This window comes from Pseudomonas sp. TH43, assembly GCF_016650635.1.
Taxonomy (GTDB): Bacteria; Pseudomonadota; Gammaproteobacteria; order Pseudomonadales; family Pseudomonadaceae; genus Aquipseudomonas.
This window is the reverse complement of record NZ_JAEKFI010000004.1, coordinates 2357029-2414699: the sequence shown is the minus strand read 5'-3', so window position 1 is coordinate 2414699 and position 57671 is coordinate 2357029. Positions and strand designations below refer to the sequence as shown.

The following is a 57671-nucleotide window of genomic DNA, read 5'->3' as shown; positions in this document are numbered from 1 at the left end:
TGACATCGAAGCCTCGCTCAATCGCCTGCGCGCTTATCTGGTGGACCTGGTCGCCACCATTCGCGGCAACGCCGAACAAGTGGCGGGCAGCAGCCGCACCCTCGCCGAGCTGAGCAACGATCTGCACAGCGGCGCCGAGCATCAGGCCGGTGACACCGCACTGATTCGCGATTCCTTGGGTGAGCTGGAAGCGACCATCCAGCAAGTGGCCGGCGATGCGCGGCAGGCTGCGGATGCCAGTCGTCACGCAGGGCTGGCCGTCGAACACGGCCAAACCGTCATCGGCCAGAGCCTGACCGGCCTGCACGCCCTGGTCGGTGAAGTGCAGGGCAATGCACAGATGATCGAACATCTGGCCGAGGAGGCGGCGACCATCGGCGGTGTCTTGACGGTGATCCGCTCGATTGCCGACCAGACCAATCTGCTGGCACTCAACGCCGCGATCGAGGCGGCGCGGGCTGGGGAAATGGGCCGCGGTTTTGCCGTGGTCGCAGAGGAAGTGCGCTCGCTGGCGCAGCGTACGGCCGGGGCGACGGCGGAAATCCAGACCTTGATCGCCGGCCTGCAGACCGCTGCCCGGCAATCGGTCGAAGGCATGCGTACGCAAGTCGAACACGCCGAAGCCACCGCCAATCAAGCGCAAGCGGCGGACGGGGCGCTGGATAAAATCGTCGGCGCGATCCAGACCATTTCCGACACGGCGATCCGCATTGCCGATATCACCGCGCAGCAAAGCGGCGCGGTCAGCGAGATTCGCGATCACAGCGAGCGGATTCATCAGTTGGGTGGGGATAATCTGGTGCGTATCGGTCGCGGGCGCGAACAGGGGGAGAACTTGCTGGTATTGGGCGGGCAACTGCATACAGCCGTTCAGGCCTTTCGCGTCTGATAGACCGCTATCGCGAGCAGGCTCACTCCTACAAGGGAACGCATTCCAACTGTAGGAGTGAGCCTGCTCGCGATAGCGTCATTTGTATCACCGCCTATCTTGCGGAATGACCAGATCAAATCACACGGTCACATATTTTGCGCAAACATCGGCCATCGTGCTGGCTATTGCATAGAACTGGACAGTCATAAAGTCTTTGCGGCATAGTCGCCGGGTTCTGACGACTGCTCATTCATAACAAGGACTACGCAGATGGCAACCCTACTGGTGCTGCACGGCCCCAACCTGAACCTGCTCGGCACCCGCGAACCGGGGACCTATGGGTCGACGACCCTGACGCAGATCAATCAGGATCTGGAGCGCCGCGCCCGTGAAGCCGGCCATCATCTGCTGTATCTGCAAAGCAATGCCGAGTACGAATTGATCGACCGCATCCACGCCGCACGCGGCGAAGGTGTGGATTTCATCCTGATCAATCCAGCAGCTTTTACACATACAAGTGTTGCATTACGTGACGCGCTGCTGGGAGTGAGCATCCCATTCATCGAAGTGCATTTGTCCAACGTGCACAAACGCGAACCTTTCCGCCATCACTCTTACTTCTCCGACGTAGCGGTGGGAGTGATCTGCGGCCTTGGCGCCAGCGGTTACCGACTGGCCCTGGAGGCTGCACTAGAACAGCTTGAAACACAGGCAACGGCTTGAACTACAAGCGTTAAACGCCCCTGACCGACCCTTGGGAGTTGATGATTCATGGATATCCGTAAAGTTAAGAAACTGATCGAATTGCTGGAAGAGTCCGGCATCGACGAGCTCGAGATCAAGGAAGGCGAAGAGTCCGTACGCATCAGCCGCCACAGCAAGACCCCGGCTCAGCAGTACTACGCGCCTGCACCGATGCAAGCGCCGGCTGCCGCACCTGCCGCCGCTGCTCCAGTGGCTGCTGCAGCCCCGGCTGCCGCTGCTGCTCCGGCACTGAACGGCACTGTTGCCCGTTCGCCGATGGTCGGCACTTTCTATCGCAAGTCCTCGCCAACCTCGCCGTCCTTCGTTGAAGTCGGCCAGACCGTGAAGAAAGGCGACACTCTGTGCATCGTCGAAGCCATGAAGATGATGAACCACATCGAAGCTGAAACCAGCGGTGTGATCGAGTCCATCCTCGTCGAAGACGGCCAGCCGGTTGAGTACGACCAACCGCTGTTCACCATCGTTTGAACTGCGGAGAGCCTTTGATGACTGCGAAGTTGGAAAAAGTTCTGATCGCTAACCGCGGTGAGATCGCCCTGCGGATTCTGCGTGCCTGCAAAGAGATGGGCATCAAGACCGTCGCCGTTTACTCCAAGGCCGACAAAGAGCTGATGCACCTGGGTCTGGCAGACGAATCCGTCTGCATCGGCCCGGCTTCTGCCGCGCACTCTTACCTGCACATCCCGGCAATCATTGCGGCGGCTGAAGTGACTGGCGCTACCGCCATTCACCCAGGCTACGGTTTCCTCGCGGAAAACGCCGACTTTGCCGAGCAGGTCGAGAACTCCGGCTTCGCCTTCATCGGCCCGAAAGCCGACACCATTCGCCTGATGGGCGACAAGGTATCGGCCAAGCACGCGATGATCGAAGCTGGCGTGCCAACCGTTCCAGGTTCTGACGGCCCACTGCCGGAAGACGAAGAAACGGCGCTGCGCATCGGTCGCGAAGTCGGCTACCCGGTGATCATCAAAGCCGCTGGCGGCGGTGGTGGTCGCGGCATGCGCGTCGTGCACAAGGAAGAAGACCTGATCTCCTTCGCCAAACTGACCCGCACCGAAGCAGGCGCGGCGTTTGGCAACCCGATGGTCTATCTGGAAAAATTCCTGACCAACCCACGTCACGTGGAAGTCCAGGTACTTTCCGACGGCCAGGGTCATGCCATCCATCTGGGCGACCGCGATTGCTCGCTGCAACGTCGTCACCAGAAGGTTCTCGAAGAAGCGCCGGCACCGGGCATCGACGAGCAGGCGCGCCAGGAAGTTCTGGCTCGCTGCGTCAAGGCATGCATCGACATCGGCTACCGTGGCGCCGGCACTTTCGAGTTCCTGTACGAGAACGGTCGTTTCTACTTCATCGAAATGAACACCCGTGTTCAGGTGGAGCACCCGGTTTCGGAAATGGTCACCGGTATCGACATCGTCAAGGAGATGCTCAGCATCGCCGCTGGCAACAAGCTGTCGTTCACTCAGGATGACGTGGTTATCCGCGGTCACTCGCTGGAGTGCCGGATCAACGCTGAAGACCCGAAAACCTTCATGCCGAGCCCGGGCACGGTCAAGCATTTCCACGCCCCAGGCGGCAACGGCGTTCGCGTCGATTCGCACCTGTACAGCGGTTATGCGGTTCCGCCGAACTACGACTCGCTGATCGGCAAGCTGATCACTTATGGCGCCACCCGCGACGAAGCCATGGCCCGCATGCGCAATGCCCTGGACGAAATCGTGGTGGACGGGATCAAGACCAACATCCCGCTGCACCGTGATCTGGTTCGTGATGAAGGCTTCTGCAAAGGGGGCGTGAACATTCACTACCTCGAGCACAAGCTGGCAGGCGAGAAGCACTAAGCTTCCAGCTTGCACCTGACAAAGCCGCCTTCGGGCGGCTTTGTTGTTTCTGCAGATTGCATAAATCCCTGTAGGAGTGAGTCTGCTCGCGATGAGGCCGGCACATCCAATACATGTATCGACATCACCATCGCCATCGCGATCAGGCTCACCCCTACAAGGGAATGGCGTTTCAAGTCTCTCCCACAAACCGCCTGCGCTCGCGTAAACTTGCGCGCTTCTCGCAGGCCGCTAGGCTGCAATCAATATTTTTTCAAAGGTGCCCGCCATGCCTTGGCTGCAAGTACGTCTCGCCATCAGCCCGGAACAAGCCGAAACCTACGAAGACGCTTTCCTTGAAGTGGGCGCCGTTTCGGTAACCTTCATGGACGCCGAAGATCAGCCGATCTTCGAGCCGGAACTCAACACCACCCCGCTGTGGACGCACACGCATCTGTTGGCCCTGTTCGAGGGCGGCACCGAGCCCGCCCCGGTACTGGCCCATCTGGAACTGCTGACCGGCAGTCCACTGCCCGAGCATCACAGCGAAGTCATCGAGGATCAGGACTGGGAGCGCAGCTGGATGGATGGTTTCCAGCCGATGCGTTTCGGCCAGCGCCTGTGGATCGTGCCGAGCTGGCACGCTGCGCCGGAACCTGACGCAGTCAATTTGCTGCTGGATCCGGGCCTGGCGTTCGGCACCGGCACTCACCCGACCACCGCGCTGTGCCTGGAATGGCTCGACGGTCAGGACCTGAAAGACTGCAACGTGCTCGACTTCGGTTGCGGCTCGGGGATTCTGGCCATTGCCGCCCTGCTGCTCGGCGCCAAAGAAGCCGTCGGCACCGACATCGACGTGCAGGCGCTGGAAGCCTCGCGCGACAACGCCGGGCGCAACAACATCGCCGATGAGCTGTTCCCGCTGTACCTGCCGGAAGATCTGCCGCAGGTCCAGGCCGACGTGCTGGTTGCCAACATTCTGGCTGGCCCGCTGGTTTCGCTGGCACCGCAATTGACCCGTCTGGTCAAGTCCGGTGGACGCCTGGCCCTGTCGGGCATCCTCGCCGAACAAGGCGAAGACGTCGCAGCCGCTTATGCCCAGGACTTCGATCTCGACCCGATCGCCAATCGCGATGGCTGGGTGCGCATCACCGGCCGTCGGCGCTAGAATGGCCGCCTGCATAATCCGGATCGCCGCATGACCGACAGTTTCGTCACCCAGTGCCCGCATTGCCAAACCAGTTTCCGTGTCAGCCATGCTCAATTGAGCGTGGCCCGCGGGGTGGTTCGTTGCGGCTCCTGCCTGCAAGTGTTCAACGCCGCCAAACAGCTGCTTGAACAACACGCCGGCAAGGATGCGGTGACGCCGGTTGCACCTGCCATTGTCGAGCCAACGCCGGCCGCACCGCCGCCTGTGGTGGAATCGCCCACTGTCGTCGAGCCGCCCGCGCCGCGCGCCATCAGCCAAAAGCAGTGGAGCGCCTCGGAGCTGGATCTCGACAGCCTCGACCTGGACGAAGAACTCGCCCGGCTCGAGCAACGGGAAATCCAGCCGACCACAGAATTCGGTCGCCCGCGCGAAGAATCCCTCAGCGCCCGGCGCGACAGCCCCGAAGCCGATGAAACGGAGTGGCGCGACAGCCTGTTCAGCGCACGCGACGATGAGCACCTGGCCGAGCCAGAAGAAGAAACCGAAGAGCAGATCGTCGAGCCCGAGCCGGTAACAACCGCCCGCACCGAACCCTCGCTGTCGCTGGAACCGGTTGACCTCGATGACGAGCCCGCCATCCCGCAATTGCGTCTGCATGACCCGATCGATCCGAATGCTCGCCGCGAACGCTTTTCTGCCAGCGACGACGTCGACGAGGACGATCTGCCATTGATCGAACCCTCGCGCAAAAAACGCGAGCGCGCAGAACCTGGCGTACGCGCCGAAGTCCTGCAAGACCTGACCGACGACCCGCTGCAACTGGACTGGCAAAAACGCCGTTCGCCGTGGGGCCGCCGCCTGCTCTGGCTGTTATTGGTACTGATTGCCGCGGGCGGCCTGGCCGCTCAGTACATCGCCTATCATTTCGATGAATTGGCGCGGCAGGATCAGTACCGCCCATGGTTCCAGCAAGTCTGCCCGCAGATCGGTTGCACGGTGCCGTCCAAGGTCGACATCGCCAGAATCAAGAGCAGCAATCTGGTGGTGCGCAGTCATCCGGAGTTCAGCGGTGCGCTGGTGGTCGATGCGATCATCTATAACCGCGCAACGTTCTCCCAACCTTTTCCACTGCTGGAGCTGCGCTTCGCCGACCTCAACGGCCACTTGATCGCCAGTCGTCGCTTCAAACCCGGTGAATACCTCAGTGGTGATCTCGAAGGTCTGGCGGAGATGCCGCCGCAAACACCGATTCACATCGCGCTGGATATTCTCGATCCAGGCCCGAAAGCGGTGAATTACAGCCTCAGTTTTCACTCGCCCGAGTGAATCGCCTCAGCGCTTTTCGATTGACGGCAATTTTCTGACTTCGCCCGGCACAACCAAACCGCTGGCGATAACAGAATAACTGTTCAGATTTTGTTCAATTCAGCCTTTATCCAGTCATCGAGAGCGGGTATCATGCCAACCCTTTTTCGAACTCTCATGATCCGGCCCCACTTCAGGGAAGTCCTATGTCGGCGGTACGCATCGGCCCATATACATTGCAGAACGGCTTGATTCTCGCCCCGATGGCGGGCGTCACCGATCAGCCCTTTCGTCAGCTGTGCAAACGTCTGGGCGCAGGGCTTGTAGTCTCGGAAATGGTCACCAGTGACATGAGCCTGTGGAACACCCGCAAGTCGCGCATGCGCATGATCCACGAAGGCGATCCCGAGCCACGCTCGGTACAGATTGCCGGTGGCGACGCGCAGATGCTCGCGGATGCAGCCCGGGCCAACGTCGAACTGGGCGCACAGATTATTGATATCAACATGGGTTGCCCGGCGAAGAAGGTCTGCAACAAGGCTGCCGGCTCCGCGTTGTTGAAGGATGAAGCATTGGTGACCGAGATCCTGCAGGCCGTCGTGGCTGCGGTTGATGTGCCGGTTACCCTGAAGATCCGCACAGGTTGGGATCGCGACAACAAGAACGGCCTGACCGTGGCGAAGATCGCCGAACAGGCCGGGATCACCGCGCTGGCCGTGCATGGCCGCACGCGCGCCGATCTGTACACCGGTGAAGCCGAGTACGACACGATTGCCGCGATCAAGCAGGCCGTGTCGATGCCGGTGTTTGCCAATGGCGATATCGATTCGCCGGAAAAGGCCCGCTACGTGCTCGACGCGACCGGTGCCGATGGCCTGTTGGTAGGCCGAGCCGCTCAAGGGCGGCCATGGATTTTTCGCGAGATCGATCACTTCCTGCGTACCGGCGAGAAATTGCCGGCACCGGAGCTGACCGAGGTGGAACGCATTCTGCTAGAGCATCTGGCCGCACTTCACGCTTTTTATGGGGACGTGATGGGCGTGCGCATTGCTCGAAAGCATGTGGGCTGGTATCTCGCAACCTTGCCGGGCGCCAGGGAGTTTCGCGCCCGTTTCAATCGTTTGGATGGTACGGAAACACAATGCGCCAATGTTCGGGAGTTCTTCGCCGAGCATTACAAGAGCCTGACAGGGGACGATGAAGGGGTGGCCGCATGACGATGATGACCGAGACTTTAGTGAGTGGAACAACACCCGTGAGCGACAACGTGAATTTGAAACAGCACCTCAATACTCCGAGCGAAGAAGGCCAGACCCTTCGCGGGAGTGTCGAGAAGGCGCTGCACAATTATTTCGCCCACCTTGAGGGCGCGTCCGTCACGGACGTGTACAACCTGGTGCTCTCCGAAGTCGAGGCTCCCCTGCTCGAAAGCGTGATGAACTACGTCAAGGGCAACCAGACCAAGGCCAGTGAGCTGCTGGGACTCAACCGCGGCACGCTGCGCAAGAAACTCAAGCAGTACGATCTGCTGTAAGCATTCAATCAAACCAGAAAGGCGCCCGCGTAAAACCGGTCGCCTTTTTTGCTGACTTCCTTTGCTTTTGATGGAAATTGAGATGACCGACCAGACTACCCGCCTGCCGATCCGCCGCGCCTTGATCAGCGTTTCCGACAAGACCGGGATCCTCGAGTTCGCCAAGGAGCTTGAAGCTCTGGGCGTCGAGATCCTCTCCACCGGCGGAACGTTCAAGCTGCTGCGCGACAACGGCGTTGCCGCAGTGGAAGTCGCGGATTACACCGGTTTCGCCGAAATGATGGACGGTCGGGTGAAAACCCTGCACCCGAAAATCCACGGCGGCATCCTCGGTCGTCGCGGTATCGACGACGCAATCATGAACGAGCACGGCATCAAGCCGATCGATCTGGTTGCAGTCAACCTGTACCCGTTCGAAGCCACCATCAACAAGCCAGGCTGCGACCTGCCGACCGCCATCGAGAACATCGACATCGGCGGCCCGACCATGGTCCGTTCGGCAGCGAAGAACCATAAAGACGTGGCCATCGTGGTGAATGCCAGCGATTACGCCAACGTTCTGGAAAACCTCAAGGCCGGTGGCCTGACCTACGCTCAGCGTTTCGACCTGATGCTCAAGGCCTTCGAACACACCGCTGCCTACGACGGCATGATCGCCAACTACATGGGCACCGTGAACCAGGCCGCCGAAACCCTGAGCACCGAAGGTCGCAGCGAGTTCCCGCGCACCTTCAACAGCCAGTTCATCAAGGCGCAGGAAATGCGCTACGGCGAGAACCCGCACCAGAGCGCGGCGTTCTACGTTGAAGCCAAACCCGCCGAAGTCGGCATCGCCACCGCCACCCAGTTGCAAGGCAAAGAGCTGTCGTACAACAACGTGGCCGACACTGACGCCGCGCTGGAATGCGTGAAGAGCTTCGTCAAACCAGCCTGCGTGATCGTCAAGCACGCCAACCCGTGCGGCGTGGCTGTGAGCCCGGACGCCGAAGGCGGCATCCGTCAGGCCTACGAACTGGCCTACGCCACTGACACCGAATCGGCGTTCGGCGGCATCATCGCCTTCAACCGTGAACTGGATGCCGAGACCGCCAAGGCGATCGTTGAGCGTCAGTTCGTTGAAGTGATCATTGCCCCGTCCGTCAGCGAAGAAGCCCGCGCCATCGTTGCTGCCAAAGCCAACGTGCGCCTGCTGGCCTGTGGCGAGTGGTCGGCTGACCGTGCTGCCGCGTGGGACTACAAGCGTGTCAACGGTGGCTTGCTGGTGCAGAGCCGCGACATCGGCATGATCGGCAGCGAAGACCTGAAGGTCGTGACCAAGCGTGCCCCGACCGAGCAGGAAATCAACGACCTGATCTTCGCCTGGAAAGTCGCCAAGTACGTTAAGTCCAACGCCATCGTCTACGCCAAGAACCGTCAGACCATCGGTGTCGGCGCCGGCCAGATGAGCCGCGTAAACTCCGCACGTATTGCCGCGATCAAGGCTGAGCACGCCGGTCTGCAAGTCGCCGGTTCGGTGATGGCCTCGGACGCGTTCTTCCCGTTCCGCGACGGCCTCGACAACGCGGCCAAGGTCGGTATCACTGCAGTGATCCAGCCGGGCGGTTCGATGCGTGATGCTGAAGTGATTGCTGCTGCTGATGAGGCAGGGATTGCGATGGTCTTCACCGGCATGCGCCACTTCCGTCACTAAGTACACGATCCACTGTAGGAGTGAGCCTGCTCGCGATAGCAATTGTCAGTCAAAGCTGCAGTGACTGACACACCGCAATCGCGAGCAGGCTCACTCCTACAGAAAAGCGTCCCTGCGGCGCTCAACAGAATTAGCGTCATCCGAGGTTTTGAAATGAATGTTTTGATCATTGGCAGCGGTGGCCGTGAACACGCCCTGGCCTGGAAAGTGGCTCAGGATCCGCGTGTGCAGAAGGTTTTTGTCGCACCGGGCAATGCCGGTACTGCAATTGAAGCCAAGTGCGAGAACGTTGCCATCGACGTGCTGGCCCTTGAGCAACTGGCCGATTTTGCCGAGAAAAACGTTTCCCTGACCATCGTCGGCCCGGAAGTGCCGCTGGTCGCTGGCGTCGTTGATCTGTTCCGTTCCCGTGGCCTGGACTGCTTCGGTCCGACCGCCGGTGCCGCGCAGCTGGAAGGCTCGAAAGCCTTCACCAAGGATTTCCTTGCCCGCCACAAGATCCCGACCGCCGACTACCAGAACTTCACCGAGATCGAGCCGGCCCTGGCTTATCTGCGTGAAAAAGGCGCTCCGATCGTGATCAAGGCCGATGGCCTGGCTGCCGGTAAAGGCGTAATCGTCGCCATGACCCTGGCTGAAGCCGAAGACGCCGTGCGCGACATGCTCGCCGGCAACGCTTTCGGTGACGCCGGTTCGCGCGTGGTCATCGAAGAATTCCTCGACGGTGAAGAAGCTTCGTTCATCGTCATGGTCGACGGCAAGAATGTGCTGCCGATGGCCACCAGCCAGGACCACAAACGCGTCGGCGACGGCGACAGCGGCCCGAACACTGGCGGCATGGGTGCTTACTCCCCTGCCCCGGTCGTCACTGCCGATGTGCATCAACGTGTGATGGATCTGGTGATCTGGCCGACCGTGCGCGGCATGGCCGAAGAAGGCAATGTCTACACCGGTTTCCTCTACGCCGGTCTGATGATCGACAAGGCCGGCAACCCGAAAGTCATCGAGTTCAACTGCCGTTTCGGCGATCCGGAGACCCAACCGGTGATGCTGCGCCTGCAATCGAGCCTGGTGCTGTTGGTTGAAGCCGCTCTGGCTCAGGCGCTGGACAAGGTCGAAGCGCAGTGGGATCCACGGCCGAGCGTCGGCATCGTGCTGGCTGCGGGCGGTTACCCTGGCGACTACGCCAAAGGCGACGCGATCAACGGTCTGGACGCAGCGGCAGCCCTGGAAGGTAAAGTCTTCCACGCCGGCACCGCGCTGAAAGAGGGTCAGGTCGTCACTGCCGGCGGTCGCGTACTCTGCGCCACTGCCATGGGCGCAAGCGTGGGCGAAGCTCAGCAGCAAGCGTACAAGCTGGCAGCGGCCATCGACTGGGAAGGCTGTTTTTACCGCAAGGACATTGGCTACCGCGCCATTGCCCGTGAACTTGGCGAAACTCAGGAATAAGCTATTGATCAAGTTTGGCGAGGGATGCAGTCCCTCGCCGGGCTGTTCCGCCGTCGCGCATCGTTATATTCTGGCATCAACCTACGAAGGGATTTCGCCGTGCGCTGGCTCAGGATTGCCATAAGCTTCACCGTCACGTTGCTGACCTTGCTCTGCATGCTCCCGGCCCAGGCCACGCAAGGCAGTGGCTGGTCGGTATTGCTTGACGATCAGGGCAATCTGCAGCTGAGCGACATCCGCTCCACCCGCTACATCAATCAATTCAGCCCCATCGACCTTGACCGCCTCACCGCAGCCGAGCCCGATGGCGCCTTGTGGCTGCGTTTCAGACTGGCACCCGGCAAGCACGAACAAGTGCTGCGCATCTTCGCCCCCGACCTGTCACAGCTCAATCTATACGTGCTCGACGGCGACAAGCTGATCGAACAGCGCAACACCGGCACCGACCAGCCCCAGGCAGAACGGCCATTGCCGAGCAGCGACTTCATGTTGCCGCTGCCGCAAAGCGACAAACCCCTCGATGTTTATCTGCGGATGGTTTCCGACCATCAGTTGCGCCCGCACGTCACCCTGCAATCGGCACTGATGAGTGCGGCGAACCATAACCAGACGCTGGTCTTCGGCCTGCTTTTCGGCTGCCTCGGCATGCTGCTGTTGCACAACCTTGTGCGCTACGCCTATTCACGCTCGCGCAGCAGCCTGTGGCTGGCGGTGTGCGAAGGCCTGCTGGGCCTCAGTCTGTTGCTGCTGCTCAACCTCGCCGGCCCCTGGCTGCCGAACTGGCATGCAATACAGACGCCGGGCGCCTACCTGGCCCTGCTGCTGACGGCCCCAGCCGGGTTGATGTTTGCCTACCGTTTCTTCGCCCCGCTTGGCCCGCACCCGCTGAACAAACTGCTGCTGGGCGATATTCTGTTCATCGTCACGTGCAGCCTGTTGCTGTTGTTCGTCAATACCCTGCCGCTGAACATCATCACTTACGCACTGGTGGCACTCGCCGGTCTGAGCATGTTGTTTGTCGCGTTCTATCACTGGCAGAAAGGCTATCGCCCGGCGCGTCTGTTCGTCGCGGCCATGGTGGTGTTCAACATTGGCACGCTGATCATTCTTCCGGCGCTGCTGGGGCTGACACTGGTGTCGCCGCAAGGCTTGATCATGGCGCTGATGGCCTTCATCTGCATCAGTGGCCTGCTGATGAGCATTGCCTTGGGTGAGCGCCAGCGCAGCATCACCGAAAGCCGTTTCAGCGTCAGCCGTGACCTCGCTGCGAGCAATGCCGAGATCAACGCCAAAGCTGAGTTCCTCGCCAAGATCAGCCATGAAATCCGCACCCCCATGAACGGCGTGCTGGGCATGACTGAACTGCTGCTGGGTACGCCGCTGTCGGTCAAACAGCGCGACTACGTGCAGACCATCCACAGCGCCGGCAACGAATTGCTGACCCTGATCAACGAGATCCTCGACATATCCAAGCTCGAGTCCGGGCAGATTGAACTGGATGACGTGCAGTTCGACCTCAACGCCCTGATCGACGACTGCCTGAGCATCTACCGGGCCAAGGCCGAGCAACAGAACGTCGAGCTGATCAGTTTCATTCAGCCACAAGTACCGCGCGTGATCAGCGGCGACCCGACGCGCCTGCGTCAGACCTTGTTGAGCCTGCTGGAAAACGCCCTGAAGAAAACCGAAGAAGGTGAAGTGCTGATCGTCGTCGCCCTCGACGAGCGCAGCGCCCAGCCGCGTCTGCGCATTGCCGTGCAGGACAGCGGTGCGCCGATGGAACAGGAAGAGCGCGATGCGCTGATGCACGCCGAACTGCACAGCAAGCACTTCCTCTCGGCCAATCGCCTGGGCGGCAACCTTGGTCTGGTGATCGCACGTCAGTTGATCCGTTTGATGCAGGGCGAATTCGGCATCAAGAGCGGAGCCAATCAGGGCAGTACTTTGTGGCTGACGCTACCGCTGGACCCTGATCGCCTGGAGCATCCAACGTCTGACCTGGACAGCCCGCTGCAAGGGGCGCGAGTGCTGGTGGTCGACGACAACGACACTTGCCGCAAAGTGTTGGTGCAGCAGTGCAGCGCCTGGGGCCTCAACGTCAGTGCCGTGCCTTCGGGCAAAGAGGCGCTGGCCCTGCTGCGTACCAAAGCGCATCTGCGTGACTACTTCGACGTAGTCTTGCTTGATCAGAACATGCCTGGCATGACCGGCATGCAGCTCGCCGCGAAGATCAAGGAAGACCCGAGCCTGAACCACGACATCCTGCTGATCATGCTCACTGGCATCAGCAACGCGCCGAGCAAGATCATCGCGCGCAACTCGGGGATCAAACGCATTCTGGCCAAACCGGTGGCGGGCTACACCCTCAAGACCACGCTGGCCGATGAGCTCAATCAGCGCAACAAAGGCCAGGTGGTGTTCCAGCCGCAAGTGGTCACCGCCGCCACAGCGGCAAAAGTGCCCAGCGACTTCCGCATTCTGGTGGCCGAGGACAACACCATTTCGACCAAAGTGATTCGCGGCATGCTCGGCAAGCTCAACCTGCAGCCGGACACCGCCAGCAACGGCGAAGAAGCCCTGCAAGCAATGAAAGCCCAGCGTTACGATCTGGTGCTGATGGACTGCGAAATGCCGATTCTCGACGGGTTCTCCGCGACCCAGCAGTTGCGCGCGTGGGAAGTCAGCAACCAGCGCACGCGTACGCCCATCGTCGCCCTGACCGCGCACATCCTCGCCGAACACAAGGAACGCGCACGCCAGGCCGGGATGGATGGGCATATGTCAAAACCGGTCGAGCTGTCGCAATTGCGTGAGTTGGTCGAGCACTGGGTCGCGCAACGCGATCAGCACAACCGCGCCTCCACCCAACCGTCGTAACGCCTGATAGACTCCCCCACGACTACCCTCGCCAGTGAGCCAGCACCATGCTCCACGTGTTGTTCAGCGTTTACCTGAAGATGCTGGTGCTCTACAGCCCGTTCTTCGTATTGTCGTGTTTCATTACCCTCACCCGCGGTTATTCGCGCAAGGAACAACGACGCCTGGCCTGGAAAGTGGCGATCGCCACGCTGGTCTCCAGCGTCTTGCTGTACCTCTTCGGGCGGGTGATTTTCGATGTCTTCGGCATTACCGTTGACGCGTTCCGTATCGGCGCCGGCAGCGTGCTGTTCATCTCGGCGCTGGGCATGGCGCAGGGCAAATCAGCGGTACAGGCCGATAACGTGCAGCAGGACGTCACCATCGTGCCGCTGACCATTCCGATCACGGTCGGCCCCGGGACCATCGGGGCGCTATTGGTGATGGGCGTGAGCCAGCCACACTGGGACGACAAACTCACCGCGATCCTGAGCATCACGCTGGCCAGCTTCACCGTCGGTGTGGTGCTGTATCTGTCGAACCGGATCGAGAGAATTCTCGGAGATCAAGGCTTGCAGATCGTCAGCCGCTTGATGGGCCTGTTTGTCTGTGCGCTGGCCGCGCAGATCATCTTTACCGGGGTCAAAGGCTATCTGGTGCCATAAGGCCCAGGCACTGATCTGTACCGCTACGCGACAGGCGGGAGCTTTGCGCTGAACAACGAACCGATTTCGATAGACGGTGCGTGAAGCTCCGTTGCCAGCCATTCCCGGGTGTCGGCTCTGAACTCGTCGTATCGAGCTTGGTTGAAACGGGCCGAATAACCACGCCTGATGACGTTGCCGACAGGCTTGTGCCGCGCTGCCCCGCTCTCGAAATAACACTGATCGATTGTCCCGTGCGTGTCGAATGACACCGAAACCATGCCAAGAAAACCACCTTCCTCGACCACACCGGCCATCGCCCTGAACCGTGTGCTCCCGGCATCACCCGACAGGCAATGACGCTTGAGCTTTTGCAACAGCGTCGCGTCACGGGATGCTGACTCCAGCTTGCGCAAAGCCGCCGAAATCAACAGGCCTTGCCCGGATGACAGGTTTGTTTCAGCCAACGCGACCACTTCCTCTTCGCCTGAAACAGTCGATTGCGGGCCACGCAGGGGTAGATCCGTGTGCTGTTCGGCAAAGAAATGCCAGCCACAGGCAGACAGGATTCCCGAGTAGATGTCGAACCATTGTGAATCCTGCAAGCCCTGCGGCACATCTTCGTCAGCTGCCAGCCGGGCAAATGCCAACGTATCCAGCACATCCTGTTTGATCGTCGACGACAAGGCGCTGGATAACACCAGCAGCACGCCCGCGTGAAAATAAACCGAGTAATTCATCTGTTTGCTCCGGTCACTGCCGGCAATATTGCCGGCAGCCTGTTTCTACGGATTACTTGGTTTTGCGGCGCTGGAAGCGTTTGCTCAGCGCGGCCTTGAAGTGCTCGCCGAGATACTCTTCAAAACTGTCTTTCAGCGCTGCATAACGCAAAGGATTGAAGGTGATGTAAGCGCTGCCGCGAAAGATACTGCGATTGGTTGTTTTCCAGTTAAAGAACAAAGGCGAAGTTTCATTATTACCGCCGATACTGTCGATCGACGACAGCGACGCCAGAATAATTCCGTTCTTCAGTTGATCACACGGCAACACTGCCAGCCGCACACCTTTATCCTGGACAGCTTCTCGGTTCAGCAGATTGATGGCCTCAGGCTCTTTCTTCAAGGCATCCAGCGTCGAGTCGGCAATTGCCGAGAGCACTGTCGCACCCGGAATAGCCGCTTTAGCCGCTGCAACGCCGGCCTGGACGATATCCACAACAATATTATTCATGGTCAGTTGCATGGTGCTCTTTTTATAGACCGAATAACCGGAGTCGGCAATGAAGCAGCCGGCATCTTCCATGCATTTCACAAAGGCGCGGTACCACGCTTCAGGCTCATTACCCGGAACTTCATAGTTGGCTTCGAGTTTTGCAAACTTGATGACGTTTTCGATGATCACCATGTTCTCGAGGGAAATATTTTCACCGTAACCCACCAGGGTATTGGCCAACACCACCGCATCCAGAGCCTTGGTCGGACTGCTTTCATCCACGGCGCCGAATGCCCGTACACGGGCGCTTCGGATTAATTCCGCAGGCAGCGACTGGCGTTTGGCGATACGTGCCTTGACCAGGGCGGTGCTTTCTTCAACAGATACTTTACATTCCATTTTATTAATCTTCCTTGCGTTCAATGTTGAGGTGCCGACATGGCAACACCCCACAAAACTAACGCACAAACTTTAGAACAGCCAACTACAACTTGATTCAACATATTTTCAATCAGCACAGACAACCAAAGACAACTTAATCACTTACAACTGCTCTTACCCCATCGTTCTTTTTGCTCTATAAGCTGCGACATCAACTTATTTATCAAGGAGCACTCTATGAACAACGAACATCCATCTGGGGCACTTGCCAACCACAACCTTATTTCCTGCATCGACAACTTGTCCCTGCAGGATTTCGATGACTTGACCGACTGTACGCGCCTCGCAACAACGTCAGCCGACCTGGCCCACAATCGCTTTGCCAGTACTGATTTGTGGATGGAGGAATATGCTGTAACCCTGGGATTTCTTGGTTGGACACTTCATGAAAACGCGATCAGGACCCGAAAGCGTACAAACATTAACGGCAGTATTGCCGAGCACTTGGTACGCAGTGCGGAAATTTCCAAGGACCCACAACAAGGCAACGCCATGATCGACACGCTGGATGCCTTGCGCTCAGACAAACCTGCGTTGTTTTCGCTGGATAACGAGAGTGTGATGGGTCGGCGCTTTCAGGTGGCCCCCGTACGTTACGACGCCAAGGGCGATCTGCACATGGCGTTGTTCAATCTTGAGCTGGTCGCCACCGTAACCAAGAGCAGTTTTCTGTTCTGGTCGTGGCAGGAACAGTCGGCAACGCTGCTTCAGCGCAGCGCTTTTTTCAAACTTGATCGACAACGCCTGCACAGCCAAAGACCGCTGATTGAAAAGCGCCTCCGTGACATCACCACGCAGCGCTTTGCCCTGCGCAAAAAGCGCTCATAACCCGGGTCAGAATGGAGATGCGGCCCAGCACGGGCCGCTTGGTCTCAGGAGGCAGGTTTTTCACCGTACCAGCGCGGGGTGTAGACCCAGTTGCGTCCGTCGGCACGCGGGAACGTGCAGGTGGTGGATGAACCGATCAGCACCATCGTGCGCATGTCCACTTGATCCGGGGTCAATGCCCCCAGCGTGGTAGCGCGCAATGTCTGCCCCGGCCGGCCGATGTCGCGCCCCAGTACCACCGGGGTTTGTGGTGTGCGGTGTTGGCCGACGATTTCCAGCGCGCGGCCCAATTGCCACGGCCGAGCCTTGGAGATCGGGTTGTAGAAGGCCAGCGCCAGATCTGCCTCCGCCGCCAGATCCAGGCGTTTCTCGATGATCGACCATGGCTTGAGGTTGTCCGACAGCGACATCACGCAGAAGTCATGGCCCAGCGGCGCACCGGCCTGTGCGGCGGTGGCCAGGGACGCTGAAACGCCCGGGAGGATTTCCAGATCGACGCTGTGCCAGGCTGGGTCATCCGACTCGTGCAGCGCTTCCAGGACCGCCGCCGCCATGGCGAAAACGCCCGGATCACCGGACGACACCACGATCACCGAACGGCCCTCGGCCGCCAGCCTGAAGGCGTGACGGGCGCGCTGCATTTCTTCGCGGTTGTCGGTGCAATGCTGCACCTGATCGTCGCGGAACGGACCGGCCATGCGTACATAGGTTTCATAACCGAGCACGTCGGTGCAGCGCGCCAGTTCGGCTTTTACCGCCGGCACCATCAATTCCGCGGCACCGGGGCCGAGGCCGATGACGGCGAGACGCCCGCGTGGACGACCAATATTTGCAACGTCCAGCGGTTGCTCGGCAATCGCGATGGCGAGCTTGCCGGCGTTAACGATCCTGGCGTCAGATACGGCAACGGCTGCCAACGCTGCAAGGTTACTTTGCGCGGCGACGAACCGCAGCGGCACGCCCAGCTCAAGCGCCGCCTCGTGCAGGTTCATCGAAGCCATTTCAGCGTCGGCGGCCAGCAGGCAGGCGAGCGATGGCAGCGCAATGTTCGCGTGCTGCAATGCCGCGCGAACGGCGTCCGGCAGATCCACAGCGTCGGCACTGATCGCCACCGCCACACTGCGTGGATAGATCAGCAGTTCATTTGCACTCGCTGCACGCGTGGCACTGCCCACATGAATCGAGCGCTGCGCCTGTGGATCTTCCGGCAACTGCGCCTGATCCAGCCACGGCGCCGCGCCTTCGATACGGACGCTGTGCCCGGCCAGCAGATCCGAGACAAAACGCTTGCCCAACTCCAGATCCGCCAGCGCATAACCGCTGGGTGGATTGAGCAGGCACGTGCCGAAACGCAATTCCCCGCTGGTGGTGATGGCCGCGGCGACTTGCAACGCCGCCGCGATTTCCCGCGCCATGACGTTCACCCCGCCCAGCCCGCCCAACAGCGGCACTACGGCGCTGCCGTCTTCAGCCACGGCGAGCACGGCAGGCTCGGCGCCCTTCTCCAGCAACAGCGGCGCCAGCGTGCGGATCACGATGCCGGCGGCGCACAAGGCAATGATTGGCGTGTCCTGCTGATACAACTCGCGCAGGGTCACACCGAACTCCTGATACGTGCAATCAGCACCTTCGACACGCCCGGCGAGGCCGTGGATCCGGGCTGCCGGGTACAGCTGTTGAATGCGACGGGCCGTGGCCAGGCTGCCCTGACCGAGAATGACGATGGCTGGCGTAGAAAGAGTCATCAGCCTTGCCACCGTTCGCCGGGCACAATGATCAACGAGAAATACGGCGAGGACATCGGCTCGACCTGATCCATCGGCACGATCTTCTGATTGGCCATGGTCGCGCGTTCGACGTACAGCGCGCGCTCGGCCAGGCCAAGCTCTTCCAGCACCTGACGGACTTTCGGGAAGTTGCGTCCCAGCTTCATGATGACGGCGGCGTCGGCATCGGCCAGACGGCGCTTCAATTCTTCATGGGGCAACACGCCGGAGAGCACCGACAGGCTCTGATTGCGATACACCAGCGGCGCGCCCAGCACCGAAGCGCCACCGAGCATCGAGCAGACACCCGGCACCACTTGCGCTTCATAGCGCGTGGCGAGGCGATCGTGCAGATACATGTAGGAGCCATAGAAGAACGGATCGCCTTCACAGATCACTGCGACGTCGCGCCCGGCATCCAGATGCGCGGCCACAGTCTCGGCGGCTTCATCGTAGAAATCGCTGATCACCTGCTCATACGACAGCGGTGCCGGCAACGCTTCGGTGGTCACCGGATAGACCAGCGGCAGCAGATTCTGCGCCTCCTGCAAATGCGCTTCGATGATGCCGAACGCATTGCCTTTTTTGCCCTTGGCAACGAAGTACGCCACCACAGGTGATTCGCGCAGCAGGCGCAAGGCCTTGACGGTAATCAGTTCCGGATCACCGGGGCCGACGCCCAGGCCAATCAAACGTCCCTTTGCCTGCATCATTCGATCTCCGTCGCAAGGGCATTGACCGCAGCAGCAGCCATGGCGCTACCGCCGAGCCGGCCCTGCATGATCACAAACGGCACGCCACGGCTATCGGCGGCCAGTGCGGCTTTCGATTCGGCGGCGCCGACGAAGCCCACCGGGAAGCCGAGGATCAGTGCCGGTTTCGGGGCGCCCGCGTCGAGCATTTCCAGCAGATAGAACAGTGCGGTCGGCGCGTTGCCGATGACCACCACGCTGCCTTCCAGATGCGGCCGCCACAGTTCCAGCGCGACGGCGGAACGGGTGTTACCCAACTCGCGAGCCAGCTCTGGCACGCTCTCATCGCGCAGGGTGCAGATCACTCCGTTGTTGGCCGGCAGGCGTGCGCGGGTGATGCCTTCGGAAACCATCCGCGCATCGCACAGGATCGGCGCACCGGCGGCCAGCGCATCGCGCCCGGCCTTGCCTGCACCTTCGGAGAATTGCAGACCGTCGATGGCCTCGACCATGCCGCAGGCGTGAATCAACCGCACCGCGAGTTTTTCCAGGTCGGCGGGGATGCGCGCCAGATTGGCCTCGCGGCGAATGATCGCGAAGGAGTTGCGATAGATCTCCTGACCGTCGCGGATGTAATCAAGCATCAAGGGGGCTCCGAGAGCGGGCGTCGAGCAGGGTCGCGGCCGCTTCAATAGTAAGATTGCGTGCGTGCAACGCGCCGAAACCCGGCAGCGCTGCATCGCGAAAATAGAGGTCGTAATGACCGGGACTGACGGCGAGCATCGTCGTCGGGGCACAGTGGGCGGCAGCGCACGATCGCGGGCAGCCGGACAGGTGCACGCTCTGCGGCTGCGACATCATCGTGGCGAGAAGACGCGCATCCTGTTTGGTGTCAGCCAGGCCTTTGCTGCAACCGTTGGAGCCGGTACAGGCGATCATTCGCGACAAAGGCTCCGTGGCTTCGGTCAGCAGATTGAGTGGCTTCAGACCTTCAAGCACTTGCGCAACAGCGCTCGTTTTGACATTGACCAGCAGCAGGCTCTGCCACGGTGTGAAACGCAGGCTGCCGTCACCGAACTGCCTTGCCAATTGTGCGGCACCGCGCAGCATGCTCGGATTGAGGCGACCGAGTGGCGGCACCGCACCGATATAGACCCGATTGTTGGTGTTCTGCGGATGTACACCGATGTGCAGCGCGTCCGTTGCCGCCGTGCGCTGCCAATCACTGATCGCTTGCACCGGCAGGCGCTCGCTCAATTGCTCGAGAAACGCCAGCATCGGCAGTTCGTCGAGCAGATGGCGTATCCGCGTTTGCTCGGGTCGCGCCCGTTCGAGAAACAACTCCAGCACCGCGACCACCAGCGCATGGCCGTTTTCCAGCGCCACGGCACCGACTGCAGGATCCGTCGGGCACCCGGCCAGACCAAACGCCAACAAGGTTTCACCGTCGCGCTCACACGCCGACAACCACACATCATGCGGGTGTTCGAGCATCGCCAGCGCTTCACCGCCATCCAGTTGCACGGCGAACTTGGCGCTCAATTCGTGGAAACGTGGATGGCTTTGCAGGGTGTCGAGGATCTGCTCGGCCAGCGCGCGGGTGTCGACGCACATGTGCCGGTCGATCCCGGCAGTCGGACTGAGCATCAGGTTGCGCACATCGTCGCCCGCCGCCGTGCGTGGGCCGAGGCCGGCAGCGAGCAGGCTGTCGATCAGTGCAGCGGACTGCTCGCCGATCCCGCGGATCTGCAGGTTGGCGCGGTTGGTTGCCTCGATCGCCCCGCTGGCGAACCGTTCGGCGGCATCGGCCACCGCGTCAGCCTGATCGGCGCTGATCGCGCCGCCATTGAGCTTGATCCGACAGATGCCGCCGTCCAATGCCTGGACGATACGCAACAACCCCGGACAGGCCGAGGGGCGTAAAGCGGTGGACATCGGGCGTTCGTTCAAGGGGCTGACCGGCTGCGTGGGAAAGGCGCTTCGCGGGCGAAGGCGCGGTATTATGCCTGCTTTGTCCGGCGGCATGAAAAGACTGCCCGTCGGAACGGCGTGTTTAGAGGAATATAGATGTCACCCTGGCTGACGGTTGTGGGAATCGGTGAAGACGGCTTCAAGGGCCTGGGCAAAAATGCCCGGCGAGCCCTGATGGGCGCTTCACGGATCATCGGCGGCCAGCGCCAACTGGACCTGCTGCCGGTGTGCATTCGCGGCGAGCGGCAGTTGTGGCCGAGCCCGTTTGCCCTGACGCCGGTACTTGAACGTCGTGGCGAATCTGTCTGCGTGTTGGCCAGCGGTGATCCGATGTTCTACGGCGTCGGCGCCAGCCTTTCGCGTCAGGTGCCGAGCGACGAGATGCTGATCCTGCCCGCGCCGTCCTCCTGTTCGCTGGCCGCCGCGCGTCTCGGCTGGCCGTTGCAGGAGGTTGTGACGTTGTCATTGGTCGCCCGACCGCTGGCGGCGCTCAACGCGCAACTGTTCAGCGGCGTGCGCCTGTTGTTGCTGAGCAATGATGGGCAGAGTCCGGCCGCCGTCGCGCAGTTTTTGCGCGAACGCGGGTTTGGTTCGAGCCGGATGAGCGTTCTGGAACATCTGGGCGGCAGTGCCGAGCGGCGGATCGACGGCAGCGCCAATGACTGGAACGACTCGCCGCTTGCCGACCTCAACGTCATCGCCATCGAATGCCTCGCCGACGCGAACACCCCGCGCCTGTCGCGCCTGGCCGGCCTGCCCGACTCGGCGTTCCGGCATGACGGTCAACTGACCAAACGCGATGTGCGCGCCATCACCCTCGCCCGCTTGGCGCCGACTCCAGGCGAACTGCTCTGGGACGTCGGCGCCGGCAGCGGCTCAATTGGCATCGAATGGATGCGCGCGCACCCGAGTTGCCGCGCATTGGCCATCGAAGCCGACGACGGTCGCCAGCAATTGATCGAACACAACCGAGATGCCTTGGGCGTGCCCGGCCTGCAATTGATACGGGGCCGCGCGCCACAGGCACTCGCCGGACTGGAGCGTCCGGATGCGATTTTCATCGGCGGCGGCGTGACCCGTGAAGGTGTCTTCGAGACCTGCTGGGAACAACTCAAACCCGGCGGCCGACTGGTCGCCAACGCGGTGACGCTGCAAAGTGAAGTCGCCTTGATGAACTGGCGCGAACGCTACGGCGGCGAACTGACGCGCATCCACGTCGCTCAGGCGCAACCGCTCGGCGAGTTCGACACTTGGCGCCAGGCACTGCCGATCACTCTGCTCGATCTGGTCAAACCTCTCGATGCGTGACGAAACTGCCGAACAACCCGCGCCGCTGCGCAGTGGCCTGACCACCGGCAGTTGCGCCACCGCTACCAGTCTCGCGGCTGCTCGCCTGCTGCTGAGTGGAATTGCAGCGGATGCGGTGCAGATCGTCCTGCCCAAAGGCAAACAGGTGCAGATGCGTCTGGAGTTCTGTCGCCTGACCGCTGACGGCGCCGAAGCCGGGACGATCAAGGATGCCGGTGACGACCCGGACGTGACCCACGGCGCGTTGCTGTATTCGCGCGTACAGCTCAAAGACGAGCCGGGGATTCGCTTCAATGCAGGTTCTGGCGTCGGCACCGTGACCCGACCGGGATTGGTTCTGGGCGTCGGCGAACCGGCGATCAATCCAGTGCCGCGCAAGATGATCAGCGATCACCTGAGCCTGCTCGCCGCCGAAACCGGCTATGCCGGCGGTTTCGACGTGACGATCAATGTCGAGGGCGGCGAGGCGCTCGCGCTGAAAACCATGAACCCGCGCCTGGGCATTCTCGGCGGTCTGTCGATCCTCGGCACCAGCGGCATCGTCCGGCCGTTTTCCTGCGCGGCTTACATCGCGTCGATCCATCAAGGCATCGATGTGGCGAAGACCAACGGTTATTTGCACATCGCCGCCTGCACCGGCAATGCCAGCGAAGACACCATGCGCCGGGTCTACAACCTGCCGGAAATCGCGCTGATCGAAATGGGCGATTTCGTCGGCGCCGTGCTCAAGCATTTGCGCAAAGTACCTGTGGATAAACTCAGCCTGTGCGGTGGTTTCGGCAAGATCAGCAAACTGGCGGCGGGGCATATGGATCTGCACTCAAGACATTCGAGCATCGACCTGCCGCAACTGGCTGAATGGGCAGCGGCGATTGGCGCTGATGAAGCATTGCAGCAAGGCATTCGTGAGGCCAATACCAGTCAGCAGGCATTGGCCATGGCCAGTGCGGCGGGAATCGCGTTGGGTGACGAGGTCTGTCGCCACGCCCTGAATTTCGCCCGCAGCGTGGTACCGGCGCAGGTTCAGGTCGAGGTGTTTGCGATTGATCGTCAGGGCGGCATCGTCGGCCAGGCCGGAGGTTTTGCATGAAGCGAGTTTTGCTGCTCGGCGGTGTCACGGAAGCGCTGGCCATCGCCCGCACGTTGGCGCCTGAACACATTTACAGCCTGGCCGGGGTTGGCCGGGTGCCCACCGACCTGACCTGTCAGGTGCGCGTCGGCGGCTATGGCGGCGCCGAAGGTCTGGCGCAATTCATTCGTGACGAAGGCATCGATCTGCTGTTCGACGCCACCCACCCCTACGCCGCGCAAATCAGCCAGAACGCCGCCACCGCCGCGCAACTGACCAACATTCCCTGCTGGGCCTTGCGTCGCCCTGCCTGGCAGCCGCAACCCGGCGATGACTGGCGCGAAGTCAGCGATTGGGCCGAACTGATCACCGCACTCAAACCGTTTCGCCGCCCGCTGTTCACCCTCGGTCGCGAGCCGTTGCAACACCTCGACGAAATCCCTCTGGACCAGTTCTGGACCTTGCGCGCACTGGATGTTTATCCGGGCAACGAGCGCTGCGAGGTGATCGGCGCCCGCGGGCCGTTTCTGCTGGCGGATGAACGCGCGTTATTCGAGCGGCGGCAGATCGATGTGCTGATCAGCAAGAACAGCGGCAGCACCGCCACCGAGCCGAAGCTGGAAGTGGCGCGCGAACGTGGGGTACCGGTGATTGTCTTGAAGCGGCCAAGGCTGGCGGGGGTTGATCGGGAGTTTTGGACGCTTCAAGAAACACTTGTTGAATTGGAGACGTTCATCTCCTGAGGCAAGATCCACGGCTTGCATGATAAGTAACCTATTTGTTACCTTCAGGGCCAACTGTGATCACACTCGAAGAATATCTACAAGAAGACGATTCAAGCCCGTTTGGCCGCTGGATTTCCACTTTGAGCGTGCAGGCCGCAGCGAGGATTGCAAATGCTTTGGCACGGTTGGAAATGGGCAACACCTCCAATATCAAATGGTTTGATGGCCTCGGCGAATACAGAATCAATTGGGGACCCGGTTACAGAATCTATCTGATACAAGAGGGAAAACGAATGATCATCTTGTTCGGTGGAGGAGACAAATCCACGCAGAAGCAGGACATCAAACAGGTGAAAGCACTGATAGCCGAATTTCGAATTCGAAAGAAAGCTGAACAGAACCGGAGGTAATTTGATGGCGCTCACTCGAAGCTACAAACACTCAATTGCAGAGCGTGCCCAACGTGACCCCGAATTTGCCCAGGCATTACTGGACGAGGCTGCAACGCTGTTTCTCAATGGCGAGCCAGAGGTGGCCAGGATCATGTTGCGCGATCTTGTCAATGCAACTGTCGGATTCGAAGAACTGGCAAGGGAAACTGAAAAGCCCAGCAAAAGTCTGCATCGAATGCTGTCAGCCAAAGGCAATCCGAGCATGGACAATCTGGCGAAAATATTTTCGGTAATTCGAGCTACGCTGGGTGTAGATATGGAGGTTCATGCAGTACCGATGAGCTGAGCGATTGGTTGACAAGGTCGCTGCGACACCAAACCGCACGACGCTTTTTTACTTATCGGCCCTGATCAGGCTAAATAGCCGCGCCTGATCGCCCACCTAACGGATCTGTCCCATGAACCGACACCGGCTAGCATTTGCCTGGATCGCCTGCTTTGCAGTGCTGTTCAACATGCTCGCCATGCCAATGACGGGAGCGATGGCGCAAGCGGCCAATTCACCGGCCGAGCAATTGCTCTGGAGCAGTTTCTGCACCGGCAGCGGGACGAAGATGGTGGCGATCAACATCGGCACCACCGATCAAAAAGCCCCGGCCGACGACACTCATTCCAACATGCAGCATTGCTGGTGTTGCTCGGGTTCAGCGCCGCTGGTTGCGCTGCCGGGGCATTCGTCGCAGCTGTATTTCGCCCGCTACGAAAGCAATCGCAGCGTCGCGCCGATCTCGCTTCAGACGCCCACCCCGCGCCAGCAATGGCCAAGTCTCAATCCTCGCGCCTCCCCTCTGGTTTGATTTGTTCCCGCATTTGACCTGCGTTTCAAATCGTTCTGGAGAACTGCCATGTTGAACAAACTCATCGTCGTTGCCGCGCTGCTGTTGCCTGCGTGCTTTGCCAATGCCCACGAATACAAGGTCGGGGAGCTGGAAATCGCTCACCCGTGGTCACAAGAGTTGCCGCCCAACGCGCCGACGGTTGCCGCCTATTTCGTCATTCACAACGCTGGTAAAACCGCTGATCGCCTGCTCAGCGTTGATTCGCCAATCGCCCCCGAAGCGCAACTGCACGAGCACGTGATGCAGGGCGATCTGATGAAGATGCAGCAAGTGCCGAGCGTCGAAATTCCTGCCGGCGGCGAGGTAACCTTCGCGCCGATGGCTTATCACGTAATGCTGCTCAACCCCACCGATCGCAGCCTGCTCAGCGACGGCAAGCACTTCCCGCTGACGATGCATTTCGAGAAAGCCGGTGATGTCACCGTCGACGTCGCGGTGCAGAAGAAACCGCCGCACGACATGCCGGAACACGCTCACGCGCAATAACCGATCCGGTTGACGTCGCCCATGCGCCCGTTGAGCGCCAGGCCGTCCGTGCAACGTCGTCAGGCTGAACACCTGACTCGCGGCAGCTGGGTCGCCCTGTTCGCCATGTTGATGATCTTCATCGGCCCACTGATTTCTCAGTCGATGCCGATGGATCAGCACGTCTCGACATCCATGCCGATGAGCATGGACGTGTCGATGGACATGCCGGGCATGGATCACTCCGCGCATGACGCCAAACCCGTTACCGAACACTGTCCGCCGCAATCCTCGCATCACGCGATGTGGGAAAAGTGCGGCTACTGCAGCCTGCTGTTCAACTGCCCGGCGCTGACCGGTGGCGGCACCTTCGCCACGTTCAGCATCGCCCACGTCAACACGTTCACCCCGCCCTCCCCGCGCCTGGGCCATGCCCGGCAAACCTTCTTCCCCGGCGCCCGCACCCGCGCCCCGCCCATCGCAGCGTAACCACCCACCACTGATTGCACACGGTTGAGAAGACAGCTTCAGGCTGCCGGCCGTGTCGTTTACGACTGTTTGATGGAAATTGTCATGTCCAGGTTTTCTGCTGTTCCACGCTCGGGCGTTGCCCAGGCGTCCTTTGCCATGAACGAATCGCGGATTCGTTTCTCGCACGCCACCGCCGTTCTTTGCGGCGTATTGCTGTCCCCGCTGGTGCTGGCCGATGAGCACGCCGGCCACGTTGAAGAGATGAGCCCGACGGTGATTACTGCCATCGCGCCGAGCTCGCCACTGACCATCGTCACCAACCCAAAAGATCCGCGCCAACCGGTGCCGGCCAGCGACGGCGGCGATTATCTGAAAACCATTCCGGGTTTCGCGCTGGTGCGTAATGGCGGCACCAACGGCGACCCGGTATTGCGCGGCATGTTCGGTTCACGCCTGAATATCCTCACCAACGGCAGCATGCTGCTCGGCGCCTGCCCGGGCCGGATGGACGCGCCGACGTCGTACATTTCGCCAGAAACCTACGACAAGCTCACCGTGATCAAAGGACCGCAAACCGTGCTCTACGGCCCGGGGGCATCGGCCGGCACCGTGCTGTTCGACCGTGAGCCGGAAAGCTTTGGCGAACTCGGTACGCGGGTCAACGCGAGCATTCTGGCCGGTTCCCACGGTCGCTTCGACAAGGTCGTCGACGCCGCAGCCGGCGGGCCATTGGGCTACGTGCGAGTGATCGGCAACACCGCACATTCGGATGATTACCGCGACGGCAACAACGACATCGTCGCCTCGCGCTACGACAAGTGGAACGGCGACGTCGCGATTGGCTGGACCCCGGACGCCGACACCTTGATCGAACTCACCGCCGGCAAGGGCGACGGCGAAGCACGCTACGCCGGGCGTGGCATGGACGGTTCGCAGTTCCTGCGCGAAAGCCTCGGCCTGCGCTTGGAGAAGTCCAACATCAACGATGTGCTGGAGAAACTCGAGGCGCAGGTTTACTACAACTACGCCGACCACGTGATGGACAACTACACCCTGCGCACACCCTCCGGCACCGGCATGATGGCCGGGCCGATGGCCTCGAACGTCGATCGCCGTACCCTTGGCGCACGCATCAAAGCCACTTGGCGCTGGGCCGACATTCAGTTGATCACCGGCCTCGATGCGCAGACCAACGAACACCGCCAGCGCAGCGGCATGGGCATCGACACCTACAAGGATCAGCCGTATACCAAGGACGCCGACTTCCATAACTACGGCGTGTTCAGCGAAATGACCTGGTACGCCGCCGACCGTGATCGTTTGATTACCGGTGCCCGAGTGGATCGCGCTGCGGCCAAGGATTATCGGCAGACCACCGGCTCGGGAATGATGTCCCGCGCGAACCCGACGGCGGACGATACCCGCGCCGACACCCTGCCGAGCGGCTTTATCCGTTACGAGCATGATCTGGCCGACAGCCCGACCACACTCTACGCCGGCCTCGGTCACGCGCAGCGCTTCCCGGATTACTGGGAACTGTTTTCGCCCAAATCCGGCCCGGTCGGTTCGGTCAACGCGTTCGATTCGATCAAGCCGGAAAAAACCACGCAGTTCGATTTCGGCGTGAACTACAAGAGCGCTGACCTCGAAGCCTGGGCCTCGGGCTACATCGGCGTGGTGCGCGATTACATTCTGTTCGACTACACGCCGACGATGATGGGCATGAGCACCTCGCGTGCCGAGAACATCGACGCACGGATCATGGGCGGCGAACTCGGTGCCGCTTACAACCTGAGCGAGAACTGGAAAGCCGATGCGACCCTGGCCTACGCCTGGGGCAAGAACAGCAGCGACGGCAAGGCCCTGCCGCAAATGCCGCCGCTGGACGCGCGTTTCGGTCTGACTTACAGCGAAGACAACTGGAGCGCCGGCGCGCTGTGGAGGGTGGTTGCCGCGCAAAACCGTATCGACCAGAACAAGGGCAACGTCGTCGGCAAGGACTACGACAAGAGCGGCGGATTTGGCGTGTTCTCGCTCAACGGCGCCTACCGGATCAACAAGCACTGGAAGGTCAGCAGCGGCGTCGACAATCTGTTCGGCAAGGCTTACGCCGAACACCTGAACCTGGCGGGCAACGCCGGTTTCGGCTACCCGGCCAACGACCCGCAAGCCATCAATGAACCGGGGCGCACGCTCTGGACCAAGGTCGACATGAGTTTCTGACACCCACCCATGTGGGAGCGAGCCTGCTCGCGAAGGCGTCGTGCCAGACGACATCGATGTTGGATGTGCCGTCCCCTTCGCGAGCAGGCTCGCTCCCACAGGTGATGCGATGTAGCAACCTGAATGAACAACTAGAAGATCCAAGCCAAGCGGAGCAAACGTGATGCAAAAGCCCAAACCGAATTTCTACAACCTGGCCTGGCGTTGGCATTTTTACGCCGGCCTGTTCGTCGCCCCGTTCATGGTCATGCTGGCCCTGACCGGCATCATCTACCTGTTCAAACCGCAGCTCGATTCGCTGATGTACAGCAGCCTGCTCAACGTTCCGGCCGGTCATCACACCATTCCGGCCGACGACTTGTTGCAACGGGTGAAAAGCGCTTATCCACAAGGGCAGGTGAAGCAATATCTGCCGCCAGTGAACGCCGAACGCAGTGCACAATTTGTCGTAGCCAACGCCGGTCACGAACTGAATGTGTTCATCGACCCGTACCACGGCGACATCCTCGGCGAGCAGGATGCCAAGCAAAACCTGCAAGCCATCGCCCGCGCCATCCACGGTGAATTGATGATCGGCACCGTCGGTGACCGCCTCATCGAAATGGCCGCCGGCTGGGGCGTGGTGCTGGTGGTGTCCGGGTTGTTCCTGTGGTGGCCGCGCGGCCAGGCGGCGGGGATTCTGTGGCCACGCCTGAACAGTCGCGGGCGCGTGTTATGGCGTGATCTGCACGCCGTCACCGGGTTCTGGGGCGCGACATTGCTGCTGGTCATGTTGCTCAGTGGCATGACCTGGACCGGATTCTGGGGCAAACAATATGCCCAGGTGTGGAACGTGTTCCCGGCGGCGATGTGGGACAACGTGCCGACCTCCGACGTCGAGGCCCGCAGCCTCAACAGCGCCACCCGCCAGACCGTGCCCTGGGCGATGGAAAACACGCCGATGCCGATGTCCGGCGACCATGCCGAACACATGGCCCACGGCGGCGCCAACGCAGGCCCTGCGGCGCCCGGCATCAGCCTGCAAGACGCGCAGAACATCGCTACGCAGCGCAAGGTTGAACCGGGCTACAGCATCACCCTGCCGACCACCGCCACCGGCGTGTTCACCATCGCCGTGTTCGCCGATGATCCGCGTAACGACGCCACCCTGCACGTTGATCAGTACACCGGCAAAGTCCTCGCCGATGTGCGTTTTGAGCAGTACGGCAGCGTGGCTCGCGCCACCGAAATCGGCGTGATGCTCCACGAAGGCAAGATGTTCGGCACCTTCAACCAGATCGTCGTGCTGCTGATCTGCCTGATGATTCTGCTCAGCGCCGTCAGCGGCGTGGTGATCTGGTGGAAGCGTCGGCCACAGGGCAAATTTGGCGTGCCACCGCTGCGTCATGACTTGCCGAAATGGAAAACCGATGTGGTGATCATGCTGGCGCTGGCGGTGATTTTTCCGCTGGTGGGGGCTTCGCTGGTGGTGGTGTGGTTGCTGGATCGACTGCTGCTGTCGCGCTTGGGTCGGCAACCTGAATCTGCCTCAACTTCATCATGAAGCAGGCGAGATGCGCGATTTAGACAGCTCTATAAACTGCCGGGCTTATAAGCCGGTAATTTTTAGTGTTACTGTATAACTCGAATTTGCCATTCTGCCCGCAGCCAAAAGCTGCGGGCTTTCTTTTGATGAAGCGATCCACTGCCCCGATGAACAAGTACCTCTTGTCCAGCCTCTGCCTGTTCGCCCTGAACAACAGCGCCCACGCCGACAGCACCCCGCTGACGCTGCCCACCGGCACCATCACCGCCCAGGCCAATGACGACCAGACCGTCAGCCTGACCACGCCAACCACCGCCGGTTCGCGCCTGAACCTGACGGCTATGGAAACCCCGGCCAGCGTCGAGAGCCTCAGCGGCGAACAAGTCCGTGGCCGTGGCGATCGCAGCGTGCAAGACGCGGTGTCGCGCAGCACCGGCATCAGCCGCACCGGTACGCCGGGCGATGGCGGCACATCGTTGCAGGCGCGCGGTTTTACCGGGCAGAGTTCGGTGATGCAGTTGTATGACGGCAACCGACTGTACAGCGGCATGGGCACCGTCACGTTCCCGGTCGACACCTGGTCGGTGGAGCGCGTCGATGTGCTGCGCGGCCCGGCCTCGGTGCTGTACGGCGAAGGTGCGACCGGCGCGGTGGTCAACGTGATCCCGAAGAAGCCGTTCAGTGGCGAGATCGAAAACCATGTGCGCGTCGGCTACGGCTCCCATGACCGTCAGCAGCAAGCGTTCGACAGCGGCGGTTCGCTGACTGACACCCTGAGCTATCGCCTCAACCTCAATCGCCTGCGCAGCAACGGCTGGATCGATCACGGCGAATCGTCCAGCGACTTCATCAGCGCCGCCCTGCGCTGGCAGGCCACTGACGATCTGGCGTTTACCCTCGCCCACGATTACGGCGATCAGCGCCCGCAAAACTACTTCGGCACGCCGCTGATCAACGGCCAACTCAAGGACAGCCTGCGCAACAAGAACTACAACGTGCGCGACGACCAACAGCACTACAACGACCAATGGACGCGCCTGACCAGCGACTGGCAGATCAACGATGCGCTCAGCGCCAGCAACGAGCTGTATTACCTCAAGGCGCAACGGCGCTGGCAGAACGCCGAAAACTACAACTTCGATCGCGATACACAACAACTGAGCCGCAGCGGTTACTTCGGTATCGGCCATAAACAGGAACAGGTCGGCGACCGTCAGACCTTTACCTTCAAACACTCGCTGTTCGGCCTCGACAGCCAGACCGTGACCGGCGTCGACTACAACCGCATCCGCTTCCAGCTCGACAGCAACTCACCGTTCAACGACGTCTTGCCGAACGGCCAGCCGCTGGATCTGTACCACCCGCAAACCGGCTATTTCGAAAGCGCCAATCGGTATCGCGATCAATTCGACAGCACCACCAAACAGATGTCAGTGTTCGCCGAAAACCGCACGCAACTGAGCGAGCGCTGGTCGCTGGTGACCGGCGTGCGACGTGACTACGTGCATGTGGATCGCAATAATCTGGTCGACGACAGCCGGAGTGACAAGACCCTGACCGGCAACAACTGGAAGGCCGGGCTGGTGTTTGCCTTGACGCCAGAGACTTCGTTTTATGGCCAGGTGGCGACCAGCACCGACGGTATCGGTGGTTTGATTTCCTTGAGCCCGAGCCAGCAGCAGTACGATCTGTCGACGGCGCGCCAGACTGAAATCGGCATGAAGCAATTGTTCTGGGATCAGCGCGGCGAGTTCACGTTGGCGGCCTACCGCATCGTTAAAAAGAAGTTGCTGACCGATGATCCGGGCAACCCGACGCTCAAGCAGCAGGTCGGCCAGCAATCGTCCAATGGCCTGGAAGCCAGCATTGAGCTGCAACTGCCACACGCCTGGCAACTGCAAGCCAATGCAGCCATTGTGAAGGCCAAGTACGACGATTTCTCTGCGGTGGAGAACGGTCAGACGCTGTCGTATAACGGCAACCGGCCGGTGGACGTGCCGCGTCGCACGGCGAATCTGTGGCTGAACAAAACCATCACTGAAGACCTGAGGGCCGGTGCGGGCGTGCGTTATGTCGATGCGCGTTACGCCGACATGGCCAACCGCAACGAGCTGCCGAGCTACACCGTGGTCGATGCGACGCTGTCGTGGCAAGCCTTGCGCAACACCACGCTGGGCTTGCAGGTGAACAATCTGTTTGACCGCCAATACGCGCAAAGCCAATACAATGAGGGCCAGCAGTGGATCCTCGGCGAGCCGAGGTCATTCTTCGTCACCGCTGATTACACTTTTTGATTGAAGAATGCTGCCCCTCACCCTAGCCCTCTCCCGGAGGGAGAGGGGACTGACCGAGGTGTTGGGGCAAGTTGCACCGACTTGAAAGTCCGAGTCGAACTCAGTTTTGAAACGTATGAAGATCGGCCCCCTTTCCCCCTCGCCCCCTCTGGGGGAGAGGGCTGGGGTGAGGGGGATGGATCTACCGGAAAAACACGAAATCGAGAGCCCACCGAACGCACTATGACCTCACTGACCCTCGCCAACCTCGCCTGGACGCCCTTGGGCCACGGCCACTGTCATCACCAGTTCCAGCTGCGTGACGCCTCGTTGCAGGTCGGCACCGGTGAGTTCGTCGGGCTGATCGGCCCCAACGGCAGCGGCAAAACCAGTCTGCTGCGTTGCGCATACCGCTTCAGTCAACCGGAACACGGTGAGGTCAAACTCGATCATCACAACGTCTGGAAGCAATCCTCACGCTGGTGCGCACAGCGCATTGCCGTGGTCTTGCAGGAGTTCCCCGACGCCTTCGGCCTGACCGTCGAAGAAGTCGTCGCCATGGGCCGTACGCCACACAAAAGGTTATTCGACAGCGACACGGTCGAAGACCGGCACCTGGCCACCCAAGCCCTCCAGTCGGTTGGCCTCGAAGGCTTCGAAGACCATGCGTTCGCCACCCTCTCGGGCGGTGAAAAACAGCGGGTGATCCTGGCCCGCGCCCTGACCCAACAACCGCAACTGTTGATCCTCGACGAGCCAACCAATCACCTCGACCCGCGCTATCAGCTCGAACTGTTGCAACTGGTCAAACGCCTGAAAATCGGTACCCTCGCGAGCATCCACGACCTGAACCTGGCCGCCGCGTTCTGCGACCGTTTGTATGTCATCAATCATGGCCGCATCGTCGCCAGCGGTACGCCCCAGGAAGTCCTCACCGAAGAACTGCTGCGCGACGTCTTCGGCGTCAATGCATTGATCGATTCCCACCCCCTCCACGGCTACCCGCGAATCACCTGGATAACCCGCCCATGAATCTGCGTTCCCTGCTTTGCGTCGCTCTTCTGCTGTGCAGCGCCCAAGCCCTGGCCGAGGCCACGAAATACCCGCTGACCATTCAAAGCTGCAACCGCGAAGTGACCTTCAAGGAAGCACCGAAGCACGCGGTCAGCCACGACATCAACATGACCCAGATGATGCTCGCCCTTGGCCTCAAACCACGCATGGCTGGGTACAGCGGTGTCAGTGGCTGGAAATCGGTAACGCCAGAGATGCAGTCGCTGCTCGACGGTCTTCCAGAGCTCGCGGCCAAGTACCCATCGGTGGAAACCCTGCTCAATGCCAACGTCGATTTCTTCTTCGCCGGCTGGGATTACGGCATGCGCGTCGGCGGCGACCTCACCCCGCAGACTCTGCAACCGCTGGGCATCAATGTGTATGAATTGACCGAGTCCTGCGCATTCGTGATGAAGCGCCCGGCGGCGACGCTGGACGACACCTACAACGACCTGCGCAACCTCGGCAAAATCTTCGACGTGCAGGATCGCGCCAATGCGCTGATCGCCCGGATGCAGGCGCAAGTCGCCGCAGTGCGCAAAGACCTGCCCGCCGACAAGCCGCGGGTTTTCCTCTACGACAGCGGCGAAGACCGCGCTATGACCTCCGGCCGCCTCGGCATGCCGCAGGCGCTGATCGATGCTGCTGGCGGGCGCAATATTCTCGACGACGTCGACGCGAGCTGGACCCGGGTCAACTGGGAGACCGTGGTCGAGCACAATCCGCAAGTCATCGTGATCGTCGACTACAGCGAAATCACCGCCGAACAGAAGATTGAATTTCTGCTGAACAACAAAGCTCTGCAATCGGTGGACGCGATCAAGAACCAGCGCTTCATCGTCATTCCGTATGTGCAGGCCACACCGGGGATCGACAACGTGCTGGCGGTGGAAACACTGGCCAAAGGTTTCCACGGCGAATGATCAACCGTCGCTACGCCCTGTTGCTGATCACCCTCGGCGCCGTGTTGCTGGTGTCGTGCGTGGTGTCGCTCGGCTTCGGCCCCGCGCGGGTGCCGGTGGACGTGGTGTGGCGGATTTTGCTGCACAAGGCTTTTGGCATTGGCGAGGTCGACTGGAGCGCCGGGCAGGAACACATCGTCTGGCTGATCCGCGTGCCGCGCATGTTGCTTGGCGCACTGGTGGGCGCCGGACTGGCGCTGATCGGCGCAGTGTTGCAAGCGGTGACGCGCAATCCTCTGGCCGATCCTCATTTGCTTGGCGTGACATCAGGGGCGACATTGGGCGCGGTGATCGTGGTGTTGCACGTCGGTGAAATCATCGGCCTGCTGACCTTGCCGATTGCCGCATTCATCGGCGCCTTGCTGAGCATGTTGGTGGTGCTGGCGATTGCCAGTCGACATGGCCGGCTCGACAGTGACCGCCTGTTGTTGTGCGGTGTGGCGGTGTCGTTCGTGATGATGGCGATCGCCAATCTGCTGTTGTTCATGGGCGACCATCGCGCCAGTTCAGCGGTGATGTTCTGGATGCTCGGCGGCCTCGGGCTGGCACGCTGGGAGTTGCTGGCGGTGCCGGCAGCGAGCGTGCTGCTCGGGTTGCTCTTGCTGCTGGGCATGGCCCGTCCGTTGAACGCGTTGATGGCCGGCGAACAGACCGCCGTCACCCTCGGTCTGAATGCTCGCTCGGTGCGCTTGCGGGTCTTTGTCATCGCCTCGTTGATGACCGGTGTGCTGGTGTCGATCAGCGGCTCGATCGGTTTTGTCGGGCTGATGGTGCCGCACATTGCCCGGCTTCTGGTGGGCGCTGAACATCGGCGATTGCTGCCGGTGTGCGTATTGCTGGGCAGTGTGTTTCTGATCTGGGTCGACGTCGCCGCCCGCACAATGATCGCCCCCGAAGACCTGCCCATCGGCGTCGCCACCGCCGCCATCGGTGGTCTGTTTTTCATCGGCCTGATGCGCCGCCGCTGAACCAACACAAATCAAAAATGTGGGAGCGAGCCTGCTCGCGAATACGGTGTGTCATTCACCAGTGATGTTGACTGACACGATCTATTCGCGAGCAGGCTCGCTCCCACATTTGATTTGTAGTGAGCGTAAAATTGCGCCCCAATCTGGCGCGGCCACCTGCACCAACGCGCCAGCAGCGTTCCTTCATGGTGCATCGTCTACAGCCGCGACCGCTCTAAATCGACATTTTCCTGCCCATCCCCGACCGGGCACAGCCCTTGCAAAACACACCTTCAGTCGTCCGCATCTGCCAACCATAAAAAACTTTAACGTTCATGGAGATCGCACAATGAAGCGTCGCAGTTTGATCAAGGCTTTCACACTCACGGCATCCATTGCCGCGATGGGCATGACCTGGACTGTCCAGGCCGCCGAGACCATCAAGGTGGGGATTCTGCATTCGTTGTCCGGCACCATGGCGATCTCCGAAACGTCGCTCAAAGACATGGCGCTGATGACCATCGACGAGATCAACGCCAAGGGCGGTGTGAACGGCAAGATGCTCGAACCGGTGGTAGTCGACCCGGCGTCGAACTGGCCGCTGTTCGCGGAGAAGGGCCGGCAGTTGCTGACTCAGGACAAGGTTGCCGTGGTGTTCGGCTGCTGGACGTCGGTGTCGCGTAAATCGGTGCTGCCGGTGTTCGAAGAACTCAACGGCCTGCTGTTCTACCCGGTGCAATACGAAGGCGAAGAGATGTCGCCGAACGTCTTTTACACCGGCGCCGCGCCGAACCAGCAAGCGATCCCGGCGGTTGAATACCTGATGAGCGAAGAAGGTGGCAGCGCCAAACGCTACTTCCTGCTCGGCACCGACTACGTCTACCCGCGCACCACCAACAAGATTTTGCGCTCGTTCCTGCATTCCAAAGGCGTGGCCGACAAGGACATCGAAGAGGTCTACACGCCGTTCGGCCATAGCGACTATCAAACCATCGTCGCCAACATCAAAAAATTCTCTGCCGGCGGCAAGACAGCCGTTATTTCCACCGTCAACGGCGACTCCAACGTGCCGTTCTATAAAGAGCTGGCCAACCAGGGCCTGAAAGCCACTGACGTTCCGGTCGTGGCGTTCTCGGTGGGTGAAGAAGAACTGCGCGGCATCGACACCAAACCGCTGGTGGGCAACCTCGCGGCGTGGAACTACTTCGAATCCGTAGAGAACCCACAGAACAAAAAATTCGTCGCTGACTGGAAAGCCTACGCGAAGAAACACAACTTGCCGGGCGCTGACAAAGCCGTGACCAACGACCCGATGGAAGCCACGTATGTCGGCATCCACATGTGGGCGCAAGCGGTCGAGAAAGCCAAGTCGACAGACGTCGACAAAGTCCGCGAAGCCCTCGCCGGCCAGACCTTTGCCGCACCGTCGGGCTACACGCTGACCATGGACAAGACCAACCACCACCTGCACAAGCCGGTGATGATCGGCGAGATTCAGGCCGATGGTCAGTTCAACGTGGTGTGGCAGACCGAAGGGCCGATCCGTGCGCAGCCGTGGAGCCCGTTTATCGATGGCAACGACAAGAAGCCGGATTATGCAGTGAAGAGCAACTGAGCAACTGGATGTCAGTCTTGCGCACAGCGTGAGGCTGATGCAATTCCCTGTGGGAGCCAGCCTTTGTGGCGAGGGGATTTATCCCCGCTGGGTTGCGAAGCAGCCCCGAATCCAGCAGTCGCGGTGTATCAGATTGATCGCGTCGACTGATTTCGCGACTGCTTCGCAGCCGAGCGGGGATAAATCCCCTCGCCACAAAAGTTCGCTCCCACAATGTCCGCGTCAAGGCGACTGACTATGCCCACTGCCATCTACCGCTTTTTTCTTGCCATCGCACTTCTACTGCCGATGGCCGTCCACGCCGGCGATGCCGAAGACTTCGTCGCGGCCAATCCCGTGCAACAGGCCAAACTGCTCGAAGCCTGGGCCGCGCAGCCCGATCCGGCCCGTATCGAACTGATCAACGCCCTGCAACAAGGCGAACTGACTGTCGACGGCCAAGCCAAAACCCTGCGCCTGAACAATCGCCTGCGGGGTCTGATCGACACCGCCATGGCCAGCCACCAATTGCTCGCCGCCGACGCCAAAATCCGTCTGACTGCCGCGCAGCAACTGCAGAAAAGCGCGAAACCCGCGCAGCTGAAATTCCTCGACCAGCAACTCGCCGGTGAAAAAGATGAAACCGTCCACGCCGCGCTGAGCCTGGCCCTGGCCAATCTGCAACTGGTCGACACGGACCCGGCCGTGCGCCTCGCCGCTGTGCGTCTGCTTGGCGAAACCGGCGATCCACTGGCACGTACGCGCCTCGAAGGTTTGCTCGAACCTGGCGTCGAAACCGATACCAATGTGCGCACCGCCGCCGAGACCAGCCTCGCCCAGGTCAAACGCAAACTGCTGATCGGCGAGATCCTCGGCCAAGCCTTCAGCGGCATGTCGCTCGGTTCGATCCTGCTGCTGGCTGCGCTCGGTCTGGCGATCACCTTCGGCCTGCTCGGCGTGATCAACATGGCCCACGGCGAGATGCTGATGCTCGGCGCCTACTCGACGTACGTCGTGCAGCTGATGTTCCAGCGCTACGCACCGCAGGCCATCGAGTTCTATCCGCTGATCGCATTGCCGGTAGCGTTTTTTGTCACGGCAGCTATCGGCATGGCGCTGGAACGCACGGTGATTCGCCATCTTTACGGCCGACCACTGGAAACCCTGCTCGCCACCTGGGGCATCAGTCTGATGCTGATTCAGCTTGTTCGTTTGTTGTTCGGCGCGCAGAACGTCGAAGTCGCCAACCCGGCATGGCTGTCCGGCGGCATTCAAGTGCTGCCGAATCTGGTGCTGCCGTATAACCGCATCGTCATCATCGCCTTCGCTTTGTTCGTGGTCGTGCTGACGTGGCTGTTGCTGAACAAAACCCGCCTGGGCCTCAACGTTCGCGCCGTCACCCAGAACCGCAACATGGCCGCCTGCTGCGGCGTGCCGACGGGCCGCGTCGACATGCTCGCCTTCGGCCTCGGTTCGGGCATCGCCGGCCTCGGCGGTGTGGCGCTGAGCCAGATCGGTAACGTCGGCCCGGATCTTGGCCAGAGCTACATCATCGACTCGTTTCTGGTGGTGGTGCTCGGCGGCGTCGGGCAACTGGCGGGCAGCGTGCTCGCGGCGTTTGGCCTCGGTATCGCCAACAAGATTCTCGAGCCGCAGATCGGTGCGGTGCTCGGCAAGATCCTGATCCTCGCGCTGATCATTCTGTTTATCCAGAAACGTCCGCAAGGCCTCTTCGCACTGAAAGGACGGGTGATCGACTGATGAACCAGCCTCTGTTAGTCACGGCCACGCAAAAGGCCGGGCCGAAAATCACCATGGCGGTCGGCGCGGTGGTTCTCGCCCTGCTGATCGCCCTGCCCTTGCTGTCATTGTTGTCGCCGGAGAGTGCGCTGCACGTCTCGGCGTACACGCTGACGCTGGTCGGCAAAATCCTGTGCTACGCCATCGTCGCCCTGGCGCTGGACCTGGTCTGGGGTTACGCCGGTCTGCTGTCCCTCGGTCACGGACTGTTCTTTGCCCTCGGCGGTTATGCGATGGGCATGTACCTGATGCGTCAGGCAGCCGGTGATGGTTTGCCAGCATTCATGACCTTCCTGTCGTGGACAGAATTGCCATGGTACTGGAGCGGCACCAGCAGCTTCGTCTGGGCGATGTGTCTGGTGGTGCTTGCACCGGGCTTGCTGGCGTTGGTGTTCGGATTCTTCGCGTTCCGTTCGCGGATCAAAGGCGTGTATTTCTCGATCATGACCCAGGCCCTGACCTTCGCCGGCATGCTCCTGTTTTTTCGCAACGAAACCGGCTTTGGCGGCAATAACGGCTTCACTAATTTCCGCACGATTCTCGGTTTCGGCATCACCGAGCCGGGCACTCGCGCCGTGCTGTTCCTGGCGACGGTACTGCTGCTGGTAGCCAGTTTGTTTATCGGCTGGCGTCTGGCGCAGAGCAAGTTCGGCCGAGTGCTGACCGCGTTGCGCGATGCGGAAAACCGTTTGATGTTCTGCGGCTACGACCCGCGCGGTTTCAAGCTGTTTGTGTGGGTGTTGAGTGCGGTGCTGTGTGGCTTGGCCGGTGCGTTGTATGTGCCGCAAGTGGGCATCATCAACCCAAGCGAAATGTCGCCGACCAACTCGATCGAAGCGGCTGTGTGGGTGGCACTTGGCGGGCGCGGCACGCTGATCGGGCCGTTGCTCGGTGCCGGCGTGGTCAACGGCATGAAGAGCTGGTTCACCGTGGCGTTCCCGGAATACTGGCTGTTCTTCCTCGGCGCGTTGTTCATCGTCGTGACGCTGTACTTGCCCAAAGGCGTGATCGGCCTGCTGAAGAAACGAGGTGAACAATGAGAGTCACGGCGAGCGCTGAATTCATGCTGGAGCCAGCCTTCTTCCCCGTCGAGCCGAACAAGGACGCCGGCACCAGTCGCGACTCGATCGGCCTCGGCCAACGCGTCGGCCCGGGCCTCGATACCCGCCACGGCACGATTCTGACCCTGGAAGACATCAGCGTGAGCTTCGACGGCTTCCGTGCGCTGAACAATCTCAACCTGTACATCGGCGTCGGCGAACTGCGCTGCATCATCGGCCCCAACGGCGCGGGTAAAACCACGCTGATGGATGTGATCACCGGCAAGACTCGTCCCAGCCACGGCAAAGCCTGGTTTGGCGAAACACTGGATCTGACGCAGATGAGCGAAGTGCAGATCGCCCAGGCCGGGATCGGCCGCAAGTTCCAGAAGCCGACCGTGTTTGAGGCGCTGAGCGTGTTTGAAAACCTTGAACTGGCGCAGAAGACCGACAAGTCGGTGTGGGCCAGTTTGCGTGCACGGTTGAGTGGCGAGCAGAAGGATCGCATCAGCGAAGTGCTGGAGACGATTCGCCTGACCACTTCGGTTAACCGTCAGGCGGGCTTGCTCTCTCACGGACAGAAGCAGTTTCTCGAGATCGGCATGTTGCTGATGCAGGATCCACAACTGTTGCTGCTTGATGAACCGGTGGCGGGGATGACCGATGCAGAAACCGAGTTCACCGCGGAACTGTTCAAGAGCCTGGCCGGCAAGCATTCGCTGATGGTGGTGGAGCATGACATGGGTTTTGTCGGCTCGATTGCCGACCACGTCACCGTGTTGCATCAGGGCAGCGTGCTGGCGGAAGGCTCACTGGAACAGGTGCAGGAAAACGAGCGAGTGATCGAGGTCTATCTCGGCCGCTGAACTGCAAACACTTATCAAAACTGTAGGAGTGAGCCTGCTCGCGATAGCGGTATATCAGACAAACAAATGTTGACTGACACACCGCTATCGCGAGCAGGCTCACTCCTACAGAAGGACTTGAGGAAACTTTGAACATGCTGCAAGTCGACAAGCTGCACCAGTATTACGGCGGTAGCCACATCCTGCGTGGCCTGTCTTTTGATGTGAAGGTCGGTGAAGTCACCTGCCTGCTCGGCCGTAACGGCGTCGGCAAGACCACCCTGCTCAAATGCCTGATGGGCCTGCTGCCGGCCAAAGAAGGTGCGGTGAACTGGGAAGGCAAACCCATCACCACATTCAAGCCGCACCAGCGCGTTCACGCCGGAATTGCCTATGTGCCGCAAGGTCGGGAAATCTTCGGCCGCCTGACCGTGGAAGAAAATCTATTGATGGGCCTGTCGCGGTTTCCCGGCAGTGAAGCCAAAGAAGTACCAAGTTTCATCTACGAATTGTTCCCGGTGCTGCTACAAATGAAGCAGCGTCGCGGCGGAGACCTCTCCGGCGGTCAGCAACAGCAGTTGGCAATTGGCCGCGCATTGGCCAGTCGTCCGCGCTTGCTGATCCTCGATGAGCCTACCGAAGGCATTCAACCCTCGGTGATCAAGGAAATTGGCGCCGTGATCAAGAAGCTCGCGGCACGCGGCGATATGGCCATTTTGCTGGTCGAGCAGTTCTACGATTTCGCCGCGGAACTGGCCGATCAGTATCTGGTGATGTCCCGGGGCGAGATCGTCCAGCAGGGCCGAGGGGAAAATATGGAAGCCGAGGGTGTACGCGGGCTGGTCACGATCTGAGGCTACGATCTAATCTGTAGCGTCCTAACGATAATTAAAAAATATGAATTTGCCTTTAACCACTGCCCTGTTTACCCCGAGCTGGCACGCCGAGCTGGAACTCGCTTACGCCCGTTTCGGCGACTGCACGCGCCCGGTCATGCGCCGGCACCTCGGCCCGCTGCGGGTGCAAAAACATTTGTACGCCGAAGGCCCCGAGGTCTGCCAGCACATCATCGTCCATCCACCGGGGGGGATTGCCGGCGGTGATCGTCTCGATATCAGCGCCCGTGTCGAACCAGGTGCATGGGCACAGATCACCAGCCCCGGCGCGGCCAAGTGGTATCGCGCCGGTGGGCCGGCGTATCAGAAGCTCGACTTGAAAGTGGCGGCCGGTGCGACGCTGGAATGGCTGCCGCAGGAAACCATCGTCTACAGCGCAGCCCAGGCTGAGCTGAGCACATCGATTGATCTTGAAGGTGATGCACGCTTGTTTTACTGGGACGTGGTGGCGTTGGGTCGCCCGGCCAGTGGCGAGCGTTTTGACCTTGGGCATTTTCAGGCGCACCTGGATATTCGTCGCGATGGCCAACTGCTCTGGCATGAGCGCCAGCGCATTGTCGGCGGTGACGGTTTGCTTGATTCGCCGATCGGCCTGGATGGCCATCCGGTGTTTGCGACGTTGTTGGTGACCGGTGAGATTGATGCTGAGTTGCTCGAGCGTTGTCGCTCGCTGGGCCATGACGTGCGCGGGGATTTGACCCAGTTGCCGGGGCTTCTAGTGGCTCGGTGTCTTGCCAGTGAAGCGTTGCTCGCTCGCGCCTGGCTTATTGATCTTTGGCGTTTGCTACGGCCGGTGCTGCTGGGCCGTGAGGCGGTATCTCCCAGAATATGGAGTACCTGAAAAAGCCCCTCACCCCCCGCCCTCTCCCGGAGGGAGAGGGAGCCTGACCGGGTCGTTTGAAATGAATTTAACTGACTGAACGAATACTGCTGACTGAGCCGGCCATTGAAAACAACCGAGATCAGTCCCCTCTCCCTCGGGAGAGGGCTAGGGTGAGGGGCTGCTCCAACTGGCACCCCACGCCAGCAAGAACCTCACAAATCTGCCCTGACGGAAATCCACAATGGACCTGACCCCACGCGAAAAAGACAAGCTGCTGATCTTCACCGCCGGCCTCGTTGCCGAGCGGCGTTTGGCGCGCGGCGTGAAACTCAACTACCCGGAAGCCATGGCCTATATCTCTGCTGCGCTGCTCGAAGGCGCGCGTGACGGCCAGACCGTCGCCGAGCTGATGCACTTCGGCACCACCCTGCTTTCGCGCGAACAAGTGATGGAAGGCATCCCGGAAATGATCCCGGAGATTCAGGTCGAAGCGACGTTCCCCGACGGCACCAAACTGGTCACCGTCCACCAACCGATCGTTTGAGGCCGCGCCATGACCTATTCCATTCGCGATGCCCTCCACGCCGACCTGCCGGCGATCCGCGACATTTACAACGACGCCGTGCTCAACACCACGGCGATCTGGAATGAACAAGCCGTCGACCTCGGCAACCGCCAGGCATGGTTCAGCGCCCGTCAGGCCCAGGCGTATCCGATTCTGGTGATCGTCGACGGCGATAACAGCGTGCTCGGCTACGCTTCTTTCGGTGACTGGCGGCCCTTCGACGGTTTTCGCCACACCGTCGAGCACTCGGTTTATGTGCGCAGCGACCAACGCGGCAACGGCCTCGGCCCGCTGCTGATGACGGCGCTGATCGAGCGGGCGAAGACCTGTGGAAAACACGTGATGGTCGCCGCCATTGAAAGCGGCAACACCGCTTCGATCCGTCTGCATGAACGCGCCGGTTTCATCATCACCGGGCAAATGCCGCAAGTCGGCACCAAGTTCGGCCGCTGGCTCGACCTGACCTTCATGCAATTGACCCTCAACCCTGGCGCGGAGCCGCCGAACGCCAACAAGGAGTGATACCGATGAACGCCGCCCAGCTGCGCCGCGTCAACGCTGAAAGTTTCGCCCACTATCGCCAGGGCCTGATCGACCTGCTGCTCGACGCGGTGGGTTATGGCGCCAGCGTCGGTTTCATGGCCGACCTCGATGCTGCGCAGGCGCGCGCGTATTTCGACGAGGTTCAGGACCACGTCAACAAAGGCAGCGTGCTGCTCTGGGTGGTGGTCAAGGACGAACAGGTGCTGGCCAGTGTGCAATTGGGTTTGTGTCAGAAAGCCAACGGCCTCAATCGTGCCGAGGTGCAGAAACTGCTGGTGCGCGAACACGCACGGCGTCGCGGCCTCGGTCAGCAACTGATGACCGCGCTGGAGCTCGAAGCGCCCAAGCACAAGCGCGGCATGCTTTTCCTCGACACTGAAGCCGGCTCCCCGGCCGAAGACTTCTACAAGGCGCTGGGCTACACCCGCGCGGGGCAAATCCCCGATTACGCCTGCGACCCGACCGGCACGTACAGGCCGACCGCCCTCTACTACAAGATTCTGCAAGGAGCCCAGCGATGATTCCTGGCGAGTACCAGATCCAGCCCGGCGACATCGAACTCAACGTCGATCGCCGCACTATCAGCCTGAAAGTCGCCAACAGCGGCGACCGGCCGATTCAGGTGGGATCGCACTATCACTTTTTCGAGACCAACGACGCACTGACCTTCGATCGCGCGGCCAGCCGCGGCATGCGCCTGAATATTCCGGCGGGCACGGCGGTGCGCTTCGAGCCGGGGCAGAGCCGCGAGGTTGAGCTGGTGGATTACGCCGGGCATCGGCGAGTTTTCGGCTTTGCCGGCAGGATCATGGGTGAGCTCGATTGACCTGTGGCGAGGGGATTTATCCCCGTTCGGGTGCGAAGCACCCGCAGCTCAGCAGATGAGATCTGACCTATAGAGCGCGGTGACGGAATGACGACCGCTGCGCGGCCGAACGGGGATAAATCCCCTCGCCACAATGAATTTGTGCAAGGAATTGAAATGAAGATCTCGCGACAAGCCTACGCCGACATGTTCGGCCCCACCGTCGGCGACAAGGTGCGCCTGGCCGACACCGAGCTGTGGATCGAAGTCGAAAAAGACTTCACCACCTACGGCGAAGAAGTGAAATTCGGGGGCGGTAAAGTGATTCGCGACGGTCAGGGCCAGAGCCAACTGCTCGCCGCCGAAGTCGTCGACACGCTGATCACCAACGCACTGATCATCGACCACTGGGGCATCGTCAAGGCCGACGTCGGCCTCAAGGACGGGCGCATTGCCGCGATCGGCAAGGCCGGCAACCCGGACGTGCAACCGAACGTGACCATCGCCATCGGCGCTGGCACCGAAGTGATCGCCGGCGAAGGCATGATCCTCACCGCCGGCGGCATCGATACGCACATCCACTTCATCTGCCCACAGCAGATCGAAGAAGCGCTGATGAGCGGCGTCACCACCATGATCGGCGGCGGCACCGGCCCGGCCACCGGCACCAACGCAACTACCTGCACTTCCGGCCCATGGCATCTGGCGCGCATGCTCCAGGCCGCCGATGCCTTCCCGATGAACATCGGCCTCACCGGCAAGGGCAACGCCAGCCTGCCGGAGCCATTGATCGAGCAGGTAAAGGCCGGCGCCATCGGCCTCAAGCTGCACGAAGACTGGGGCACCACCCCGGCAAGCATCGACAACTGCCTAAACGTTGCGGATCAGTTCGATGTGCAGGTAGCGATCCACACCGACACGCTCAACGAATCCGGCTTTGTCGAAACCACCCTCGGCGCGTTCAAGGGCCGCACCATCCACACCTATCACACCGAAGGCGCCGGCGGCGGTCACGCACCGGACATCATCAAGGCCTGTGGTTTCCCCAACGTGTTGCCGAGCTCGACTAACCCGACGCGGCCGTTCACCCGTAACACCATCGACGAACACCTCGACATGCTGATGGTCTGCCACCACCTCGATCCGAGCATCGCCGAAGACGTCGCGTTCGCCGAAAGCCGCATTCGCCGCGAAACGATTGCCGCTGAGGACATTCTTCACGACCTCGGCGCGTTCTCGATGATCAGCTCCGACAGCCAGGCCATGGGCCGCGTGGGCGAAGTCATCACGCGCACCTGGCAGACTGCCGACAAGATGAAAAAGCAGCGAGGCCCGCTGCCGCAGGACGGCGAAGGCAACGACAACTTCCGCGCCAAACGCTACATCGCCAAGTACACGATCAACCCGGCAATCACCCATGGCATCAGCCATGAAGTCGGTTCGATCGAAGTCGGCAAGTGGGCGGATCTGGTGCTCTGGCGTCCGGCGTTTTTTGGTGTAAAACCGACGCTGATTCTCAAGGGCGGCGCCATTGCCGCCAGCCTGATGGGTGACGCCAACGCCTCGATCCCGACACCGCAACCGGTGCACTACCGCCCGATGTTCGCCAGTTACGGTGGCTCGCTGCACGCCACCAGCCTGACCTTCATCAGCCAGGCGGCAGCCGAGGCCGGGTTGCCCGAAGCGCTGGGGCTGAAAAAGAAAATCGCTGTGGTCAAAGGTTGCCGCGACGTGCAGAAAACCGATTTGATTCACAACGATTACCTGCCAAACATCGACGTCGACCCGCAGACTTATCAGGTCAAGGCCGACGGTGTATTGCTCTGGTGTGAACCCGCAGAAACACTGCCGATGGCGCAGCGTTACTTTCTGTTTTGAGTGGCTGAGTAAAAAGCCTGGAGGCGTTCGCGCGCCTCCAGGTCTGTTTACGGCGCGACAGTGAACGGTGGGTAAACCCTTTGCAGTTTCGCTCGCTCAATGGCTTGTTGCGTCAGGTTTTTCTCCAGCGTCCGCAAAGCCTCAAACCGGGTGATGTCATCCTCATGCTTGAGAGACTCCAGCAGTTCGTCGAACTCCTTGCGAAAGGTTTTCTCGAGGAAGCGCTGCCACAATGGCTGCTCCAGAATCCGCGGCGCCAGCAACTCCCCCTCCTCCAGCGGGACCACTCGCTGGTACGCCTCCTCGATCATTTTTTCGGAGACCCCTGCGATTTTCCTGAACAACATGCCACGCGATTGCCACGGTAAGTCCAGGCGTTCGCCCAGATCGGTCATGTAGGCCAGGTGAACTTCCACCTCATCGATGGTGCCGGTAACACCGTCGGCCCCCTCGCGTCGAAACGTCTCCCCTGCTTTCAATCGATCTGCCACATGCTGCCGGGCGATCTGCCCCAACTCGTCAAGGCGCGACTTGCCGCGAGCCAGCGCCACCAGCTCGGCCTCGACCAGATCAGTGTTGATCAACCCGTACGCTTCATGCACCAGCACTTCGACGCCCATCGCGTTGAAAAATTGTGCACCGGCATCCGCGCAAGTCGTCGAAGCAACCGCCTCGGCGAAGATTTTCTCGCGCAATGCGGTGTTCTCGTACATGGCGAAAATCATTCGCCAGACCTTGGCCGTGAGGTCGGTTCGGTAACTCGGATCAGTGGCCTGGAAGTCGGCCGACGCGGTCAATTTGCGCAGTTCTTTGAAAAACGGCTCGGAGTCGAACTCGTCTTCTACCTCGTCCCAAAATGGCAGGCGCGCATTCCATTCGGCCTCGCTGAGGCCCTCATCCCAGAGCGAGTTGTCGATGGTCCCGCGAGACGGATAAGGTCGATCCGGATCGAGCCCGACTGACTCAATGTATTGCTTGAGTTTCTCGAGATTCTGCGCGGAAAGATAAAACGGCGTGCGAGTCACATTGGTTCGCGCGATCAATTCGGCAGAGGCTGAACCCGGCGCGACCTCCGGGAGTTCGCTAATCTGGTTGAAGCGCAGGTCCAGGTACAGGTTGCGCGGACGCTGTTTGGCAAACAAGCCAATTGGCCACTGATCGATGCCCGTATTGTCCAGCGTCAGAATCGCCAAGGCAGGCATCTGACTGATGTCGGGCACTCGACCGAGAGGGTTGCCGTCGAGCTTGAGTACTTGCAGCCGGCTCATCGCACGCAGCCGAGCGACGCTTTCGGCGGTCAGCGTTATCTGGTTGTCCGAGAGCGTCAAAACACGCAGATAAGGCATGTGACTGATGTTTTCTGGAAAGTCGCTCAAGCGGTTCTTCCACAGATCGAGTTCGCGTAACTGCCGAAAGTTGCCGAGAAAAAGCTGTTGGTCACTGAGTATCTGACCGTTGCGCAGGCTCAGCGCGGTGACATGGTCAAAACTGCCGCTCAGGAGTGGCATGTTCAACAGATGGCGATCCATTGGCAGGCCATCGAGATCCAGCCTCTGTGCCCGGATAACAGCCGGTGCCGGCGGCCCCTCAGGACCGGTGCGCTGCCAGCACTGGCGCAGCATCCGATAGATCTTGTTGCGTGCTGTCCATTCGGCGACCCCTTCAGGGCTGAAACGATACCTTAGGCTCATGTCGTTCAACCAGCGCTGGAAGTCCAGGTTGAACAGGCTGAACTCACGCTCCAACGCCGCCACGCGTTGCTCCATGGCGGTCTCGCCAAAGCTGCGAAGCAGCGCCTCCACCTCGGCATTGCTAAAGGCAGGATACAAAGAACCCACGCGACGCTTGAGCGCCGACCAGCCTTCGGGGCGTAGCGGATAGCCTCGCATGCCGCCGCGCAGGCGCATATGTTCGGGGTCATAAGCGGGCTTGCGAATCGGGTGATCCAGCAAAACCTTGGCGAATTGCTCGTGACTCAGCGGTGCACGGAGAATCGCTTGTTTGAGCAGATCGCCCTGAAAAATTTCAAAACCCAGCGCTTTTCGCTGTTCATCGGGCAACGCATGCAACACCGCGCTGTAGAGATCCTCGGCGCTGTGCAGATGCAACCCTTGGTCATCCCGCGCGTTGAAGAGCCCGTCCTCATCAGCGATCAATACTTTGCGGATCGGCGCATCCGGGGCGCCAATACTGGCCCGCAACTGACCGGTGAAGGACAGGTCGCGAATTTCGATGCGAACGTCAGGCGACCAGCCAGGCAGGTTCGCCATCGAGCCCAGCGCCAGTCGGTGGGTGTCAGACGTCTCCAGATGTTCAAGGTACAGGCCTTCGAAAGCACGACTCAGGCGAACCCTGGTGGCTGCCGCACGCAGTTGCTGACGTAGTTCGAGGACGACCTTGCCGCTGTTGTCCAGCCTGTCCAAAACCTGCGGGTCGGCCTCATTGAGCACTTGCTCGATCACACTGCACGGCAATCCGGGATTATCGCCTTTCAACCTGCGCACGCGGCTATCGGCGGAAACATCCGCGTTGGAGTATTGCGATTCGAACACCTGCGAACTGCGTTTGGTCGCACGCTGCACCAGGACCTCGCGCAGCGCCTGAATACGTACCGCGCGATCGCTGGAGATCCCATGGCCGAGCAGTGCTCCGATTTGCGCCTCGTTCAAAAACCCCAGCACCCTGCTTTCAAGCTGTCCGGTCTGAAGCTCCCGCTGGGTGACCGTCAGTATGTTGGCCGGTGTGGCGTCCGCGTTGCCGTAGGTGACAGCGTCTCGATGGGCCGGCAACGGGTCTTTCAAGGTGATGGCTTTTTCCTCGGGCCAATGCGGTAGCTCAGTCATCAACCCTGGCAGGTAACCGGCCAGATGATTGCTGATGTTGCCGCTACGGATCTGCTCGTCGAACTGGCTGACCGAGGCATGCAGTTCGAAGCGCTGGAGGGTGTCGGTCAGTAACGATGGCGGCAAATCTTGCTCGACATGCAGACGCCGCAGCACACCTTCATCGATGTTGCTGACTGTCAGCACCTGCTCCAGCGTGGACTCGCTGAAGGTAGCGGCCAACGCGTTGACGCGGCGCAACAGTTGGGTCTTCTGCCACTCGAGTGGCTGCTCGGTTTCGCTCTTCCAGGCGCCCGCCCGATTATGCTCGACCTTTGGTGCATAGGCGTCGGCGCGAGTCGGGTGTTGCATGCGGAACTGGTCGCTGAGCGGATTCTGCGTCAGGACGTACTGTTTTCCCTCAAGGTGCAGCAGCTTTTTACCCTGATGCGGATACAAGCCGGCGTCATCAGCCGAGGTGCCACCAGGCAGCACGACTTTGTGTTCGTACGGCGTCAGATCCGGGTTCCACATTTTGCTACGGCCATCCTCCAGCGAAACCGCTTTGAGGTTGTCGACAAAGGGCGAAGGTTTGATCGCTGCGGCACCTTTGGGCAGAACATGGCCGGCGCTCATCAGCGCCAGTTGCGCAAAGTTGAGGATGACGCTGTTGATGTGCGCGCACGCCTCTTCTTTGTCACCGTGACTCCAGTCTTCGATGCCTTCGGCAAACTCCGCGAGCAATTGCGCGACCATCACGCCAAGCATCACCTCACCGACCCCAGGCACCAGCATCACGGCGAAGTTAAAGATGTTCCAGCCAATATCCAGATAGCTGATCAGCCGATTCCAGCGGCTTTTGGCGTCTTCATCGCCGGTCGGCACGGCGATCAGTCGCGCATCACTGAGCGCCTTATCGCGCTTGCGCCGATACAGGTAATCCCAGAGATCACCCGGGATCGGCACCGTGATCGGTTCGACGTGAGGATTCTCAACCGGCGTCTCGCGCCACCAAGGCCCCATGTCCAGTGGTTCACGCTGGTGCCAGGTGATTTCCTTGAGGCGCTCGTTGGCCCGCTGGAAGAATGTCGGCTTGTCTCTTTGGGCCACAAACCGGCTGAAAAACTGCTGATAGGAGGTGTCCAGCAACTTCGTCGCCAAGGCTTTCATGAACGCCGTCAGCGATGGATATTCTTTCAGCGGATGAAGTGGATCATCCGGGATGTAGGCGATTAACCGCCCGTTCAGAATACTTTGATCATAAAAGTCATTACGCCGCGCCATTTCAGCCGTTACAGCACTCGGCCCATTGGCGAAGACATCCGTGAGGATCTTGTACTTCTCATAAAGATTGTCGTTAAGCCAGGGAGTACGCCGTGACCAGTCAAACAAAAACTTCAATTCTTCGGGTATGAGCCCTGACAGAAATATTTCTATCTCGCTTTTTTCTGCCACAGCACTGAACAGCACAATGCCGGACAACTCCAGCCCCAATATCCGCAATCGATGCGCCTGCAATGGGCGACCGTGATAGCTGACTGGGCTTTGCCCGCTGATCACATCGTTGATGACGGCCTCAGCGTGAATGCTCAGGTCAGCGTTGATCCCGGCGATAGCCGCAGCCACTTTCAGCGCGGACTGTTCCACCGCCATTGATTGCGTCTTCAGCGTCGCCTGCTTCGCCGGTTCACCGGGGAGCAACAACGCCTTGAGGTGTTGCTGATAGAGCGCGCCGACGTCCAGCGAGCGGCAGACGCTGGCAATTTCACCCACCGTGGTGCCGTGCTGCACCGGCGTCCCGTCGGCATCGGCAACATACACACCGGAACCACTGCGAAAGTAGCCGTCCTCGGTCTCTGCCGGTTCGAAGTTATGCAACGCCGCCGCCAGCAACGACGAATGCCGCGAGCGCGTCGCGCCCCGGTCGATGCCGAAAATGATCTTGTCCGGGACATAAAGCCTGAGCATCGCCTTGTCGACATCCAGATCGACATTGAGCTGGCTTTTGAGTGCCTCGATCAGTAATGGTCGAGCGAACGCCTCAATATTCTGCTCGAGCGTACTCAAGGTCGAATCGACTTCGCCCTGCAGTTGCCAGTGTTTTTGCACAAGTTCTTTCAAACGCTGATGCGCCGCTGGCGCCTCTGCCGCAAATGCCTGCGCAACATTCAGATTCGCTTCAAGCGTTTCCAGTCGATGGGGTGGGGCTTGTTTGATCGCCTCAGGAATAAGCCCGGTTATCACGCCATGGTGCGGGCCTTCATTGATCGACACTTTATTTGTAACAACGTCCATATGCACAATCTCGTCATCCAATAACTTGAGCTCAGATTACGGATGACTGAGAAAAACAAAAAACCAAAATCCTGTTGAAGAACACGCTGAAAAACCCATAACCACGCAGTAATTAGAGAGCCGAAAATACATATATACCGCACTCAAAAAAATCCCCCGGGAACCGGGCATCAGCGGTCGCGTATTTCTCGCCAGAGGGGCTAATATTCGAATCGCTGTCCATCGATTCACCCTCAGGTAACCGCTCATGCGTCTTTGCGAGTTCATCGTCTGCAACGTTGACCCGATCATCGCGGAATGGGAGCAGTTCGCCGCCACCATCACGCCCGCTGCCGAACATATGGACGCCGAGGCCTTGCGTGATCACGCCAAAGCCATTCTGCTGGCCGCCGCTCGCGACATGAAAAAGCCGCAGACGCCTGACGAGCAGGCCGCCAAAGCCAAGGGTGAAGGCCCAGAGCAGACCCCGAGTCTGGACCAAGCCGGCGCCAGCCATGGTGAACTGCGCCATACCGTCGGCTTCGATCTGGTGCAGATGACTTCGGAATTTCGTCACTTGCGCGCCTGTGTGATCCGACGCTGGGTCGACAGCCTCGAATCACCGGACATGAATTACTTTCAGGACATGATCCGTTTCAATGAAGCCATCGATGAAGCGCTGGCCGAATCGACCGCGGCCTATGCCGAACAGGTCAATCGATCGCGTGACATCTTTCTGGCCATTCTCGGCCACGATCTGCGCGCCCCGTTGCAAGCGGTGAGCATGTCCACCGAACTGCTAATGCGTAAAGCCACGCTGGAAGGCGATGCGTTGAACTGCGCGCTCAACATCAAACGCGGCGCCCGGCACATGGCGGCGATGGTCAGTGATTTACTGGAGCTGGTACGCAGTCGCCTTGGCAAAAGCCTGCCGATCGAACCCGCTCCGATGGACCTGGCCGAGGCGGCACGGGCCGCGCTTGCCGAGGCCTGCGCCGGTAACCCGAATTGTTCGCCGGTGCTGCACATTCACGGTGACACGCGAGGCGTATGGGACGCGGGCCGTATCGATCAATTGCTGCAGAACCTGATCGGCAACGCGCTGCAGCATGGTTCGACCACTCAACAGGTGACGCTGACGTTGCAGGATGAGGCGGACGCGGTGTGCCTGTCAGTGCACAACTTCGGCACACCGATTGCCGAAGAGGCGTTGGGGACGATTTTCGATCCGTTGGTGCGCAGCGCCGATGAAGAACTCGGACAGCCTTCGACCAGCCTGGGGTTAGGCTTGTTTATCGTCAAAGAAGTGGTCAACGCCCATGGCGGGACGATTGAAGTCAGCTCGAATGAGGCTGACGGCACACGATTCAGCGTGGTATTGCCGCGAACCTTGTAGGAGCTGCCGAAGGCTGCGATCTTTTGATTTTGTTTTTAAAAGACAAGGTCAAAAGATCGCAGCCTGCGGCAGCTCCTACAGGGGCTCATTCGATTACCAGGCGTGCCAGGCGTTGTCTGAGCATGCGGTTTTCGGCTCGCAACTGGCCAACTTCTTCGAGCAGATCCAGCGCCAGCGCAACACCTTCCCACTCCAGCTCCAGATCGCGCCGCAGCTTGGCGGCGCGTTTGGCCAGGGCCAGTTCGTAGTCGGTGAAGCGCCATTCCCGGGGTTGCGCGCCCTGAGGTTCGAGGATGCCGTGATCGACGATTTCGATCACGTAGACGTCCGACAAATCGGCCGCCTCACAGAATTCTGCCAAGTCCAGTTGAACGATCAGGGGGCTGCTCATGATGGGCTACTCCGTCGCCGAATTTAGAAGTTCTCTCGCGGATTGAAGGCGGCTTTTTTTGCCAGTTCCTGCCACAGCGCCTTGACCTCGTCGTCGGACGCTTTCGGCATCACGGCCTTGAGCTGCACGAACAGGTAACCACGCTCGCCAGCCTTGTTTTTCAGACCGTGCCCTTTGGCGCGCATGCGCTGGCCGTTCTGACTGCCGGCTGGCACTTTGAGGTTGATCTTGCCAGTCAGCGTCGGCACGGCCACTTCGGTGCCCAGCGCCAGCTCCCACGGTGCCAGCGGCAGCGTGATGATCAGGTTGTCGCCTTCGACGTCGAATTTCGGGTGCGGCGCAAACCGAATGGTCAGGTACAGATCGCCATTTGCCCCGCCACCCACGCCCGGTGCGCCCTGGCCTTTGAGGCGGATGCGCTCGCCATCCGTCACGCCCGCCGGGATCTTCACGTTCAGGCTCTTGCTGGTGTTGCTGACGTGCTGGCCGTTGGCGTTGTATTGAGGCACCTGGAAGGTGACCTTCTTCGATTCGTTCGAGAGCGTTTCCTCGAGGAAGATCGGCAGTTCCATTTCCACGTCTTGCCCTCGGCGCCCTGCACTGCGTTGTTGCCGACCCTCGCCGCCACCGAAACCGGGGCCGCGATTGCCAAAGATCGAACTGAAGAAGTCCGAGAAGTCGCCGGTGTCCTGACCACCGCCACCAAAGCCGCCACGGCTCTGCCAGCCCGGAGGCCCCTGGAACGGCTGACCGTGCTGGCCATAACGACGCAGCTCGTCGTATTCGGCGCGTTTGTCGGCGCTTTTCAGCGCTTCATAGGCTTCCGACGCGTCCTTGAATTTCTCCTCGGCGTCTTTTTCCTTGCTGACGTCGGGGTGGTATTTGCGCGCCAGCTTGCGATAGGCCGCTTTGATCGCCTTATCGTCTGCTGTCGGCTCCACGCCGAGTATCTTGTAATAGTCTTTGAAGTCCATTGAAGGAATCACCATCCGTTATCGATTTCGCGCCGATGCCAGCATGCGCCGATTCGCGCGTGCCAGGTTGACCGATCTCAAGGTTGTGACCGGGTGGCGCAGCAGAAGTTTATCGGCAGTGGACGACGGTTCTTGTGACCGCCGGTGGTTCTGCCGGCCCATGCCAGCAAGTTTGGGGCGAAGCTGCGATTTTCAACCAGTTTAGTCGCGAAATAGCAGATGACCGGCCTTCGATTCTGGCGCGCACTGACATACACTGCGCGGCCGTTTTTTGACCGGAACCGAAAGACATGAAAGACGCCTCTCCAGCCCGTGCCTGCGGCATCGACTTCGGCACGTCCAACTCCACCGTCGGCTGGCTGCGCCCCGGCATGGAAACGATGATCGCGCTGGAAGACGACAAGATCACCCTGCCGTCGGTGGTCTTCTTCAACATCGAGGAACGCCGCCCGGTTTACGGTCGTCTGGCGCTGCACGAGTATCTGGAAGGCTACGAAGGCCGCCTGATGCGCTCGTTGAAAAGCCTGCTCGGTTCCAAGCTGATCAAGCACGACACCAGCGTTCTCGGTACGGCGATGCCGTTCAAGGACTTGCTCGGCCTGTTCATCGGCCAGTTGAAGAGCCGCGCCGAAACCGCCGCCGGTCGGGAATTCGAGCAAGTGGTGCTCGGTCGCCCGGTGTTCTTCGTCGATGACGATCCGCTGGCTGACCAGGAAGCCGAAGACACCTTGGTCGATGTGGCGAAGAAGATCGGTTTCAAGGAAGTCTCGTTCCAATACGAACCGATTGCGGCGGCCTTCGACTACGAGTCGACCATCGAGAAAGAAGAGCTGGTGCTGATCGTCGACATCGGCGGTGGTACGTCCGACTTCTCGCTGGTGCGCCTGTCGCCCGAGCGTCGCATGCACGACAACCGTCACGACGACATCCTCGCCACCGGCGGTGTGCACATCGGCGGGACCGACTTCGACAAGCAACTGAGCCTGCAAGGCCTGATGCCGCTGTTCGGCTACGGCAGCCGCATGAAGAGCGGCGCCTACATGCCGACCAGCCACCACATGAACCTGGCGACCTGGCACACCATCAACTCGGTGTACTCGCAGAAATCCAGCCTGGCGCTGGGCAGCATGCGTTACGACATCGAAGACACTGGCGGCATCGATCGCCTGTTCAAGTTGATCGAACAGCGTGCCGGCCACTGGCTGGCGATGGAAGTCGAAGAGACCAAAATCCAGCTGACCCACACCGACAGCCGCCACGTGCCGCTGGATCGGATCGAGGCCGGCTTGAGTGTAGAACTGAGCCGAGCGCTGTTCGAATCGGCAATTGATGCGCTGCTGGAGCGGGTGCGGGGCAGCGTTACGCAACTGTTGAACGATGCCGGTGTGGCGGTCGATCAGGTCGATACGGTGTTCTTCACCGGCGGTTCGAGCGGCATTCCGGCGCTGCGTAACAGCGTCTCGGCGATGCTGCCGAATGCGCGGCATGTTGAAGGGAATATCTTTGGCAGCATCGGCAGCGGTTTGGCGATTGAAGCGATGAAACGCTACGGCGCCATGAACTGATCGGATATCGAGTTGCCCCTATCGCTGGCAAGCCAGCTCCCACAGGATTAACGCCACTTTCAGAAGCGGCGCATGACCTGTGGGAGCTGGCTTGCCAGCGATAGCATTAGATCAGGCAATACTGCCCCCTCTGTTACACCATCCCGCCCAGCTTCAACTCACTCTTCAGGTACGCGTAATAAATCGGCCCCGCCACCACCCCCGGCAGGCCGAACGCGGCCTCGAACACCAGCATCGCCAGCAGCAACTCCCACGACTTGGCACTGATCTGCCCGCCGACAATGCGCGCATTGAGGAAGTATTCGAGCTTGTGGATAACGATCAGATACCCCAACGCCGCCACCGCCACCCAGATCGACAGCGACAGGCCGACGATGGTGATCAGCGTGTTGGAAATCAGGTTGCCGATCACTGGCAGCAAACCGAGCAGGAAGGTCAATACGATCAGGGTTTTGGTCAACGGCAGCTTCACGCCGAACATCGGCAGGATCACCGCAAGGAAGATCCCGGTGAAGAAGGTGTTGAGCAGGGCGATCTTGATCTGCGCAAAAACGATATTGCGGAACGCTTGAACCAGCAGGTGCAAACGGTCGAACAGCGCCGCCGCCAACGGTTTGCGCTTGGTCACGTCCGGCACGCGCTGCAGGGCGATGATTGCACCGAGCACCATGCCGATCAGCAGCGTCACGAACATGTGCGCCGCATCCTTGCCGACCAGTTGCAACTCGGAGAGATGCTTGCTCAGCCATTCGCCAATCGCGACGCGGAATTCACCGGCACTGGCCGGTAGATAAGCGTCGATGAATGGCGGCAATTGTCCGCGCGCACGATCAACCACGCCCATGAATTTATCGAGTGAGGCGCCGGGATTTTCCGCTTCGTGCAAGAGGAAACTGATGGCTCCGGCAAAGATCAGCGCCAGCACACTCACCACCAGCGTACCCAGCAGCGCTACCGCCAACCAACGTGCGCGGCGACCTTCGATCAGCCGTTGCAGTTGCGGGGTGAGCATGTTGACCAGCTCGAACACCAGCAAGCCAGCCAGCAGGCTCGGCAGCAAGCGCAGCGGCAGCACCAGCAGCAAACCGCCGAAAATGATGATGCAACTGACCCAGAACACAACATGACGCTCAGAAAACGTTGGCATACAGCCTCAAAACGAACGGCGTAGAAGGATTGGCAGTCTGCCAGCGTTCCGGGGCGAGCACTAGGTATATGCGGTTCGCCCCATCGGGCCTCATCGCTGGCAAGCCAGCTCCCACAGGCTAAGCGTTGAACACAAATTCAGGGAACAGCCGAAATCCCTATGGGAGCGGGCTTGCCCGCGAATAGGCCAGCCCAACCGCCACAGATTCAGATGATCACTTTTTCTTCAGGCAATCACTCATGAAGGTTTTGCGCGCATCGCCAGTCAGGGCTTTGGTTTTCGCATCGGCGTTGCACGTTTTCATTTTCTCCTGCTGCGGAGTCAGGGTCTTGGCATCGTTGGCCGCCGGCGCTGCCTTGAGGCAGGTGCTCATGAAGGTTTTGCGCTCATCGCCCTTGAGGCTCTTGGCGGTCGCATCGGCATTGCAGGTAGTCATCTTGTTCTGTTGCGCCGTGGCGGCGAAACCCTGGGAACAGAGGAGCAAACCAATCATCAACAAAGGCACACGCAACATCTTCATGGAGTTTTCTCCTTGTCGCCGCACCGATGGATGCGGCCTCTGCAGGAGTGTAGCCAAATCTTGTTACACCTTCCTCCAGCCTCTGCTTCAGCCTTTGCGGCAAGTGCCCGGAACCGTCATCAAGTCCCGGGCGTACAGCGTTATTTACTCAGTGCTTTCAGTTAGCAAATTCTTGAACGCTTCCTGATAGTCCAAATAGGCGTCAAGCCGCTTATCAATAACGGCCGTGGGCAAACGTTCGAAAGAAACTGGCACTGCACCCGCAATGTGGTAGCTGGCGCCGGGCTCGTTCAGCGATGTGAACTGAGCATAAGCCCCCCTCTGATGGAGCTTGTTTATCTTGATCTGCCTGATGGTGTTTTCACGCGACACCTGCGGCAGCGCTGCCGGACCTGGTGCTGTGCTGTTGATGAAGGCGTAGTCGGCAACAGCGGGGCCGGCCTCCAGCGTTTGCAGCGCCGGCAGTTCGAATTCAAAGTAGCCA

General features: G+C 60.3%; 52 protein-coding genes (2 of these 52 only partly in view). 40 read left to right on the top strand and 12 right to left on the bottom strand.

Annotation, left to right across the window (positions count from 1 at the left end; all coding sequences use genetic code 11):
• From JFT81_RS27215 to JFT81_RS27160, 12 genes are all read left to right on the top strand, one after another.
• Positions 1-889, top strand: partial view of a methyl-accepting chemotaxis protein gene (locus JFT81_RS27215; protein ID WP_201230448.1) — the 3' end only. 1058 nt of this gene lie to the left of the window's left edge; only the last 889 of its 1947 coding nucleotides appear in the window; its start codon lies off the left edge, out of view; it ends in the stop codon at positions 887-889.
• 252 nt (positions 890-1141) lie between these two features.
• Positions 1142-1594 carry a type II 3-dehydroquinate dehydratase gene (gene aroQ / locus JFT81_RS27210; RefSeq protein ID WP_201230446.1) on the top strand — a complete coding sequence of 151 codons (453 nt, stop codon included), beginning with the start codon at positions 1142-1144 and terminating at the stop codon, positions 1592-1594.
• Positions 1595-1642: 48 nt separating this feature from the next.
• The gene (accB, locus tag JFT81_RS27205) at positions 1643-2104 is read left to right on the top strand and encodes an acetyl-CoA carboxylase biotin carboxyl carrier protein (RefSeq protein ID WP_160055470.1); all 462 of its coding nucleotides are present in this window, start codon (positions 1643-1645) and stop codon (positions 2102-2104) included.
• A 17-nt stretch (positions 2105-2121) separates the two neighbouring features.
• A complete protein-coding gene (gene accC, locus JFT81_RS27200; protein WP_201230444.1) occupies positions 2122-3480 on the top strand; it encodes an acetyl-CoA carboxylase biotin carboxylase subunit in 1359 nt (452 codons plus the stop codon).
• Positions 3481-3748: 268 nt separating this feature from the next.
• Positions 3749-4627: a 50S ribosomal protein L11 methyltransferase gene (prmA, locus tag JFT81_RS27195; protein ID WP_201230436.1), complete on the top strand. Its 879-nt coding sequence runs from the start codon at positions 3749-3751 to the stop codon at positions 4625-4627.
• Positions 4628-4657: 30 nt separating this feature from the next.
• Positions 4658-5935: a DUF3426 domain-containing protein gene (locus JFT81_RS27190; protein WP_201230434.1), complete on the top strand. Its 1278-nt coding sequence runs from the start codon at positions 4658-4660 to the stop codon at positions 5933-5935.
• Positions 5936-6120: 185 nt separating this feature from the next.
• Entirely contained in the window at positions 6121-7131 is a 1011-nt protein-coding gene (gene dusB / locus JFT81_RS27185; RefSeq protein WP_201230432.1) for a tRNA dihydrouridine synthase DusB, read from the top strand.
• Positions 7128-7448 (top strand): DNA-binding transcriptional regulator Fis, encoded by a 321-nt coding sequence (gene fis, locus JFT81_RS27180; RefSeq protein ID WP_002555375.1) that lies wholly within the window; start codon positions 7128-7130, stop codon positions 7446-7448. The genes dusB and fis overlap by 4 nt, the downstream gene beginning before the upstream one ends.
• Positions 7449-7530: 82 nt before the next feature.
• A complete protein-coding gene (gene purH, locus JFT81_RS27175) occupies positions 7531-9138 on the top strand; it encodes a bifunctional phosphoribosylaminoimidazolecarboxamide formyltransferase/IMP cyclohydrolase (protein ID WP_103306129.1) in 1608 nt (535 codons plus the stop codon).
• Positions 9139-9291: 153 nt separating this feature from the next.
• Positions 9292-10587, top strand: a complete 1296-nt coding sequence (gene purD / locus JFT81_RS27170; protein ID WP_201230430.1) for a phosphoribosylamine--glycine ligase — start codon at positions 9292-9294, stop codon at positions 10585-10587.
• 99 nt (positions 10588-10686) lie between these two features.
• Positions 10687-13464 (top strand): hybrid sensor histidine kinase/response regulator, encoded by a 2778-nt coding sequence (locus JFT81_RS27165; RefSeq protein ID WP_201230428.1) that lies wholly within the window; start codon positions 10687-10689, stop codon positions 13462-13464.
• 47 nt (positions 13465-13511) lie between these two features.
• On the top strand, positions 13512-14108 hold the full coding sequence (locus JFT81_RS27160) for a MarC family protein (RefSeq protein WP_201230426.1): 597 nt from the start codon (positions 13512-13514) through the stop codon (positions 14106-14108).
• Between the two features lie 23 nt (positions 14109-14131).
• Here the strand turns inward: JFT81_RS27160 and JFT81_RS27155 are convergent, their stop codons facing one another.
• Together JFT81_RS27155 and JFT81_RS27150 are read right to left on the bottom strand one after the other, a co-directional pair.
• Positions 14132-14827: a hypothetical protein gene (locus JFT81_RS27155; protein WP_201230424.1), complete on the bottom strand. Its 696-nt coding sequence runs from the start codon at positions 14825-14827 to the stop codon at positions 14132-14134.
• A 52-nt stretch (positions 14828-14879) separates the two neighbouring features.
• Complete coding sequence (locus JFT81_RS27150; RefSeq protein ID WP_201230422.1) at positions 14880-15698, bottom strand: hypothetical protein; 819 nt, start codon at positions 15696-15698, stop codon at positions 14880-14882.
• A gap of 219 nt (positions 15699-15917) precedes the next feature.
• Here JFT81_RS27150 and JFT81_RS27145 point away from each other — a divergent pair, with 219 nt between their 5' ends.
• Positions 15918-16568, top strand: coding sequence for a hypothetical protein (locus JFT81_RS27145; protein WP_201230420.1), 651 nt, complete (start codon positions 15918-15920; stop codon positions 16566-16568).
• Between the two features lie 44 nt (positions 16569-16612).
• On the opposite strand, the gene cobJ is transcribed toward JFT81_RS27145, so the two are convergent.
• From cobJ to cobG, 4 genes are read right to left on the bottom strand one after another with little or no spacing between them, the layout of a single operon-like run.
• Positions 16613-18313, bottom strand: a complete 1701-nt coding sequence (gene cobJ, locus JFT81_RS27140) for a precorrin-3B C(17)-methyltransferase (RefSeq protein ID WP_201230419.1) — start codon at positions 18311-18313, stop codon at positions 16613-16615.
• Entirely contained in the window at positions 18313-19044 is a 732-nt protein-coding gene (locus JFT81_RS27135; protein WP_038360788.1) for a precorrin-2 C(20)-methyltransferase, read from the bottom strand. Before JFT81_RS27135 ends, cobJ begins: the two co-directional genes overlap by 1 nt.
• On the bottom strand, positions 19044-19670 hold the full coding sequence (locus JFT81_RS27130; RefSeq protein ID WP_201230416.1) for a precorrin-8X methylmutase: 627 nt from the start codon (positions 19668-19670) through the stop codon (positions 19044-19046). The genes JFT81_RS27135 and JFT81_RS27130 overlap by 1 nt, the downstream gene beginning before the upstream one ends.
• The gene (gene cobG, locus JFT81_RS27125) at positions 19663-20961 is read right to left on the bottom strand and encodes a precorrin-3B synthase (RefSeq protein ID WP_277952830.1); all 1299 of its coding nucleotides are present in this window, start codon (positions 20959-20961) and stop codon (positions 19663-19665) included. Before cobG ends, JFT81_RS27130 begins: the two co-directional genes overlap by 8 nt.
• A 132-nt stretch (positions 20962-21093) precedes the next feature.
• On the opposite strand from cobG, the gene cbiE reads away from it, so the two are divergent.
• The 25 genes from cbiE (at position 21094) to ureC (ending at position 46098) form a co-directional block, all read left to right on the top strand.
• On the top strand, positions 21094-22305 hold the full coding sequence (cbiE, locus tag JFT81_RS27120) for a precorrin-6y C5,15-methyltransferase (decarboxylating) subunit CbiE (protein WP_201230413.1): 1212 nt from the start codon (positions 21094-21096) through the stop codon (positions 22303-22305).
• Positions 22298-23395 carry a cobalt-precorrin-5B (C(1))-methyltransferase gene (locus JFT81_RS27115; protein WP_201230412.1) on the top strand — a complete coding sequence of 366 codons (1098 nt, stop codon included), beginning with the start codon at positions 22298-22300 and terminating at the stop codon, positions 23393-23395. Before cbiE ends, JFT81_RS27115 begins: the two co-directional genes overlap by 8 nt.
• Entirely contained in the window at positions 23392-24117 is a 726-nt protein-coding gene (locus JFT81_RS27110; protein WP_201230411.1) for a cobalt-precorrin-6A reductase, read from the top strand. The genes JFT81_RS27115 and JFT81_RS27110 overlap by 4 nt, the downstream gene beginning before the upstream one ends.
• Before the next feature lie 56 nt (positions 24118-24173).
• On the top strand, positions 24174-24509 hold the full coding sequence (locus JFT81_RS27105) for a type II toxin-antitoxin system RelE/ParE family toxin (RefSeq protein WP_201230410.1): 336 nt from the start codon (positions 24174-24176) through the stop codon (positions 24507-24509).
• A gap of 4 nt (positions 24510-24513) precedes the next feature.
• Positions 24514-24837, top strand: a complete 324-nt coding sequence (locus JFT81_RS27100) for a transcriptional regulator (RefSeq protein WP_201230409.1) — start codon at positions 24514-24516, stop codon at positions 24835-24837.
• 112 nt (positions 24838-24949) lie between these two features.
• Positions 24950-25348, top strand: a complete 399-nt coding sequence (locus tag JFT81_RS27095) for a DUF2946 domain-containing protein (protein ID WP_201230408.1) — start codon at positions 24950-24952, stop codon at positions 25346-25348.
• 48 nt (positions 25349-25396) lie between these two features.
• Entirely contained in the window at positions 25397-25876 is a 480-nt protein-coding gene (locus JFT81_RS27090) for a copper chaperone PCu(A)C (RefSeq protein WP_201230406.1), read from the top strand.
• A gap of 21 nt (positions 25877-25897) precedes the next feature.
• Complete coding sequence (locus JFT81_RS27085; RefSeq protein ID WP_201230404.1) at positions 25898-26344, top strand: DUF2946 domain-containing protein; 447 nt, start codon at positions 25898-25900, stop codon at positions 26342-26344.
• 84 nt (positions 26345-26428) lie between these two features.
• Positions 26429-28549 carry a TonB-dependent copper receptor gene (locus tag JFT81_RS27080; protein WP_201230402.1) on the top strand — a complete coding sequence of 707 codons (2121 nt, stop codon included), beginning with the start codon at positions 26429-26431 and terminating at the stop codon, positions 28547-28549.
• A 163-nt stretch (positions 28550-28712) separates the two neighbouring features.
• A complete protein-coding gene (locus tag JFT81_RS27075; RefSeq protein ID WP_201230393.1) occupies positions 28713-30092 on the top strand; it encodes a PepSY domain-containing protein in 1380 nt (459 codons plus the stop codon).
• A gap of 149 nt (positions 30093-30241) precedes the next feature.
• On the top strand, positions 30242-32368 hold the full coding sequence (locus tag JFT81_RS27070) for a TonB-dependent receptor (RefSeq protein WP_201230653.1): 2127 nt from the start codon (positions 30242-30244) through the stop codon (positions 32366-32368).
• 222 nt (positions 32369-32590) lie between these two features.
• Entirely contained in the window at positions 32591-33379 is a 789-nt protein-coding gene (locus JFT81_RS27065) for an ABC transporter ATP-binding protein (protein WP_201230391.1), read from the top strand.
• On the top strand, positions 33376-34323 hold the full coding sequence (locus tag JFT81_RS27060; protein ID WP_201230389.1) for an ABC transporter substrate-binding protein: 948 nt from the start codon (positions 33376-33378) through the stop codon (positions 34321-34323). The genes JFT81_RS27065 and JFT81_RS27060 overlap by 4 nt, the downstream gene beginning before the upstream one ends.
• Positions 34320-35330, top strand: a complete 1011-nt coding sequence (locus tag JFT81_RS27055; RefSeq protein ID WP_201230387.1) for an iron ABC transporter permease — start codon at positions 34320-34322, stop codon at positions 35328-35330. Before JFT81_RS27060 ends, JFT81_RS27055 begins: the two co-directional genes overlap by 4 nt.
• A 328-nt stretch (positions 35331-35658) precedes the next feature.
• On the top strand, positions 35659-36924 hold the full coding sequence (gene urtA / locus JFT81_RS27050; protein WP_201230385.1) for an urea ABC transporter substrate-binding protein: 1266 nt from the start codon (positions 35659-35661) through the stop codon (positions 36922-36924).
• 237 nt (positions 36925-37161) lie between these two features.
• Complete coding sequence (gene urtB, locus JFT81_RS27045; protein WP_201230383.1) at positions 37162-38664, top strand: urea ABC transporter permease subunit UrtB; 1503 nt, start codon at positions 37162-37164, stop codon at positions 38662-38664.
• Positions 38664-39743, top strand: a complete 1080-nt coding sequence (urtC, locus tag JFT81_RS27040; protein WP_201230382.1) for an urea ABC transporter permease subunit UrtC — start codon at positions 38664-38666, stop codon at positions 39741-39743. Before urtB ends, urtC begins: the two co-directional genes overlap by 1 nt.
• Positions 39740-40609, top strand: a complete 870-nt coding sequence (gene urtD, locus JFT81_RS27035; protein ID WP_007918913.1) for an urea ABC transporter ATP-binding protein UrtD — start codon at positions 39740-39742, stop codon at positions 40607-40609. Before urtC ends, urtD begins: the two co-directional genes overlap by 4 nt.
• A 134-nt stretch (positions 40610-40743) precedes the next feature.
• Positions 40744-41442, top strand: a complete 699-nt coding sequence (gene urtE / locus JFT81_RS27030) for an urea ABC transporter ATP-binding subunit UrtE (protein ID WP_053116875.1) — start codon at positions 40744-40746, stop codon at positions 41440-41442.
• A gap of 43 nt (positions 41443-41485) precedes the next feature.
• Complete coding sequence (locus tag JFT81_RS27025) at positions 41486-42325, top strand: urease accessory protein UreD (protein WP_201230380.1); 840 nt, start codon at positions 41486-41488, stop codon at positions 42323-42325.
• Positions 42326-42548: 223 nt separating this feature from the next.
• Positions 42549-42851, top strand: coding sequence for an urease subunit gamma (gene ureA, locus JFT81_RS27020; RefSeq protein WP_007915951.1), 303 nt, complete (start codon positions 42549-42551; stop codon positions 42849-42851).
• Between the two features lie 9 nt (positions 42852-42860).
• Positions 42861-43394, top strand: coding sequence for a GNAT family N-acetyltransferase (locus JFT81_RS27015; RefSeq protein WP_201230378.1), 534 nt, complete (start codon positions 42861-42863; stop codon positions 43392-43394).
• 5 nt (positions 43395-43399) lie between these two features.
• Positions 43400-43936: a GNAT family N-acetyltransferase gene (locus JFT81_RS27010; RefSeq protein WP_201230376.1), complete on the top strand. Its 537-nt coding sequence runs from the start codon at positions 43400-43402 to the stop codon at positions 43934-43936.
• Entirely contained in the window at positions 43933-44241 is a 309-nt protein-coding gene (locus JFT81_RS27005) for an urease subunit beta (RefSeq protein ID WP_201230374.1), read from the top strand. Before JFT81_RS27010 ends, JFT81_RS27005 begins: the two co-directional genes overlap by 4 nt.
• 156 nt (positions 44242-44397) lie before the next feature.
• The gene (gene ureC / locus JFT81_RS27000; RefSeq protein WP_201230366.1) at positions 44398-46098 is read left to right on the top strand and encodes an urease subunit alpha; all 1701 of its coding nucleotides are present in this window, start codon (positions 44398-44400) and stop codon (positions 46096-46098) included.
• Positions 46099-46145: 47 nt separating this feature from the next.
• On the opposite strand, the gene JFT81_RS26995 is transcribed toward ureC, so the two are convergent.
• Positions 46146-51215: an NEL-type E3 ubiquitin ligase domain-containing protein gene (locus tag JFT81_RS26995; protein WP_201230364.1), complete on the bottom strand. Its 5070-nt coding sequence runs from the start codon at positions 51213-51215 to the stop codon at positions 46146-46148.
• Between the two features lie 247 nt (positions 51216-51462).
• Here JFT81_RS26995 and JFT81_RS26990 point away from each other — a divergent pair, with 247 nt between their 5' ends.
• Positions 51463-52590 carry a HAMP domain-containing sensor histidine kinase gene (locus JFT81_RS26990; RefSeq protein WP_201230362.1) on the top strand — a complete coding sequence of 376 codons (1128 nt, stop codon included), beginning with the start codon at positions 51463-51465 and terminating at the stop codon, positions 52588-52590.
• Between the two features lie 85 nt (positions 52591-52675).
• Here JFT81_RS26990 and JFT81_RS26985 read toward each other — a convergent pair whose 3' ends face one another.
• Together JFT81_RS26985 and JFT81_RS26980 are read right to left on the bottom strand one after the other, a co-directional pair.
• On the bottom strand, positions 52676-52981 hold the full coding sequence (locus JFT81_RS26985; protein WP_201230360.1) for a chaperone modulator CbpM: 306 nt from the start codon (positions 52979-52981) through the stop codon (positions 52676-52678).
• Positions 52982-53004: 23 nt separating this feature from the next.
• A complete protein-coding gene (locus JFT81_RS26980; protein WP_201230358.1) occupies positions 53005-53955 on the bottom strand; it encodes a DnaJ C-terminal domain-containing protein in 951 nt (316 codons plus the stop codon).
• A 290-nt stretch (positions 53956-54245) separates the two neighbouring features.
• On the opposite strand from JFT81_RS26980, the gene JFT81_RS26975 reads away from it, so the two are divergent.
• Entirely contained in the window at positions 54246-55520 is a 1275-nt protein-coding gene (locus JFT81_RS26975) for an Hsp70 family protein (RefSeq protein ID WP_201230348.1), read from the top strand.
• A gap of 133 nt (positions 55521-55653) precedes the next feature.
• Here JFT81_RS26975 and JFT81_RS26970 read toward each other — a convergent pair whose 3' ends face one another.
• The 3 genes from JFT81_RS26970 to JFT81_RS26960 all read right to left on the bottom strand — a co-directional run.
• Positions 55654-56667 carry an AI-2E family transporter gene (locus JFT81_RS26970; protein WP_201230346.1) on the bottom strand — a complete coding sequence of 338 codons (1014 nt, stop codon included), beginning with the start codon at positions 56665-56667 and terminating at the stop codon, positions 55654-55656.
• A 214-nt stretch (positions 56668-56881) separates the two neighbouring features.
• Entirely contained in the window at positions 56882-57187 is a 306-nt protein-coding gene (locus JFT81_RS26965) for a PsiF family protein (RefSeq protein WP_025111807.1), read from the bottom strand.
• 144 nt (positions 57188-57331) lie between these two features.
• Positions 57332-57671: the 3' portion of a DUF6543 domain-containing protein gene (locus JFT81_RS26960; RefSeq protein WP_201230344.1), read on the bottom strand. Its footprint extends 4058 nt past the window's final position; only the last 340 of its 4398 coding nucleotides appear in the window; the start codon falls outside the window, past its right edge; the stop codon is at positions 57332-57334.

What these genes read in the sequence shown, in the direction of transcription:
- aroQ (WP_201230446.1), top strand. Translation starts at nt 1,142, where the DNA reads ATGGCAACCCTACTGGTGCTGCACGGCCCCAACCTGAACCTGCTCGGC.
- accB (WP_160055470.1), top strand. Translation starts at nt 1,643, where the DNA reads ATGGATATCCGTAAAGTTAAGAAACTGATCGAATTGCTGGAAGAGTCC.
- accC (WP_201230444.1), top strand. Translation starts at nt 2,122, where the DNA reads ATGACTGCGAAGTTGGAAAAAGTTCTGATCGCTAACCGCGGTGAGATC.
- prmA (WP_201230436.1), top strand. Translation starts at nt 3,749, where the DNA reads ATGCCTTGGCTGCAAGTACGTCTCGCCATCAGCCCGGAACAAGCCGAA.
- JFT81_RS27190 (WP_201230434.1), top strand. Translation starts at nt 4,658, where the DNA reads ATGACCGACAGTTTCGTCACCCAGTGCCCGCATTGCCAAACCAGTTTC.
- dusB (WP_201230432.1), top strand. Translation starts at nt 6,121, where the DNA reads ATGTCGGCGGTACGCATCGGCCCATATACATTGCAGAACGGCTTGATT.
- fis (WP_002555375.1), top strand. Translation starts at nt 7,128, where the DNA reads ATGACGATGATGACCGAGACTTTAGTGAGTGGAACAACACCCGTGAGC.
- purH (WP_103306129.1), top strand. Translation starts at nt 7,531, where the DNA reads ATGACCGACCAGACTACCCGCCTGCCGATCCGCCGCGCCTTGATCAGC.
- purD (WP_201230430.1), top strand. Translation starts at nt 9,292, where the DNA reads ATGAATGTTTTGATCATTGGCAGCGGTGGCCGTGAACACGCCCTGGCC.
- JFT81_RS27160 (WP_201230426.1), top strand. Translation starts at nt 13,512, where the DNA reads ATGCTCCACGTGTTGTTCAGCGTTTACCTGAAGATGCTGGTGCTCTAC.
- JFT81_RS27155 (WP_201230424.1), bottom strand. Translation starts at nt 14,827, where the DNA reads ATGAATTACTCGGTTTATTTTCACGCGGGCGTGCTGCTGGTGTTATCC.
- JFT81_RS27150 (WP_201230422.1), bottom strand. Translation starts at nt 15,698, where the DNA reads ATGGAATGTAAAGTATCTGTTGAAGAAAGCACCGCCCTGGTCAAGGCA.
- JFT81_RS27145 (WP_201230420.1), top strand. Translation starts at nt 15,918, where the DNA reads ATGAACAACGAACATCCATCTGGGGCACTTGCCAACCACAACCTTATT.
- cobJ (WP_201230419.1), bottom strand. Translation starts at nt 18,313, where the DNA reads ATGACTCTTTCTACGCCAGCCATCGTCATTCTCGGTCAGGGCAGCCTG.
- JFT81_RS27135 (WP_038360788.1), bottom strand. Translation starts at nt 19,044, where the DNA reads ATGCAGGCAAAGGGACGTTTGATTGGCCTGGGCGTCGGCCCCGGTGAT.
- JFT81_RS27130 (WP_201230416.1), bottom strand. Translation starts at nt 19,670, where the DNA reads ATGCTTGATTACATCCGCGACGGTCAGGAGATCTATCGCAACTCCTTC.
- cobG (WP_277952830.1), bottom strand. Translation starts at nt 20,961, where the DNA reads ATGTCCACCGCTTTACGCCCCTCGGCCTGTCCGGGGTTGTTGCGTATC.
- cbiE (WP_201230413.1), top strand. Translation starts at nt 21,094, where the DNA reads ATGTCACCCTGGCTGACGGTTGTGGGAATCGGTGAAGACGGCTTCAAG.
- JFT81_RS27115 (WP_201230412.1), top strand. Translation starts at nt 22,298, where the DNA reads ATGCGTGACGAAACTGCCGAACAACCCGCGCCGCTGCGCAGTGGCCTG.
- JFT81_RS27110 (WP_201230411.1), top strand. Translation starts at nt 23,392, where the DNA reads ATGAAGCGAGTTTTGCTGCTCGGCGGTGTCACGGAAGCGCTGGCCATC.
- JFT81_RS27100 (WP_201230409.1), top strand. Translation starts at nt 24,514, where the DNA reads ATGGCGCTCACTCGAAGCTACAAACACTCAATTGCAGAGCGTGCCCAA.
- JFT81_RS27095 (WP_201230408.1), top strand. Translation starts at nt 24,950, where the DNA reads ATGAACCGACACCGGCTAGCATTTGCCTGGATCGCCTGCTTTGCAGTG.
- JFT81_RS27090 (WP_201230406.1), top strand. Translation starts at nt 25,397, where the DNA reads ATGTTGAACAAACTCATCGTCGTTGCCGCGCTGCTGTTGCCTGCGTGC.
- JFT81_RS27085 (WP_201230404.1), top strand. Translation starts at nt 25,898, where the DNA reads ATGCGCCCGTTGAGCGCCAGGCCGTCCGTGCAACGTCGTCAGGCTGAA.
- JFT81_RS27080 (WP_201230402.1), top strand. Translation starts at nt 26,429, where the DNA reads ATGTCCAGGTTTTCTGCTGTTCCACGCTCGGGCGTTGCCCAGGCGTCC.
- JFT81_RS27075 (WP_201230393.1), top strand. Translation starts at nt 28,713, where the DNA reads ATGCAAAAGCCCAAACCGAATTTCTACAACCTGGCCTGGCGTTGGCAT.
- JFT81_RS27070 (WP_201230653.1), top strand. Translation starts at nt 30,242, where the DNA reads ATGAACAAGTACCTCTTGTCCAGCCTCTGCCTGTTCGCCCTGAACAAC.
- JFT81_RS27065 (WP_201230391.1), top strand. Translation starts at nt 32,591, where the DNA reads ATGACCTCACTGACCCTCGCCAACCTCGCCTGGACGCCCTTGGGCCAC.
- JFT81_RS27060 (WP_201230389.1), top strand. Translation starts at nt 33,376, where the DNA reads ATGAATCTGCGTTCCCTGCTTTGCGTCGCTCTTCTGCTGTGCAGCGCC.
- JFT81_RS27055 (WP_201230387.1), top strand. Translation starts at nt 34,320, where the DNA reads ATGATCAACCGTCGCTACGCCCTGTTGCTGATCACCCTCGGCGCCGTG.
- urtA (WP_201230385.1), top strand. Translation starts at nt 35,659, where the DNA reads ATGAAGCGTCGCAGTTTGATCAAGGCTTTCACACTCACGGCATCCATT.
- urtB (WP_201230383.1), top strand. Translation starts at nt 37,162, where the DNA reads ATGCCCACTGCCATCTACCGCTTTTTTCTTGCCATCGCACTTCTACTG.
- urtC (WP_201230382.1), top strand. Translation starts at nt 38,664, where the DNA reads ATGAACCAGCCTCTGTTAGTCACGGCCACGCAAAAGGCCGGGCCGAAA.
- urtD (WP_007918913.1), top strand. Translation starts at nt 39,740, where the DNA reads ATGAGAGTCACGGCGAGCGCTGAATTCATGCTGGAGCCAGCCTTCTTC.
- urtE (WP_053116875.1), top strand. Translation starts at nt 40,744, where the DNA reads ATGCTGCAAGTCGACAAGCTGCACCAGTATTACGGCGGTAGCCACATC.
- JFT81_RS27025 (WP_201230380.1), top strand. Translation starts at nt 41,486, where the DNA reads ATGAATTTGCCTTTAACCACTGCCCTGTTTACCCCGAGCTGGCACGCC.
- ureA (WP_007915951.1), top strand. Translation starts at nt 42,549, where the DNA reads ATGGACCTGACCCCACGCGAAAAAGACAAGCTGCTGATCTTCACCGCC.
- JFT81_RS27015 (WP_201230378.1), top strand. Translation starts at nt 42,861, where the DNA reads ATGACCTATTCCATTCGCGATGCCCTCCACGCCGACCTGCCGGCGATC.
- JFT81_RS27010 (WP_201230376.1), top strand. Translation starts at nt 43,400, where the DNA reads ATGAACGCCGCCCAGCTGCGCCGCGTCAACGCTGAAAGTTTCGCCCAC.
- JFT81_RS27005 (WP_201230374.1), top strand. Translation starts at nt 43,933, where the DNA reads ATGATTCCTGGCGAGTACCAGATCCAGCCCGGCGACATCGAACTCAAC.
- ureC (WP_201230366.1), top strand. Translation starts at nt 44,398, where the DNA reads ATGAAGATCTCGCGACAAGCCTACGCCGACATGTTCGGCCCCACCGTC.
- JFT81_RS26995 (WP_201230364.1), bottom strand. Translation starts at nt 51,215, where the DNA reads ATGGACGTTGTTACAAATAAAGTGTCGATCAATGAAGGCCCGCACCAT.
- JFT81_RS26990 (WP_201230362.1), top strand. Translation starts at nt 51,463, where the DNA reads ATGCGTCTTTGCGAGTTCATCGTCTGCAACGTTGACCCGATCATCGCG.
- JFT81_RS26985 (WP_201230360.1), bottom strand. Translation starts at nt 52,981, where the DNA reads ATGAGCAGCCCCCTGATCGTTCAACTGGACTTGGCAGAATTCTGTGAG.
- JFT81_RS26980 (WP_201230358.1), bottom strand. Translation starts at nt 53,955, where the DNA reads ATGGACTTCAAAGACTATTACAAGATACTCGGCGTGGAGCCGACAGCA.
- JFT81_RS26975 (WP_201230348.1), top strand. Translation starts at nt 54,246, where the DNA reads ATGAAAGACGCCTCTCCAGCCCGTGCCTGCGGCATCGACTTCGGCACG.
- JFT81_RS26970 (WP_201230346.1), bottom strand. Translation starts at nt 56,667, where the DNA reads ATGCCAACGTTTTCTGAGCGTCATGTTGTGTTCTGGGTCAGTTGCATC.
- JFT81_RS26965 (WP_025111807.1), bottom strand. Translation starts at nt 57,187, where the DNA reads ATGAAGATGTTGCGTGTGCCTTTGTTGATGATTGGTTTGCTCCTCTGT.